The 57,169-nt window shown below is 48.6% G+C and carries 59 protein-coding genes and 1 riboswitch (1 of these 60 only partly in view); of the genes, 17 read left to right on the top strand and 42 right to left on the bottom strand.

Annotation, left to right across the window (positions count from 1 at the left end; translation table 11 throughout):
- Nucleotides 1–7: 7 nt before the first annotated feature.
- Nucleotides 8–808, top strand: a complete 801-nt coding sequence (locus tag KNQ12_RS10560; protein WP_214748035.1) for an SMI1/KNR4 family protein — start codon at nt 8–10, stop codon at nt 806–808.
- A 75-nt stretch (nt 809–883) separates the two neighbouring features.
- Here KNQ12_RS10560 and KNQ12_RS10555 read toward each other — a convergent pair whose 3' ends face one another.
- From KNQ12_RS10555 to KNQ12_RS10520, 8 genes are all read right to left on the bottom strand, one after another.
- Entirely contained in the window at nt 884–3,259 is a 2,376-nt protein-coding gene (locus KNQ12_RS10555) for a glycoside hydrolase family 31 protein (RefSeq protein ID WP_214748032.1), read from the bottom strand.
- 153 nt (nt 3,260–3,412) lie between these two features.
- Nucleotides 3,413–4,936, bottom strand: coding sequence for a cardiolipin synthase (locus KNQ12_RS10550; RefSeq protein WP_214748028.1), 1,524 nt, complete (start codon nt 4,934–4,936; stop codon nt 3,413–3,415).
- 111 nt (nt 4,937–5,047) lie between these two features.
- Complete coding sequence (locus KNQ12_RS10545; protein WP_214748260.1) at nt 5,048–6,169, bottom strand: GTP-binding protein; 1,122 nt, start codon at nt 6,167–6,169, stop codon at nt 5,048–5,050.
- A gap of 464 nt (nt 6,170–6,633) precedes the next feature.
- Nucleotides 6,634–7,518, bottom strand: a complete 885-nt coding sequence (locus tag KNQ12_RS10540) for an alpha/beta fold hydrolase (protein WP_214748025.1) — start codon at nt 7,516–7,518, stop codon at nt 6,634–6,636.
- Between the two features lie 19 nt (nt 7,519–7,537).
- A complete protein-coding gene (locus tag KNQ12_RS10535; protein ID WP_214748023.1) occupies nt 7,538–7,984 on the bottom strand; it encodes a DinB family protein in 447 nt (148 codons plus the stop codon).
- Nucleotides 7,977–8,495: a GrpB family protein gene (locus KNQ12_RS10530; RefSeq protein WP_214748020.1), complete on the bottom strand. Its 519-nt coding sequence runs from the start codon at nt 8,493–8,495 to the stop codon at nt 7,977–7,979. Before KNQ12_RS10530 ends, KNQ12_RS10535 begins: the two co-directional genes overlap by 8 nt.
- A gap of 90 nt (nt 8,496–8,585) precedes the next feature.
- Nucleotides 8,586–9,323: an acetoacetate decarboxylase gene (locus KNQ12_RS10525; RefSeq protein ID WP_214748017.1), complete on the bottom strand. Its 738-nt coding sequence runs from the start codon at nt 9,321–9,323 to the stop codon at nt 8,586–8,588.
- 13 nt (nt 9,324–9,336) lie between these two features.
- Nucleotides 9,337–10,356, bottom strand: a complete 1,020-nt coding sequence (locus KNQ12_RS10520; protein ID WP_214748014.1) for a ketopantoate reductase family protein — start codon at nt 10,354–10,356, stop codon at nt 9,337–9,339.
- A gap of 101 nt (nt 10,357–10,457) precedes the next feature.
- On the opposite strand from KNQ12_RS10520, the gene KNQ12_RS10515 reads away from it, so the two are divergent.
- A complete protein-coding gene (locus tag KNQ12_RS10515) occupies nt 10,458–11,339 on the top strand; it encodes a LysR family transcriptional regulator (protein ID WP_214748011.1) in 882 nt (293 codons plus the stop codon).
- Between the two features lie 38 nt (nt 11,340–11,377).
- On the opposite strand, the gene KNQ12_RS10510 is transcribed toward KNQ12_RS10515, so the two are convergent.
- From KNQ12_RS10510 to adhE, 3 genes are all read right to left on the bottom strand, one after another.
- The gene (locus KNQ12_RS10510) at nt 11,378–14,092 is read right to left on the bottom strand and encodes a bifunctional 2',3'-cyclic-nucleotide 2'-phosphodiesterase/3'-nucleotidase (RefSeq protein WP_214748008.1); all 2,715 of its coding nucleotides are present in this window, start codon (nt 14,090–14,092) and stop codon (nt 11,378–11,380) included.
- A 462-nt stretch (nt 14,093–14,554) separates the two neighbouring features.
- A complete protein-coding gene (locus tag KNQ12_RS10505) occupies nt 14,555–15,955 on the bottom strand; it encodes a hypothetical protein (RefSeq protein WP_214748005.1) in 1,401 nt (466 codons plus the stop codon).
- A gap of 190 nt (nt 15,956–16,145) precedes the next feature.
- Entirely contained in the window at nt 16,146–18,740 is a 2,595-nt protein-coding gene (gene adhE, locus KNQ12_RS10500) for a bifunctional acetaldehyde-CoA/alcohol dehydrogenase (protein WP_214748002.1), read from the bottom strand.
- A 336-nt stretch (nt 18,741–19,076) separates the two neighbouring features.
- Here adhE and KNQ12_RS10495 point away from each other — a divergent pair, with 336 nt between their 5' ends.
- The 8 genes from KNQ12_RS10495 to KNQ12_RS10460 all read left to right on the top strand — a co-directional run bounded on the left by KNQ12_RS10495 (nt 19,077) and on the right by KNQ12_RS10460 (nt 26,051).
- Nucleotides 19,077–19,628, top strand: coding sequence for a beta-class carbonic anhydrase (locus KNQ12_RS10495; RefSeq protein ID WP_035397969.1), 552 nt, complete (start codon nt 19,077–19,079; stop codon nt 19,626–19,628).
- Nucleotides 19,629–19,942: 314 nt separating this feature from the next.
- Entirely contained in the window at nt 19,943–21,262 is a 1,320-nt protein-coding gene (locus KNQ12_RS10490) for a Na+/H+ antiporter family protein (protein WP_214748257.1), read from the top strand.
- A gap of 123 nt (nt 21,263–21,385) precedes the next feature.
- Nucleotides 21,386–21,979, top strand: coding sequence for an undecaprenyl phosphate transporter UptA (gene uptA / locus KNQ12_RS10485; protein WP_023467894.1), 594 nt, complete (start codon nt 21,386–21,388; stop codon nt 21,977–21,979).
- A gap of 58 nt (nt 21,980–22,037) precedes the next feature.
- Nucleotides 22,038–22,922, top strand: a complete 885-nt coding sequence (locus KNQ12_RS10480) for a hypothetical protein (protein ID WP_214747999.1) — start codon at nt 22,038–22,040, stop codon at nt 22,920–22,922.
- Between the two features lie 163 nt (nt 22,923–23,085).
- Complete coding sequence (locus KNQ12_RS10475; RefSeq protein WP_058265276.1) at nt 23,086–24,456, top strand: amino acid permease; 1,371 nt, start codon at nt 23,086–23,088, stop codon at nt 24,454–24,456.
- 335 nt (nt 24,457–24,791) lie between these two features.
- Nucleotides 24,792–25,334 carry an alkaline shock response membrane anchor protein AmaP gene (amaP, locus tag KNQ12_RS10470; protein WP_023467891.1) on the top strand — a complete coding sequence of 181 codons (543 nt, stop codon included), beginning with the start codon at nt 24,792–24,794 and terminating at the stop codon, nt 25,332–25,334.
- Between the two features lie 20 nt (nt 25,335–25,354).
- A complete protein-coding gene (locus KNQ12_RS10465; protein ID WP_023467890.1) occupies nt 25,355–25,561 on the top strand; it encodes a DUF2273 domain-containing protein in 207 nt (68 codons plus the stop codon).
- A gap of 52 nt (nt 25,562–25,613) precedes the next feature.
- Nucleotides 25,614–26,051 carry an Asp23/Gls24 family envelope stress response protein gene (locus KNQ12_RS10460; RefSeq protein WP_050677037.1) on the top strand — a complete coding sequence of 146 codons (438 nt, stop codon included), beginning with the start codon at nt 25,614–25,616 and terminating at the stop codon, nt 26,049–26,051.
- Between the two features lie 55 nt (nt 26,052–26,106).
- On the opposite strand, the gene KNQ12_RS10455 is transcribed toward KNQ12_RS10460, so the two are convergent.
- The 5 genes from KNQ12_RS10455 to KNQ12_RS10435 form a co-directional block, all read right to left on the bottom strand.
- Entirely contained in the window at nt 26,107–26,874 is a 768-nt protein-coding gene (locus KNQ12_RS10455) for an ABC transporter permease (protein WP_133208104.1), read from the bottom strand.
- Between the two features lies 1 nt (nt 26,875).
- A complete protein-coding gene (locus KNQ12_RS10450; RefSeq protein WP_214747996.1) occupies nt 26,876–27,793 on the bottom strand; it encodes an ATP-binding cassette domain-containing protein in 918 nt (305 codons plus the stop codon).
- Nucleotides 27,794–27,905: 112 nt separating this feature from the next.
- Entirely contained in the window at nt 27,906–28,187 is a 282-nt protein-coding gene (locus KNQ12_RS10445; RefSeq protein ID WP_214747993.1) for a hypothetical protein, read from the bottom strand.
- 103 nt (nt 28,188–28,290) lie between these two features.
- Nucleotides 28,291–29,088 (bottom strand): transporter substrate-binding domain-containing protein, encoded by a 798-nt coding sequence (locus KNQ12_RS10440; RefSeq protein ID WP_058705140.1) that lies wholly within the window; start codon nt 29,086–29,088, stop codon nt 28,291–28,293.
- Entirely contained in the window at nt 29,081–29,911 is an 831-nt protein-coding gene (locus KNQ12_RS10435) for a transporter substrate-binding domain-containing protein (RefSeq protein ID WP_214747990.1), read from the bottom strand. The genes KNQ12_RS10440 and KNQ12_RS10435 overlap by 8 nt, the downstream gene beginning before the upstream one ends.
- Before the next feature lie 264 nt (nt 29,912–30,175).
- Here KNQ12_RS10435 and KNQ12_RS10430 point away from each other — a divergent pair, with 264 nt between their 5' ends.
- On the top strand, nt 30,176–30,814 hold the full coding sequence (locus KNQ12_RS10430; protein WP_214747987.1) for an SDR family oxidoreductase: 639 nt from the start codon (nt 30,176–30,178) through the stop codon (nt 30,812–30,814).
- A gap of 149 nt (nt 30,815–30,963) precedes the next feature.
- On the opposite strand, the gene KNQ12_RS10425 is transcribed toward KNQ12_RS10430, so the two are convergent.
- The 8 genes from KNQ12_RS10425 to KNQ12_RS10390 form a co-directional block, all read right to left on the bottom strand.
- On the bottom strand, nt 30,964–31,491 hold the full coding sequence (locus tag KNQ12_RS10425; RefSeq protein ID WP_055967347.1) for a DUF2812 domain-containing protein: 528 nt from the start codon (nt 31,489–31,491) through the stop codon (nt 30,964–30,966).
- The gene (locus KNQ12_RS10420) at nt 31,484–31,813 is read right to left on the bottom strand and encodes a PadR family transcriptional regulator (RefSeq protein ID WP_214747984.1); all 330 of its coding nucleotides are present in this window, start codon (nt 31,811–31,813) and stop codon (nt 31,484–31,486) included. The genes KNQ12_RS10425 and KNQ12_RS10420 overlap by 8 nt, the downstream gene beginning before the upstream one ends.
- 134 nt (nt 31,814–31,947) lie before the next feature.
- Entirely contained in the window at nt 31,948–33,606 is a 1,659-nt protein-coding gene (locus KNQ12_RS10415; RefSeq protein ID WP_214747981.1) for an FAD-dependent oxidoreductase, read from the bottom strand.
- Nucleotides 33,607–33,626: 20 nt separating this feature from the next.
- Nucleotides 33,627–34,931 (bottom strand): arsenic transporter, encoded by a 1,305-nt coding sequence (locus tag KNQ12_RS10410; protein WP_214747978.1) that lies wholly within the window; start codon nt 34,929–34,931, stop codon nt 33,627–33,629.
- Between the two features lie 125 nt (nt 34,932–35,056).
- Nucleotides 35,057–35,371, bottom strand: a complete 315-nt coding sequence (locus KNQ12_RS10405) for an ArsR/SmtB family transcription factor (protein WP_029341347.1) — start codon at nt 35,369–35,371, stop codon at nt 35,057–35,059.
- A gap of 182 nt (nt 35,372–35,553) precedes the next feature.
- A complete protein-coding gene (locus KNQ12_RS10400; protein WP_214747974.1) occupies nt 35,554–36,564 on the bottom strand; it encodes an ABC-2 transporter permease in 1,011 nt (336 codons plus the stop codon).
- 68 nt (nt 36,565–36,632) lie between these two features.
- The gene (locus KNQ12_RS10395; RefSeq protein ID WP_023467873.1) at nt 36,633–37,055 is read right to left on the bottom strand and encodes a MarR family winged helix-turn-helix transcriptional regulator; all 423 of its coding nucleotides are present in this window, start codon (nt 37,053–37,055) and stop codon (nt 36,633–36,635) included.
- A gap of 75 nt (nt 37,056–37,130) precedes the next feature.
- Nucleotides 37,131–37,865 (bottom strand): nuclease-related domain-containing protein, encoded by a 735-nt coding sequence (locus tag KNQ12_RS10390; RefSeq protein ID WP_035398000.1) that lies wholly within the window; start codon nt 37,863–37,865, stop codon nt 37,131–37,133.
- Nucleotides 37,866–37,995: 130 nt separating this feature from the next.
- Here KNQ12_RS10390 and KNQ12_RS10385 point away from each other — a divergent pair, with 130 nt between their 5' ends.
- Nucleotides 37,996–38,301 carry a hypothetical protein gene (locus KNQ12_RS10385; RefSeq protein ID WP_214748285.1) on the top strand — a complete coding sequence of 102 codons (306 nt, stop codon included), beginning with the start codon at nt 37,996–37,998 and terminating at the stop codon, nt 38,299–38,301.
- 43 nt (nt 38,302–38,344) lie between these two features.
- Here KNQ12_RS10385 and KNQ12_RS10380 read toward each other — a convergent pair whose 3' ends face one another.
- The 4 genes from KNQ12_RS10380 to KNQ12_RS10365 form a co-directional block, all read right to left on the bottom strand.
- Nucleotides 38,345–38,719, bottom strand: a complete 375-nt coding sequence (locus KNQ12_RS10380) for a cupin domain-containing protein (RefSeq protein WP_214747971.1) — start codon at nt 38,717–38,719, stop codon at nt 38,345–38,347.
- Nucleotides 38,720–38,734: 15 nt separating this feature from the next.
- Nucleotides 38,735–39,481 (bottom strand): SDR family oxidoreductase, encoded by a 747-nt coding sequence (locus tag KNQ12_RS10375; protein WP_050677022.1) that lies wholly within the window; start codon nt 39,479–39,481, stop codon nt 38,735–38,737.
- 25 nt (nt 39,482–39,506) lie between these two features.
- Entirely contained in the window at nt 39,507–39,845 is a 339-nt protein-coding gene (locus tag KNQ12_RS10370; RefSeq protein WP_214775447.1) for a cyclophilin-like fold protein, read from the bottom strand.
- 92 nt (nt 39,846–39,937) lie between these two features.
- Entirely contained in the window at nt 39,938–40,507 is a 570-nt protein-coding gene (locus tag KNQ12_RS10365) for a DapH/DapD/GlmU-related protein (protein ID WP_214747964.1), read from the bottom strand.
- Nucleotides 40,508–40,621: 114 nt separating this feature from the next.
- On the opposite strand from KNQ12_RS10365, the gene KNQ12_RS10360 reads away from it, so the two are divergent.
- Both KNQ12_RS10360 and KNQ12_RS10355 read left to right on the top strand, forming a co-directional pair.
- Nucleotides 40,622–41,497, top strand: coding sequence for a LysR family transcriptional regulator (locus tag KNQ12_RS10360; RefSeq protein WP_214747961.1), 876 nt, complete (start codon nt 40,622–40,624; stop codon nt 41,495–41,497).
- Nucleotides 41,498–41,625: 128 nt separating this feature from the next.
- A complete protein-coding gene (locus KNQ12_RS10355; protein WP_023467865.1) occupies nt 41,626–41,979 on the top strand; it encodes a hypothetical protein in 354 nt (117 codons plus the stop codon).
- 218 nt (nt 41,980–42,197) lie between these two features.
- Here the strand turns inward: KNQ12_RS10355 and KNQ12_RS10350 are convergent, their stop codons facing one another.
- The 4 genes from KNQ12_RS10350 to KNQ12_RS10335 are packed head-to-tail and all read right to left on the bottom strand — an operon-like array spanning nt 42,198 to nt 47,906.
- On the bottom strand, nt 42,198–42,935 hold the full coding sequence (locus KNQ12_RS10350) for a Bax inhibitor-1/YccA family protein (protein WP_058265258.1): 738 nt from the start codon (nt 42,933–42,935) through the stop codon (nt 42,198–42,200).
- A gap of 57 nt (nt 42,936–42,992) precedes the next feature.
- Nucleotides 42,993–43,784 carry an AAC(3) family N-acetyltransferase gene (locus KNQ12_RS10345; protein ID WP_058265257.1) on the bottom strand — a complete coding sequence of 264 codons (792 nt, stop codon included), beginning with the start codon at nt 43,782–43,784 and terminating at the stop codon, nt 42,993–42,995.
- 13 nt (nt 43,785–43,797) lie between these two features.
- Nucleotides 43,798–46,803 carry an SbcC/MukB-like Walker B domain-containing protein gene (locus tag KNQ12_RS10340; protein WP_214747958.1) on the bottom strand — a complete coding sequence of 1,002 codons (3,006 nt, stop codon included), beginning with the start codon at nt 46,801–46,803 and terminating at the stop codon, nt 43,798–43,800.
- On the bottom strand, nt 46,785–47,906 hold the full coding sequence (locus tag KNQ12_RS10335) for an exonuclease SbcCD subunit D (RefSeq protein WP_075642625.1): 1,122 nt from the start codon (nt 47,904–47,906) through the stop codon (nt 46,785–46,787). Before KNQ12_RS10335 ends, KNQ12_RS10340 begins: the two co-directional genes overlap by 19 nt.
- 478 nt (nt 47,907–48,384) lie before the next feature.
- Between KNQ12_RS10335 and KNQ12_RS10330 the strand changes: the two genes are divergently transcribed.
- Nucleotides 48,385–48,684 carry a hypothetical protein gene (locus KNQ12_RS10330; protein WP_214775445.1) on the top strand — a complete coding sequence of 100 codons (300 nt, stop codon included), beginning with the start codon at nt 48,385–48,387 and terminating at the stop codon, nt 48,682–48,684.
- A gap of 119 nt (nt 48,685–48,803) precedes the next feature.
- On the opposite strand, the gene KNQ12_RS10325 is transcribed toward KNQ12_RS10330, so the two are convergent.
- The 8 genes from KNQ12_RS10325 to KNQ12_RS10290 all read right to left on the bottom strand — a co-directional run bounded on the left by KNQ12_RS10325 (nt 48,804) and on the right by KNQ12_RS10290 (nt 54,669).
- A complete protein-coding gene (locus tag KNQ12_RS10325) occupies nt 48,804–49,160 on the bottom strand; it encodes a hypothetical protein (protein WP_023467859.1) in 357 nt (118 codons plus the stop codon).
- 122 nt (nt 49,161–49,282) lie between these two features.
- On the bottom strand, nt 49,283–50,290 hold the full coding sequence (locus KNQ12_RS10320) for a ThiF family adenylyltransferase (protein WP_214747942.1): 1,008 nt from the start codon (nt 50,288–50,290) through the stop codon (nt 49,283–49,285).
- Nucleotides 50,287–51,051, bottom strand: a complete 765-nt coding sequence (locus KNQ12_RS10315) for a thiazole synthase (protein WP_058265253.1) — start codon at nt 51,049–51,051, stop codon at nt 50,287–50,289. The genes KNQ12_RS10320 and KNQ12_RS10315 overlap by 4 nt, the downstream gene beginning before the upstream one ends.
- Nucleotides 51,052–51,053: 2 nt before the next feature.
- Nucleotides 51,054–51,254, bottom strand: coding sequence for a sulfur carrier protein ThiS (gene thiS / locus KNQ12_RS10310; RefSeq protein WP_058265252.1), 201 nt, complete (start codon nt 51,252–51,254; stop codon nt 51,054–51,056).
- On the bottom strand, nt 51,251–52,195 hold the full coding sequence (locus KNQ12_RS10305) for an FAD-dependent oxidoreductase (RefSeq protein WP_214747939.1): 945 nt from the start codon (nt 52,193–52,195) through the stop codon (nt 51,251–51,253). The genes thiS and KNQ12_RS10305 overlap by 4 nt, the downstream gene beginning before the upstream one ends.
- Entirely contained in the window at nt 52,192–52,785 is a 594-nt protein-coding gene (locus KNQ12_RS10300; RefSeq protein ID WP_058265250.1) for a thiamine phosphate synthase, read from the bottom strand. Before KNQ12_RS10300 ends, KNQ12_RS10305 begins: the two co-directional genes overlap by 4 nt.
- An 82-nt stretch (nt 52,786–52,867) precedes the next feature.
- Nucleotides 52,868–52,970, bottom strand: a riboswitch (TPP riboswitch).
- Between the two features lie 56 nt (nt 52,971–53,026).
- A complete protein-coding gene (gene nagZ / locus KNQ12_RS10295) occupies nt 53,027–54,247 on the bottom strand; it encodes a beta-N-acetylhexosaminidase (protein WP_058265249.1) in 1,221 nt (406 codons plus the stop codon).
- A complete protein-coding gene (locus KNQ12_RS10290; protein ID WP_023467853.1) occupies nt 54,244–54,669 on the bottom strand; it encodes an OsmC family protein in 426 nt (141 codons plus the stop codon). Before KNQ12_RS10290 ends, nagZ begins: the two co-directional genes overlap by 4 nt.
- A 190-nt stretch (nt 54,670–54,859) precedes the next feature.
- Here KNQ12_RS10290 and KNQ12_RS10285 point away from each other — a divergent pair, with 190 nt between their 5' ends.
- Both KNQ12_RS10285 and KNQ12_RS10280 read left to right on the top strand, forming a co-directional pair.
- The gene (locus KNQ12_RS10285; protein WP_023467852.1) at nt 54,860–56,044 is read left to right on the top strand and encodes an MFS transporter; all 1,185 of its coding nucleotides are present in this window, start codon (nt 54,860–54,862) and stop codon (nt 56,042–56,044) included.
- Nucleotides 56,045–56,171: 127 nt separating this feature from the next.
- Nucleotides 56,172–56,660, top strand: a complete 489-nt coding sequence (locus KNQ12_RS10280; RefSeq protein WP_058265248.1) for a DoxX family membrane protein — start codon at nt 56,172–56,174, stop codon at nt 56,658–56,660.
- Nucleotides 56,661–56,689: 29 nt separating this feature from the next.
- On the opposite strand, the gene KNQ12_RS10275 is transcribed toward KNQ12_RS10280, so the two are convergent.
- Both KNQ12_RS10275 and KNQ12_RS10270 read right to left on the bottom strand, forming a co-directional pair.
- Nucleotides 56,690–56,983, bottom strand: coding sequence for a hypothetical protein (locus KNQ12_RS10275; protein WP_055967286.1), 294 nt, complete (start codon nt 56,981–56,983; stop codon nt 56,690–56,692).
- Nucleotides 56,984–57,059: 76 nt separating this feature from the next.
- Nucleotides 57,060–57,169: the 3' portion of a hypothetical protein gene (locus tag KNQ12_RS10270; protein WP_214775443.1), read on the bottom strand. The gene runs 820 nt beyond the window's last position; 110 of the gene's 930 nt are visible here — the last part of the coding sequence; the start codon falls outside the window, past its right edge; it ends in the stop codon at nt 57,060–57,062.

Raw genomic sequence — 57,169 nt, 5'->3', positions numbered from 1 at the left:
TCATACGATGCCATTTTGGGATAAAGAGTTACAAGAAGAAACGATGATTTCAGTCAAAGAAACAGACATTCAACGAATCGAGCAAGCCGTCAACGGTTCACTCCCCGTCCGTTACCTCGAACAAATCCGGGAACAAAACGGTGGTGCCCCAGAAGCTATGGCCGTGATGGTCGAGTTCAAGAATACATGGTCGGACGAAGAAAGCGGATTGCACCTCCCACTCCGCTCCATGACGTCATTGACATTCGAACGGTATCTGGACGAATTGTCGGTCCTCCGGGAATGGGATGTCGAAGGAAACGTCATGATGTTCGCGGAAGGAGAAGGGAGCTATTTTTGGTACTTCCACTTCATGGAGGCTGCTGAGCCGACTGTCTGGTGCCTCGATATTTCGGATGAAACGACCTATTTTGTCGCGGCGACCTATGACGAGTGGTTAACGAAGCTGAGTTCCGATGTTCCGGAAGTCGTCATGCCGGATGTTGTATTTCTGACGTTACCTGAAATCAAGGACATTCTCCGTGGAGATGACGAAAATGAAAAACTTCTCGCATACTCCCACTGGATGATTCTCGATGAAGAACAGGAAGAACTCATCGAAGCGTTCATGACACTGATCGAACGAAACGACCAGCCTGATTTCCTCGACTCTTATGCGTATTACCTCATGGAAGTCTTGACGAACAACCCGGAGTTGTTAGAACAGAAACGAGATGACGTCACGACCTTGATCCTCAGTAAAGGTGACGATCTCGATGCAGAAGACTTGCTATCTTGGATGGATGAAGAGATAGACGAAGAGTTCTGACCTCAACCAGAAAGCCAGTATTCCTCGTCCATATGGATGACGAATACTGGCTTTTTCGCATGCCTATCCAATCGTTTAAGACAACATCAACTCAAGCAGACAATCGACGAGATCCTTCTCGAGTTCGAGTGCTTGCAACTGGTGCATCATGTTGACCGGGTCGAGCTTTTGTGACAGCAGGCGGTACAAACGGTCCTTCAAATCATAGCTGATTTCCGCTTGGTCGAGGAACGCATACAACCGGTCCATCTTGTTCTCGTTCGTCGAGATCTCGACTTGAAGCGACAATGTGATCGTATCGGTCACTTCACCCAGTTCGACACGAAGGGACTGTGTCGCATGATCATAGTGGCCGGTGACACTCTCTCCGTCGCGCTGGACGTATCCTTCACGGACTCCACGTAAAATCAATGTGATCGACCGATTTTCCGGTAGCAAGTCACGATGTCCAGTCGGTGCAGCGATCGTCAGTTCACGCGCTTCCCAATCGAGCGCGAATGTCGTCTCAACATTGACGCCGTCGCGGTGTGCGACCCCTGTGCTGTCGTCTTCAAACAACGTAAACCGGTTCGAGGCTCCCGGGAAGACGACGACTTCGAGATTGTCCGGATTATGCAATGTATTCGAATGTTCGAGATGACGACCGAGTGGGACGATCGCACCGGCTTTCGCGAGTACACCTTGGTCTTCGAGATAGCGGAACAGACGGATCTGTTTGCCGCCACGGTACCGGTGCCCATTGAAGAAATCGAACCATTCCCCTTCTGGCAACCATGCAGTCGCAGCTGTCATGTGCAGTTTCCGATGCATCGGCGTGACCATCGGCGCAACGATCAATTCCGTTCCGAAGTAAAACTGATTCGGAACATTGTATGCTTGATCGTCTTCTGGATGCTCATAATACATTGGGGAGACGAGGGGCAAGCCGTCAAAGTGATTGCGGGCATTCATCGTGTAGATGTACGGCACAAGCTGATGCCGGAGTCGTAAATATTTCTTCATGACGTTCGCCGCATCGGTCGAATAGCGCCATGGTTCCTTCCCATTGAAGATGCTCATCGTACTATGCAGACGCATGATCGGACTAAAGACACCGTACTGGAGCCAACGTGTCGATAACTCGTCATCTTTTTCCCCGCGCTGGTGCCCCCCGATATCATGACTCCACCAGCCGTAACCGATGTTCGACGCCGTCGCCGTGAAATACGGCTGGAATTGGAGCGATGCCCACGAGATGATCGTATCGCCCGAGAACCCGACCGGATAACGATGACTTCCGGGACCCGCGTAACGCGAGAAGATCAACGGTCGATTACCATCGCGGGCGATATCAAGCGCATGATAATGGTTGAGCATCCAGAGCGGATCGAGCCCCTTCATCTTCGAGTTCGCGCCCTGCTGCCAGTCGATCCACCAAAAGTCGACCCCATCCGCCTCATGCGGATGATGCAACTTCGTGAAGTAGTTCTCAATGAACGTCCGGTCCGAAAAATCAAACGGAATCCGAACATCCGATTCGGGATCAACGCCCATCGCGACCGCCATCGCCTCGTATGCTTCCTCAAACCCACGCACCCCGTCCGCCGGGTGCAAGTTAAGCGTGACCATCCGGTCGTCGTCCTTCAACCATTGCAAGAAGCCCCGTGGATCCGGGAATAGATCACGGTTCCACGTATAACCCGTCCAACCGCTCCCGTATCGTTCCGGAATATCGGTGACGTGCCAGTCCATGTCGATGACACTGACCGAGAACGGAATATCTTCCGTCTTGAAGCGTGTCATCAAATCCTTGTATTCCTTCTCACTATAACGCCAGTAGCGACTCCACCAGTTACCGAGTACCTGACGCGGTAACATCGGCGTCGGTCCTGTCAGGTGGTAGAAGTCACGCAGTGCCTGTTTGTAGTCGTGACCGTATCCGAAGTAATAGATGTCATGCGTACCGGAGCGTCGCGGTTCGACGAAGTGGTCTTCCGTCAGCACGAAGGCGTTCGAATCGTCGATCGCCGCGTATCCTTGCCGTGAGACAATTCCTTCTTCGAGAGGAATGACACCGTCCGCGTGGTCAAGCGTCCGTGCCGTTCCTTTTAATGTCCGGAGCGGTCCGCCGAACGTATAACGGCTGTAATAGGTACTGAAGTTCCCTAAGACATCGATATAAAGTGTGTTCGCAGCGAACGGTCCCTTCGTATAATGCAGATGGACGTGCTCGGTGATGATTTGCAATTCTTCCTCGTTTTCGACGATGCGATAAGCAGGTACCGGGAAATCACGATTGAAGACCGTTTGGGTCGGTCGATCCTCGAATTGTCCATCCGCCGCGTATTCGAGTCGGATCATCCGACTCGTCAAGACCGTGAAACGGTAGACATCTCCTTGGATGATAGCGTCTGGTCGTGCTTGTGGTTTCATGTCGCGCGTGTAGAAATGGGATTCATCAATTGTTCGCATACGAATTCGGGACTTCCGCCCCTTTCACTTCCTTCCAGGCTAAGTAGTGTGCAACCGATTACACATCTAGTGTATAAGAGTTCATGTTCCCACTTCAAGGAAGAATGAATCAAAAAAACGTCCCGCACCTGAAAATCGATGCGGGACGTTGCGTCATAATAGTGGTGAAATCAAGCGCGAAAGTGACTCGAAAATCCGGAAGCGGAGCGGACGTTTGACGTAATCATTCGATGATAACTGAATCGAGACGTCGAAATCAGCAATGAAGTCACGCTCGAGCTGTTCGGCACTTTCCGTATCGTACAGGAACGCCATCAGTTCATAGTTGAGGACAAAACTGCGAATATCCATGTTTGCCGTTCCGACGGCACCGATCTTCCCGTCGACGAGAAACAGTTTCGCATGGATGAAATGACGGTTATACGTATAAATCTTGACGCCGTCCTTCAAGAGTGGTCCGAAGTAAGACCGAGTCCCGTAATAAGACGTAAAGCTGTCGCCTTTACCCGGCGTCAAGATACGGACGTCGAGTCCGGCACGTGCTGCGAGTCGGAGCAACGTCATCGTCTCATTGTCCGGAATCAAGTACGGTGTCGCAATCCAGATCGAACGTTGTGCCGCGATGATTGCGGCAATCAAGGCATTTCGAATCGCGGGATCCTTCGATGTCGGTCCGCTCGTGACGATTTGAATCGCCCCATCTGACGCCACATCATGTTTCGGGAAGTACTGGTGGATCGACTCATCCCCCGCAAACGTCTCCCATGTGTCACTCGATTCGATTTGGGCATAGATCCAGTCGTCGAGGAACGTCGCTTGTAATTCCTTGACGGCCCGTCCTTCGAGCCGCAAATGCGTATCACGCCAAAATCCGAACTTCTTACTCTTGCCGTCGTACTCATCTCCGACGTTCAATCCACCGGTGAAGCCGACTTTTCCATCAACGATGACGATTTTCCGGTGATTGCGGAAGTTCGCCGTGAAGATGAACAAGGGACTTGAGATTGGGTCATAGGCTGCGATATGCGCTCCCGCGTCGCGTAGCGGGCGCAGGAAGTTTTCACCGAGCATATAACTTCCGAGTCCGTCATACATGAATCGAACCGTCACACCGGCTTCGAGTCGCTCGATCAATGCTTCCCGGATCGCTTTACCTGTCTCATCGTTGCGATAGATGTAGTACTGGATGTGGACATGATGCTGTGCTTGACGAATCGCGTCAAGAATCGCCGGGAACGTCTCTTCCCCGTTCGTCAGGATGTCACTTGCTGTATGAACGTCCACCCCGCCACCACCGAAGTTACGAATCGTATTCGCGAGCTTCAAATGGTTCGGTGGCAACTCACTGACGGCAAGCGACCGGACTGGACGAATCGCTTGTTTGAGCAATTTCCGTTCGTCATGCGAACGACGATTCCGACGGCGACGCCGTGGATTCCGACCGAACATCAACCAGATGATGACTCCGAGAATCGGTAAGAAGATCAGGACGAGGAACCAAGCAATCGTCGATTCTGCGGTCCGGTTCTCGATGAAGATAATCATGATGACAGCAAGCGGCACGACCGTCGCTGAAATCGTTAAGACATAAAATAAATAGCCGAGTTGATATAGTCCCCAAATGATGCCGCCGGCGACTAAAAATACGAGTGCGAATTGTAAAATCCGGTTGCGCACAGATTTTCCTCCTTCAATTAACATACCTTCACTAGTATTCTTTCCCCATTCACTATGAAAATATAACAAAAAAGAGAAACCGCAGATACGATTTCTCGAAAGATTGACCTCTTATAAAAATGTTTCTTCGTACATCTCGCGACCAGGAATTGGATCATTCAATGACGCCCAGTCCGTTTCGTGTTCCTGGACGAGACACGCATCAAATAGCGCTTCGAGCTTCTCCTGTTCTAGTCCGATGCCGATCAAGACGAGTTCGGTCCGTCGATCCTCATCCGATGCAAAACGACCAGCGTATTCCATGTTCGACGCATATCCTGCCTGATGGAACAGCAATGCCATCTCGGGACGTGTCGCAAGGAACAAGAAGCCTTTCGCCCGGACGACTTCTTGCGGCCAGTCTTCGATCAAGGCAAGCAAACGCTCCGGGTGGAACGGCACGTCGCGCTTGTAGACGAACGAACTGATCCCATACTCTTCCGTTTCCGGAATATGTTCTTCCGCATTCAACTCACGGATCCAGCCAGCACTCGCCACCGCTTGTTCAAAATCAAATAGATCAACGTCTAAGATGTCTGCCGGATCGACTTGACCATATGTCGTCTCGATCAAGCGGGCAACTGGATTTAATGCCTTTAGATAGCCGATGACGGTATGGCGTTCTTCCGGTGTCAGACGATCAACTTTGTTCAAGACGATGATGTCCGCGAACTCGACTTGATCGACGAGTAGATCGACGACTTCGCGCACGTCTGTCTCATCGACTGCCTGTTTCCGCTCAATCAACGATTCACCGGATTCGAAGTCCTTCAGGAAACGGTAACCATCGATGACCGTGACCATCGCGTTGATTTTCGTGACTTGTGATAAGTCGATGGCACTGTCCGGATCCTCGTACGTAAAAGTCTGTGCGACTGGAATCGGTTCCGAGATACCACTCGATTCGATGACAATACCGTCAATATCGCCTTGGTCGACGAGGCGTTTGACTTCAAGCAAAAGATCATCACGTAACGTGCAGCAAATGCAGCCGTTCGAGAGCGTGACGAACGACTCTTCCGTCCGCGAGAATCCGCCTTGCTCAATCAATGCCGCGTCAATGTTGACCTCACTCATGTCGTTGACGATGATCGCGAGGCGGCGCCCTTCGCGATTATGTAGTAAATGGTTCAATAGTGTCGTTTTACCGGATCCAAGATATCCAGATAAAACGGTGATCGATATCGGTTGCATCATCATTCATCCCCTAAAACGTAATCGTTACGTTTTATAGAGTAACCGACTTTTCACCTGACGTCAATCGTAATGATTTCGATTTATTTTATTCCCTAAAAAAGCCGATAAGCATCGACTCAAGGAGTAGACCGGGCTGACTCCAAAAAAATGACGCATCTTCTCACGCCCTTTCCTCAGGCGAGACACAAGCCAGTTTTCCTTCTTCCTTCAAGCAGGAAAGCGAGTCTTGTTTGTCTTCTGACAGCGCATAATGCGCTTTTTCCTGTAGGAGTGGCGTGTGACGCGTCATTCTTTGTAGATACTGACTTTAAAGTCAGCTCCGTCAGTTAAGAAAATAACATTTTTTCGCTCGGAATCGCTTCCTAGTGAAATACAAGCAGGAGCGACCCTGCAACGAAGTGAAGCGGCGCGATGCTCGTCCCAGGAAAATAATTCGAGCGAAACGAAAAAGCGTAACCTTACTACTGACTTTGAATCGGTAAATCCCATGTTGTCCCGATCAAATCCGTGATCCGCTCCGCTGCCTCGTGCGAAAACCCGGCAATCGTGTAATGATTCGTATCCGCAATCACATGATACATCCCGTTCGGTAAACTGTCGGCGAACGCAGCGTGAGCCGCATTGATTTGTTCGGTCAATGCCGGGTTCAACCAACTTTCTGGCATACCTCCCGCCCAGTTCGAAGCGGACAGGACGAGGACCGGCTGTGTCACGTCTTCAAGCAACGAAAGAATCATCTGATTGTTCTCTTCGACCGATTGCCATTCATCGAGCGTCCCCCGCCAATGCCCGGGTGCTGCAAAATGCCGCCACATCGGTAATTGATCAGCTTCCGGTAAGACACTGAACATCTTTTTGCCCAGATGGTCAGGAATCATCCAGGCGATCGGTCGGACGTGACTAAGGAAATAGAGGAATCGATTCCACTCCTCTTGTGTTCGTTCGTACCAGTTCGGTAATGCTGCGTCGACATCCGGATGCGACGGATCAAGCAAGACGATGCCGCGTGTCTCGTCTGCAAACAGTCGTCCACTTGCGAGCGAGATATAGGCGCCGAGCGAGTGCCCGATGAAGACATACGGTCCTTCGATACGAAGCATCCGTAAGACGTCCGCGAGCTCATCCGCTTGATGCGTAAAGAGTCGTTTGTTTTTACCACGACTCGATCGACCATACCCGAGACGTGAATATTCAAAGACCCGCCCCCGCTTCAATAATTCAGTTCGTAGCCAGCCCCATTGGTGTCGATTCGACATCATCCCGTGATCAAGGACGAATGTGACGTTCCCATTTCCTGTCAGCCGGGTATCAAAACGACCGGCTGATGTTTCAACGATATATTCCATACACTACCCCTACTTCCATTCATTCAAATAACGAGATCTCTAGCTCGTACCCAAGGATGTTCAAGTAATCAAATAACTGGGATCGATGATGATAGAGATGCACGGCTGCTTCGATTGCCCAGCCGTTCATCGAGTCGGTAACGCCCCAGTACGTCGGACGCGTCGTAAATCCGGTCGTGACTTTCTTCTGATAGATAGAAAACGCACGATTGATTCGATCATTTAACTGATCGCGCGGGACCGGTTCCGCATAAAACGCCTGCATCGCTTCAGCCGTCGCCCCTTCTGCGATCATCAAATCGGCTTCAAGTAACACAGCGAGATGGACAGCGACTTCACCGACGGTCCGTTTCCCGGGGATTGGTCGCGCGTCCCAATCCTGCGCCTCGATCTTCTCAAACAACGCTTTCGATGTCTTCACACCAACGCCGACATGGCGGATGAGGGCATGTTCCCAGTCAGTCATGTGCATTCTTCCAAGCGATTGCGCGGTGTTCGAGTTCCTTGACGAACGCATCCTTGCCGGCGATATAGGCTTCGATATCAAGCGGATATGTCGTTGCTAATTGTTCCTTTAATGCCCCGTAAGCAGTGGCTTCTTCTGGATGCGCACGCAAATAATCCCGAAAGACGAGATGACGCTTGATTTCTGGATTTCCCGCCGCATAGAGATGGATGTGATGCGTCCGTTCGTCGCCGCCTTTTCGATAATAGCGGCGTCCCGGCATCCCGAACTCACCCTTCGCTTCGTAACCGAGCGCTTCCATCTGTGCGTCGAACTGCTCGATTCCCTCGAGCGTATCGACGACGGGTAAGATATCGATGATCGGCTTTGCTGCGAGTCCCGGAACTGATGTACTCCCCATATGATGGATCTGCTTAAGGCGTGCTCCGAACACCTCCCGTAAGTGGTCCGCTTCTCGCGTATATTCACTCGCCCATTCTGATTGATACGGTAACACAATGACTTGTCGCATGGTCGTTTCCCCCTCTCAATTCAGTATGCCAGTTTTTGGGGTAAAACAAAACGACCATCCATTTTGGAGGTCGTTAATGTTAGAGAGTCGTTAATCCGTTAAATAATCATACAGTTTCGCAGGTCCACCAAGTCGAAGATCAGCGATGATATGCTGGGCATCGACGATCTTCCGAACAGGGAAGTCAGCGAGTGGTGCCATGACATGTTCGAATAACTGAAGTCGCGCCGGTCCACGGTATGCTTCTTTAATCTCAAGATCCGTGATTTGACTCCGCGTCAGCTCGGAGATGATCAACTCGCCTTGATAACCGCGATGCTGTTTGAGCATGAACTGCGGCGCACTGATGATCGATTGTGCCTCTTCGACCGCCATCGGAACATACTTGTATCCCATCGTCGCTTGGGCGACACGGAGTGAATGGTAGTCAAGCGTTCCAACGAGTACATCATTGTCGAGATAAAGCCGGGGTGAACCATACTTCTTCGGAAACGCAGCCACTTCACGACCAGAGGCGATCGCCGGCTGATTGTTGACATACATCGAGAGGTAAAACTCACCGACCTCTCCTTGATACCGAACCGGAATGACTTGCCCGCACTCGAGATAACTCCCAAGACCTGTGCTATCCGGCATATTGATGATCTCAAACTTGATCTGATTACTCAGCACATCGAGCGGTTCCGGAACGACTGCTTGTAACGCTTCGATGTCCGTCTCATAGATGATGTTCAAGTATTCCCGATTCCGAAAGAAGATATCGACTGCCGGAAAGACCGGTGCATTGATCGGTGTCGCGACGATATTTTTTACATCTTCCTGTCTCATCTGAATCCCTCCTTTATGCGTTTAACAATGCGGCAAAGCGTGCGACACTTGTTTCAAAATCTGGAACCGTCTTCGCTGCTTGCGCTTCTTCGACGATTTCTTGAATGAGTGAGTTGAACGGCGTTTTGATATCGTACGTGTTGCCGTACATCGTGACGATCCCATTAATGAAACGAATTTCGGTCGGTTGCCCTTTTTGTAGGTCCTGCAACATGCTCGCTTCTAAGTCACGCGACCCGTGCATCAATTGTGGCACGGTGATCAGTTTTTCATCGATATCGTCTAGTGTTGCGTAGGCTGCCGGCTCAAACGTACTCATCGGCGCGAATGTGATGCCGTGGGCGTGACCGACTTCAACGACTTCCTGCATCGTATGGATCGCTGCCCGTAGCAAGACCGGATGATCGAGAACGTCGCCATACGTACCGTTACACGCAGCGGATAACCCACTGAACGTACTATTGATGACGAGTTTTGACCATTTCGTTCCCGGTAGATTATCAGAGATTTCCGTCCCACCGATGTGATCAAGGATTTCCTTCAAGTGAATGATCCGGTCCGTCTTCTTACCGTCCAGTTCACCGATTTGCATCGCATATGTCTTGAAGTGCTCGTAATCCGATGTCAGACGTGACTCACCTGGTCCGACGTACGTCGCTCCGAACTCGACGGATCCCGCGATGATGCGTTCGCGCGGAATCTGTTGTTGAATGAATTCTTCTGGTACACCGTTCTGCAAGGAGACGAGAATACCGTCTTCCTTCAAGATCGTCCGGACTTTCGCCAGAACCGGTTCATTGTAGACCTGTTTCGTCAGCAACAATACGATATCGTACATCTCCGTGATGTCATCCGGATGCATCGCATGGACGGCTTGCGTCAAATCTGGTCCAATGACATGCGCGCCTGTTGTGTTTAGCGCTTCGATATGTGCGCGATTCGTATCGATCAGATCGACACCCGCATACTGTTGACTCAAATAAGCTCCCATGATGGTTCCTAGTGATCCTGCTCCGTAAATTCCGATTTTCATATCTATCACCTCTGGTATTTACGATATACTGGTTTCATCATAAACAGAAATATATATATTTATATATTTTAATAACCTATAGGTTATGTTAGGAGGATATCATGGAACTCTTACATTTGAATTATTTTCGTCACGTCGCGGAGGAATTGAACGTGACGCGTGCTGCCGAACGATTATTCATCAGCCAACCCGCCCTCAGTGCGACGATCAAAAAACTAGAACGTGAATTGAACACGACGTTGTTTCATCGAAAAGGCAGAACAATCAGCTTGACCGACAATGGACGACTTCTGTTGCAATCAGTCGAAAAAATCGAACACGAGCTGACACGGGTCCAGGAAAGAATGATACGAAATGATGCCTCTTCTGAAACGACACTCAGTCTTGTCAGTTCGCATGGTCGCTTCATCCAATTGATTCTACGGGAATTTCTCCTACCGCAGACGGCACCTTTGTTCAACTCGGACATCCTCTCAAATCGCGACATTTTAAGCGGTCTGCTTCATCAAGAATTCCATTTCTCGATTAGCTTTATGGAACTCAAGCACCCGCTCATTACGAGCGAACCGATCGTGGAGGAAGATATCGTCATCACCTATCCTGCTTCCTATTCAGAGAAAGAAGCGATTACGGCGCTCTATGCGGATGAAACCGAAACTGCCTTTTTGTTTCCCTCTCACAATAAGGATTACAACCGCTTCATCCAATTGAAGATGGCGGAACTGAACATTTATGCCGATACCACGCACTATATTGATGACGTCTCGCTGCAACTCGCCTTACGCCAGCAACGGTATTTCAGCTTCGTTCCCGTCTCCGTCTGTCGCGAGATGGGACTTCCCTTCATCACAGACGATGTGTTTACCATTACGTCACGCCTCTATATGTCGCAAGCGACGGATCAATTGACGGTCGAGCAAGCAACCATCTACGAACGTATTAAACGATTTCTACTCTCACAACGCACATATCTAGCCAAATAGAAACGGATGCCTGCATATGCAGACATCCGTGTGAGATATTACTTCGTGATGAAGTAGCGTGACTGATCGAGATGATCTTTCGCTGTATAGATGTTGAGTTTGTACGAGCCGTTCGTCAATGCCTTACGCATCTTCAAGACATAGTTCCCGTGCTGATCCGCCACGTCTTGAGCGATCAATTGATAACCAGCTTCTGTTTTTTGGTAGAGGCGGACGATTTGTCGTTTTTCGACTTTACCTGTCAACGTCTTTTTGCCTGACCATTTTTTGACTGGATACGTGTTCTTGATCGTGAACGACGCTTTTTTCTTGATCTTATTCGAGATGTCTGTCGACTTGACCGTGTACGTACCTGTCGTTAGACCGTTCTTGACCGCAATCTTGAAACCACTTGCCGTCGTTTTCGCTTTCGCGATCTTCGTTGATCCTTTATAGAGCGTCACGTCAAGACCTTCCGTTGCTTTACCGCGGAGGACCGTTGAACCGTAGACTGCTGACTTTTTATCGATCGCTGGTGTCGCAACGACACCTGTTCCGACTGTGACGTTCGTTTCTGTCTTCATGAAGCTGAGTTCAGAGACGATCGTCAACTTGTCACGCAATTTGAGCGGTCGTGTTCCGACTTCGTATTGACCCGCTTCGTTTGCTGTTGCTGTTCCAAGGACTTTATCGCCAAGTTTAACTGTGACTTTCGCACCTGGAACGGCTTGACCAGTAACGACTTTTGCACCCGGTTTAACTGCTTTTGCCGAGACCGTGAAGTCTTTCATCGGAACGTTCATATTGAATTTAAGGAACGTACCTGTCTCACCTGGACGTGTTTCACCTGTGTTCGTGATGCCTTCATACCGCTTGACGTACGGTGCAGCTGCAGCCGCTGAATCAAAGCTGACCGTCGTCGGCTTACTTGCGACGAGTGACCAGTTGTCATCGGCTTTATAGTCAACCGGTTGTTTCGCTTTGATGAAGTCCGAGATGACATTACGTGTTTCGTAGGCTGATTTGTAGACGATATTCTTTCCGCCACCAAGACCTGGGAACGTCGCACTGCCTGCGCGGTAGTTGTTCGTCGCAACAAGGAATTCTTGATCGTCTGCGATCGCTTTACCTTGATACTTGATATTTTGGACGCGATTTGCGTCTTTATTGACAACGACACCATTATAGTCAAACTTCGCTGGTTTCGTGATGTCGATTTCATACGTCAATCCATCGAGGATATCAAAGTTATAGCTGCGGAATTCTTTGTTCAACAAGTTCGTTTGCTCACCGCCGACTTGGTTGAACTGACCAGCTGACATTTCGAGCCAGTCTTTGACGTCAGCCCCTGTTACTTTGACGACTTCGAGTGTATTCGGATAAACATAGAGATCGGCGACGTTCTTGAGTGCGATTGGTCCTTTTTTGATCAAGGTGTAATCGGATGCGTTGACCTGGTTACGACCACCTGTCTTGAATGGTGCACCAGCAGACAACAACGGGAGATCTTTATATTTCGCAAGATCGGCATTTTCTTTGAGTTGTTTCTCGACATACCATTTCTGAGCATTCGTTACGAACTGAACTGAATCATCGTCTTGCGCGAGAGCGAAGAAGCTCTGGATATCATCATTGATCGTCCCGACTTCTTGACGAATGTAAGCGAGCGTTCCTTCATGTGCTTTTTCGATCAACTTGACAGCACCGGCATCTGCTGTCGTGTCTTTCGTCACGTCCGCTAGTTTCGCACCAGACGTATCAACGACCCATTTCCCGTCGACTTGCTTCAACTGAAGATCGATGACTCCGACGTTTTTCCCTTGTGTGTTTGCCATGACGACCGGTTTGCCATTGATTAGACCGTTCGTCGCGTCAACGTTCGGCAGCTTGTTGAACGCTGAATCGGCTGCTGGGAACTTCCCGTGCTGATGACCTGTCATCAAGACATCGATGTCTGCGACTTTCGTCAACGCGTAGCCGACGTTCTCATCGCCATCTTTTTGATCCGTCGTATCCCCGATACCTGTGTGTGCGAGTGCAACGACGACGTCTGCGCCAGCATCTTTTAATTTTTTCGCTGTTGCTTTAGCAGTCGGGATGATATCTTCAGCCGTGACTTTCCCCGTCAAGTTCCCCGCATCCCATGCCATGATTTGTGGCGTGACGACTCCGAACACACCCACCTTGACTGTTTTCATGTCACCGTTCTGGTCCTTGACTTGACGTTCGATGATTTGATAGTCTTTTCCATCTTTGTTGTAGTCCGCGACGATCGGCTTTTTCGTGACTGCATCCAATACGTTCGAGTTGACGAACTTGATTGAACCGCTCGAAGCACTCATCGCTGACTTGAGGAAATCAAGACCGAAGTTGAATTCATGGTTTCCGAGCGTGACCGCATCATAACCGAGGTATTCCATCAATTCATACATCGGATGTTTGCCTTTGTTTCCTTTGTCATACTGATTCTTGACGTAATCACCGAATGGCGTTCCTTGAAGTGTATCTCCGTTATCGAACAAGAAGCTATTCGTAACGCCCACTTCAGCTTGTTGCTTTTTGATGACTGTAGCCGCTTTGACGAGACCAATCGTTTCGTCCTGCGCATCCTTGAAGTAATCGTAGTTCATTGAGTTCGTATGTAAATCCGTTGTTTCTAAGAAGCGTAACTTGACGACACTGTTGTCGGCAGCAAGTGTCTTGACTTGAACGACTGGTACGAGCATCGGTGCGATCAGTGTCGACGCGATGACGAGTTTCGTTGCTTTTTTCATATGGATTTCCCCCCAGGATGTTTTGACTGCTTCATTAATTTAGCATGGTTCGATTATAGCTAATAGTCCTTTCAAATAGGTCGGACATCCGTCTTATTTAACCTACTTAACTAATTCCAAATACTGGCTTAACATTGTTGATTTTCCCTTTACAAACCAAGTTTACATGGTAAAAAAAGGAGATGGTGCAAATGAGATAAACCACGTAAAAAAACGATACATTTCAGGTCATGAACCTGAAAACGTATCGTTTATGCTTGATGTAGAACGTAACTGTTCCTTCTCGACTCCTACAGGAAAAAAAAGCATGGTTTTCGCTTAAGTCAGGGTCAGGTAAGACCCGGTCGTAGTTTAGGATACGCGACTTACCTCTCGTCTGTGGAAAGCGAGGATGACAGTAACGTTCGTCGTCCCCATTCAGGGTATCTCTCCTAGTGGAGGAGCTTCATCACTCCACGTCCCTTACACCGCTTTGTCTGGTTTCCGTCGGACGACATAACCAAGAATTCCACCAAGTAACGCAAGACCTGCAGCATATAGTACCGTCCAGCCTGCCGTCTGTTGAGCGAACTCGAATAAGACTTCACTGCGCCATTTCATTGCGAACTGAACGTACGAAGCTTGACTGACGATGAAGCTGATGACACCGATCGCGATCGCAAAGACGAACGGATCGATGATCGATTTGAAGCTTCGGATACTACAGACGAAGTAGATCGCAAACGTTACGAGCAACAACACCCAATACGCACTCTCACTGGAGACATTCGGTGGCGTCGCTCCTGCCGATTCCGCATCAATCACTTGGATCGTCTGCCGCGCGACGCCGTAATCAACAGGATCGAGCTTCAATTGTGTTGCTGACAAATCCGGACGTTCTCCACCGAGTAACGTCAACAATTGTTCTGTCACCCGGTCCGTGTCGATCCCATCGACGACTTTTTGGATCGAGTCATTGAGCTGATCCGTTGAGGTCTCCCCGTTCAACATCGAGACGGGGATTTCCGCATTCGCTCCAAGGACGTCTGCTTGATACACGACTTGACCGCCGTGGATCCAGTCGTACATCCCGCCACTTCCGGCGTTCAGACTCGCGACGGTCAATGCCGTCCGTAGTGAAGAATCGCCGTCATATTCCGCTTCGTCCTGTACCGTAAAGACGAGTTGAAGCGTACTTGCGAGCATCAAAATCAGTAAGCTGGCACGTCCAGCAGCTGTCAGACCGGATAACTTTTGCGGGAAGAACGCCATCCAACCAAGCAAACTGACGACGAGAAGCGGTAAGATGCCACTCATCGCATAGCCGTCTTGTAACGAGAGGAATGGCACGTCGTTTCCGCGTCCGGCAAGGACGAACCAGATGATCCCGACGGTTAAGAAGAAACTAACCGATCGAATCGTCCACCCAAGACGACTTGCCTTAATCCTTAATACTAAAAATAACAGGACGATTAAACCGATGCCAAAGACAGAATAAAGTAACGTGCCGTAAGAGACATCGAACGTAAGTGGTGCAAGAACTTGCTTTAAGTCAATTCCAAACAACGATAAGACATCACCGGCAGAACTCGCGTCGAGTACCTGATTGATAATCCCTTCCCGGACCGCACTCGGCATCGTGATCGACAGCCCACCGACGAACAGTAGCATCAATGACACCGTGATGTCTGCATCTTTCCAGGAGACATCCGCCTGTTGCATCTGCGTCACGAGATCCTGATAGTCTGAGGATGAAGTGATTTGTGAAGTCAAAAATGCCATCACACCATAGATGACACCGAAAAAGATGAGACCGATAAGGACGCCAAACAGGACATCCCAGACGGAAAACCGTCGTTGTTTCCTTTCTTGCCTTGACTCCATCCCATTTCCTCCTTTTTATGTCTGATGTTTGAATATTCCTGCTACAGCGAAACCAAAAACATCAAATTCATTCAACAGCCATTATATCCCACCTTTTCTCTGACTGTCTCCACTGATTTCCAAAATAAAAACCGGCTTCTCACAGTGAGAAGCCGGTTGAACGATCAGGTGCCATGGTATTTTTTCTCTATTAGATGCCTTCGTATGCTTGTTCCATGATCGTCCGTAACTCAGCGACAAGCGGCATCTTCGGATTCGCCGTCGTACATTGATCCTCGAAGGCATCGACTGCCATCTTATCGAGTTTTGCCTCGAAGTCTGCTTTTTGAATGCCTTGCGCCTTGAATGACATTTTGATGTTGAGACGTTGTCCAAGATCAGCAACGGCTTGGATAAGGGATTCGACCCCTTGTTCCGTCGTTGCTGCCGGAAGACCGAGGTAGCGTGCGATGTCGGCATACCGCTCATCCGCGACGAATGATGCGTATTTCGGGAATGCTGCTAGTTTCGTTGGACGTGACGCGTTATAGCGAATGACGTGTGGCATCAGGATCGCGTTCGTCCGTCCGTGTGGTGTGTGGAATTCGCCACCGATTTTGTGTGCAATCGAGTGGTTGATGCCGAGGAAGGCGTTCGCGAATGCCATCCCTGCCATCGTTGACGCATTGTGCACTTTTTCGCGTGCTTCGGCGTCTGATCCGTTAGCATATGCTCGTGGCAAGTAGTCGAAGATCATCTTGATTGCTTTGAGTGCTAGTCCATCCGTGTAGTCGTTCGCAAGCACCGAGACGTATGCTTCTGTCGCATGCGTCAAGACATCCATTCCGGTATCAGCAGTGATCGAAGCCGGGACGGTCATGACGAATTCTGGATCAACGATTGCGACGTCTGGTGTCAATGCATAGTCAGCAATCGGGTATTTGACGTTTTTCTCTTTATCCGTGATGACGGTGAACGGTGTCACTTCTGAACCTGTACCAGAAGTCGTCGGAATCGCGACGAACTTCGCTTGACGACCAAGTGTCGGGAATTGATACGCCCGTTTGCGAATATCGAGGAATTTTTGACGTAAGTTCGAGAACGTTTCGTTCGGTTGTTCGTAGAAGAGCCACATTCCTTTTGCAGCATCCATCGCTGAACCACCACCGAGGGCGATAATCAAGTCAGGCTTGAAATCACGCATCGCTTGAGCACCTGTCTGAACAGTCGTCACCGATGGATCTGGTTCGACTTGGTCGAAGATCCGGTAACTGACGGACTGTGGTAAGTTTTGAATTACTTTATCGGCATACCCGAACTGTACCATCGTTGGATCAGTGACAATCATGACACGTGAGATGTCAGTCATCGACCGCAAGTACTGAACGGAGTTCTTTTCGAAGTAGATTTTTTCAGGGACCTTGAACCATTGCATGTTCACGCGTCGTCTCGCCACCTTTTTGACGTTGAGTAAGTGTTTCGCTGTCACGTTTTCAGATACAGAGTTTTTCCCGTATGATCCGCAACCGAGTGTCAGAGATGGTGTCAACTCGTTGTACAAATCACCGATTCCGCCATGAGCAGATGGGCTATTGACGAGGATCCGGCAGGCTTTCATGCGGAGTCCGAACGCTGTCATCAAGTCATCGTTCGTCGTATGAATGACAGCTGTATGACCGAGGCCACCGATTTCAAGCATCTGTTCGGAAATCGTGAACGCTTCTTCAGTTGATGCGACGCGGTACGCACCGAGGACGGGACTGAGTTTTTCATGAGACAATGGTTCTGCCACTCCGACGTGCTCGAGTTCTGCGACGAGCATGACTGTTGTTTCCGGAACATCGATGCCAGCTTTTTCTGCAATCCAAGTCGCAGGTTTCCCGACGATGTCCGCGTTGACGGCACATGTATCGGTTTTGATGACGAGTGATTCGAGGCGTTGTTTTTCTGCCGGTGTACAGAAGTAACAACCGAGTGCTTCCATTTCCGCACGAACCGTCGCATAAATCTCTTGGTCGACGATGACGGCTTGCTCAGACGCACAAATCATCCCGTTATCAAACGTTTTTGAAAGAACAAGATCGCTGACTGCCCGTTTGACTTTCGCAGACTGTTCGATGTAACACGGAACGTTCCCTGGTCCAACACCAAGTGCAGGTTTACCTGTTGAATACGCCGATTTGACCATTCCTGCTCCACCTGTCGCAAGGACCATGGCGATTTTTTCATGGTTCATCAAGACTTTCGTTGCTTCAAGTGATGGTTCTTCGACCCATTGAATACAGTCTTTCGGTGCCCCTGCTTTGATGGCTGCGTCGCGGAGTGTTTTCGCTGCTTCAACGGAACAACGTTGTGCCGATGGGTGGAACGCGAAGACGATCGGGTTGCGCGTCTTGATCGCAATCAATGCTTTGAACATCGTCGTTGATGTCGGGTTCGTGACCGGTGTGACACCACAGACGACACCGACCGGTTCAGCGATATATGTGATGCCGTTTTGGACATCTTCTTCTAAAATCCCGACCGTTTTTTCATGACGTAGACTGTTGTAGATGTATTCTGTCGCAAACATGTTTTTAATCATCTTATCTTCAAAGACACCGCGTCCCGTCTCTTCTGCCGCGAGACGAGCGAGTTCGACGTGCCGTTCAAGTCCGGCAAGTGCCATATCCCGAACGATCGTATCGATTTTTTCTTGATCGAATGTCAGTAATTCTTGTAATGCGCGTTGCCCTTTTTCAACGATTTGTCCAACTGCTTGTTCAACCGGCGTTGCCGTCGATTTTGTTTTTTCTTTCACAGCCATGAGTGGTTTCCTCCCTGTCGTGGAACGAATCTGAGTTTGATTTGCTAACCATTATGTCAGGAATGCCAAGCTGTTTTTCAATAGTTTGTGCTTTCCTTCACAAATCAATCATAACCCCTTTTTCCTGTTTTGTGCATGACCATCCTGTGAATTCCATCACACCTTTGATAGCGTTTACAACTGTTGTGAATTCCTCTTTTTCATCAATTTGCTTCATGTACATAGATGTGTGCGATTTGTCACACCTCGCATTTTCGTGACTTGATAGCCGTTTCATCATCTTGTATTCTGATATGGGGTACATATTAAGAGCTACCACTAAAGGAGGACACTTGAATGTCAGTTGTACAGGAAATGCTAGCCTTCAACGAGCGATTCGTCGCCGAAAAACAGTATGAGCAGTTCGTCTCGGATAAGTTCCCGGATAAAAAGGTCGTCATCCTGACGTGTATGGATGCCCGATTGACGGAGCTCCTCCCACACGCACTTGGTCTTAAGAACGGGGATGCGAAGATCATCAAAAATGCAGGTGCTATCCTCTCGCACCCATTCGGTTCCGTCATGCGCTCGATTCTCGTCGCATTGTATGCCCTTGGCGCTGAAGAAGTCGTTGTCATCGGTCACCACGACTGCGGCATGAGCACGATTGATCCTAACCACATGATCAACGAGATGAAGGATCGGGGAATCGACCAACAGATTCTTCACACGCTTGAAGTATCAGGTGTTGATTTGAATCAATGGTTGCGTGGCTTCACGTCAGTTCAAGAGAGCGTCGCTCACTCGGTCAGCCTCGTGAAGAACCATCCATTACTACCGCCAGGAACGAACGTCCACGGACTCGTCATCGATCCGGGTACCGGTAAGCTCGACGTCGTCGATTGCTGATCACTCTCTATAGAAGAAACGCAAATAGATTCGGATATTCTACTCCGTCTTAATTTAAAAATAACGTGCCATATTTTCTCGTAACGGAGAAGGATGGCACGTTTTTCGTATGAGTCATTTTCATTGATCAAAACGCTTCTCACTTCATGCTTCGGGGTATAACAGAATGTAACTTCTTGTGGAGAGCTAAAAAGCGTATCATTCATCTTTCGATTACGAGGTCAGACTTTTACTCTTGACAGCATTCCAACATGGCTGTAAGATACTTTAGTATAGTACAGTGATAACAAAAGAAAGTGTGGTTTTACTGAATGATAAACGCCGTATTGTTTGCCGTCTTTTTACTATTTATTTTAGCGATCTTCCGCGTCCACATCGTGCTCGCGATGGTCATCAGTTCGTTTGCTGGTGGTCTCGTCGGTGGTCTTGACCTGACTGCGACGACAAAAGCATTCTCCGGTGGTCTTGGTGACGGAGCAGAAATCGCCCTTAGCTACGCGATGCTCGGTGCATTTGCCGTCGCCCTCTCGAAAACAGGTTTACCGGATGCACTTGCTAACTCTTTGATTGCGCGTTCGCGTGGTAACGCAAGTGCCGCTTCCGTCAAAAAATTAAAAGGATTCATCTTGTTCGCGATTCTCTTGCTTGCGATCAGTTCACAAAACGTGTTGCCGATCCACATCGCATTCATTCCAATCATCATTCCGCCGTTGCTTGGTCTCTTTTCTCAGCTTAAGATCGATCGACGCCGGATAGCGATCATCATGACGTTCGGTCTTGTGACACCGTACATGTTCTTACCGGTTGGATTCGGAGACATTTACCTCAATCAGATTTTGCTGAAGAACCTGAAGGCAAATGGTCTCGATACTGCTGGAGCTTCCGTCATCGAAGCGATGGCGATTCCAGCACTCGGAATGGTCGTTGGTCTCTTGATCGGTTTGTACACCTACCGGAAAGAGCGGACGTATGAGATTCGCGACATCGCTCCAGACGATTATGAAATTCCGGTCATCACGAAAACGAAGCTTGTCTTAAGTGGAGTCGTCGTCATTGCGACCTTGATCGTACAACTACAGACCGGATCAATGATTCTCGCTGCGACGACGGGGTTGATCCTCTTCTTGTTGCTTCGTCTTGTTCGCTTCAGTGAAGCCGACGACGTCATTACACGCGGTATGCGCATGATGTCATTCATCGGTTTCGTCATGATTTCAGCGAACGGATTCTCAAACGTCTTGCGTAAGACGGGCGATATCGAGCCTCTCGTCGAGAACTCGAAAGCGTTGATGGGCGATTCGCAACTCGTTGCCGCCTTCGTCATGCTCTTGATTGGTCTTCTCGTCACGATGGGTATCGGCTCCAGTTTCTCGACGGTTCCGATCATCGCTGCCATCTTCGTTCCACTTTGTATCCAGTACGGATTCAGCTTAGAAGCGACGATTGCCATCATCGGTACATCCGGTGCTCTCGGTGACGCGGGTAGCCCGGCGTCTGACTCGACACTCGGACCAACGAGTGGTTTGAATGCTGATGGTCAGCACGATCACATGCGAGAAACGGTCATTCCGACGTTCCTGCACTACAACATTCCATTACTCATCTTCGGTACGATCGCTGCGGTCGTATTATAAAAACAAGACGGATTCGCTGTCATCGCGAATCCGTCTTTTGAATTGTCTCCGTTTTTTTCCTTTTCATTTCGTCCTCGGTTCTCTAAAATAAAGGAATGAACTGATACAAAGGAGTTGTCTAACGTGTTATCTCAAGTCGTCAACCAGATTTTACTTTCGCTTGCCGATCTCGGATATTTCGGCATCGCCCTCGGGTTGATGATTGAAATCATACCGAGTGAAATCGTCCTCTCTTACGGTGGATTCATGATTTCCCAAGGAACGATCGGCTGGCCGCTCGCTATCGTCGCTGCCGTCATCGGTGGATTATTCTCGCAATTATTCTTATATTGGTTCGCTCGCTACGGCGGTCGTCCCCTTATCCTGAAATACGGGAAGTATGTTTTGATCTCAGAGCATCACTTGGATTTAGCCGAGCGTTGGTTCTTAAAGTACGGACAAGGTGTCATCTTTGGAGCCCGTTTCATCCCGGTCGTCCGTCATGCCATCTCGATTCCGGCAGGTCTTGCCAAGATGGATCAAACGAAGTTTTCTCTTTATACGGTGCTTGCGATCATTCCGTGGTCAATCTTGTTCCTGTATCTTGGTGAAACGCTCGGAACGAACTGGCGCTCGATCAAGGAAGTGGCTGCACCGTACACGAACGGTGTCCTAATCGCTGCCGTCGTCTTGATCATCTTCTATGTCATCTACAAACGCCGTCAACGAACGGTTTGAACTACTAGCAGTCTGTCTGACGACGGACTGTTTTTTTAAACAAACAGGAGGTCCTGCCATGCTCACATCCCCACTTGCCCATTTTCCACTCCGTCGTTTGACTGCATCCTATCGGGCGGGTCATCCTGTCGCGACCGGGATCACCGTCGACGGACATATTTTAATCGTCGAAGAAACCCTCGACGAAGCACGCAATGAACACGTCCTTTCCATTCATCAATTGAAGGATGATTGGCGTAAGACGACGATCGTTAAAAAAAGCGAAATTGATTTTTCGCTCGTCGATCGATTTCCGGATGGACGTTTGTTACTCGTCGCTTCCCGTTGCGATGATGACGTAGACGGAACGTGGTTGCCGAATGCCTTTATTTATGATGTTCAGGGAAATCTAGTCAATCAATTTTGTTTAGATGATGGGATTCAAAACATGCAAATCGATGAACGAGGGTGGATTTGGGTCAGTTATTTTGACGAAGGTGTCTATGCTGACGCCGTAACCAGTTCAAATGGTGCCTTTGGTCTCGTCGCTTTTGACGATACGGGCGAAGTAAAATATAAAAACCGTCAATACCCGATTGATGATTGTTACGCCTTAAACGTCTGTTCATCAAAAGAAATCTGGTTCTTCTACTACTCTGATTACCGTTTCATTCGTATCGATCAAGAGGAAGATCTCGTCTGTGAGGCACCTACGATCGCCTTTTCTCAGTTTGCTCGGTACGACGATTTTCTGCTTGCCGCAAATTCTGATGAAGCACATTTACTCGAACGGAAAGGTACGCTCTTTGAAAGTGTTCGTTCGATTCGATTCATGACAGAACAGGGAAATACCCTGTCAGGTGACCTTACAATGCGTAATGACTTGATCGTACTAGCGACCTCGGAACACCTATATTTCGGGAAACTCGGTCAGCGACTTGTCTCTCTCTTAGCAGGCAAATGAAAGCCATTACACAGTTGTTTCATAATCTTTTTACTTTTGAAAACCTTTAACCCAAATTTTCAAAAAGACTAGCGAGTTCTATCTGAGGATAGTATACTCAGCGTTATAGTTATTTGGACAAGTTGTCTGAACATTATGACGTCACAGAATTTTTTTGGGGGAAATGATGAGTTCGAATTTGAAACGAGATTTAACAGCACGACAGGTACAAATGATTGCACTCGGAGGAACGATCGGGGTCGGTCTTTTCCTTGGAGCATCGAGTACGATTGCTTGGACGGGACCATCCGTCTTACTCGCGTACATGCTAGCAGGAGTCTTTATCTTTTTCATCATGCGGGCACTTGGTGAGATGGTCTACACCCATCCTCACAGTGGTTCGTACGCAAAGTTCGCAAACGACTATATCCATCCAGCAGCTGGTTTCTTGACAGCAAGCAGTAATATCTTCAACTGGGTCGTCGTCGGGATGAGTGAAGTCATCGCTGTCGGAACCTATTTACGCTTCTGGTGGCCGGAGCTACCGACTTGGATTCCAGGCGTCGTCGTCATCATTCTCTTGACGCTCGCGAACCTCGCTTCCGTCAAGATGTTCGGTGAACTCGAGTTCTGGTTCGCCTCAATCAAGGTAATAACGATTCTTCTGATGATCGTCGCCGGATTCGGAATCATCTTCTTTGGTCTAGGGAATGACGGAAACCCGGTCGGCTTCTCGAATCTTTGGGCAAACGGTGGATTCTTCACGAATGGTTTCACCGGCTTCTTCTTTGCGCTCTCGATCGTCTTCGCCTCTTACATCGGTGTTGAGTTGATCGGCGTGACAGCTGGAGAAACGAAAGATCCAGAGAAGAACATCACGAAGGCGATCAATGGTGTCGTCTGGCGAATTTTGATTTTCTACGTCGGATCCATCTTCATCATCGTTACGGTGTATCCATGGAATGAGTTGTCGGATCTCGGCAGTCCGTTCGTTGCGACATTCGCCAAGGTCGGTGTCACGATTGCTGCCGGTATCATCAACTTCGTCGTCATCACGGCCGCTTTATCCGGTTGTAACTCCGGGATCTTCAGCGCAAGCCGGATGATCTATGCATTGGCTGAAAAAGGACAAGTGCCGTCCTTCTTCTTAAAGGTCAACAAACGCGGCATTCCATTCTACACGGTCTTCGCGATTTCAATTGGGATTTTCTTCGGTGTCATTCTTGACATCACCTTGCCACTTGTTCTCGGAAAGGATACGAACATCTTCGTGTATGTCTACAGTGCTTCGGTACTACCAGGGATGGTACCGTGGTTCGCGATTTTAATCAGTCATATCCGGTATCGTAAACTCGAAAGTGAACGGACAGCCTCACATCCGTTCAAGATGCCCGGTGCGCCGGTGACGAACTATCTGTCGATCGTCGCGCTGTTGACAGTGCTCGTCGGGATGTTGTTCAACGATGAGACACGCGTCTCGATCTTAATCGGAGTCGCTTTCTTGATCTTAAGTACGGTCTATTACATCGTAAAAGTACCGAAAATCGAAAAATAAACGTCTGTCTCTCCTCTCATGACCGCATGAGAGGAGTTTTTTGATGGAGATGATTTTCTATATTGACATTGAATAATATTCATGATAGATATTTTTCGCGAACGCTTAAACCCTTAAGACGTCGTAACATTCTTGATTTCAATGCGTAAAGCCGTATTTCATCTACTATTTTTCTAATAAATAGATAAATTTTCAGAATAAATAGTCTTTTCATTCTAAGTGCATTTTCATGTTTCGAGTTCGTTTGAGCGGGAATGTTCTCACCATACACATAATATTTCATGTGTAGAACAATCACGTTAAAACAATTTAACGGCAGAAAGGAGAGATGTAATATGAACGGATTCAATCGTTTCCTACTCGTTCTGATCGGCATTCTCGGTTTAGTCAGCGTCGGTCTTCTTGTACTTGGCGTCTATGATGTTCCACGACTCAGTCCTTTGATTGAACAGTGGCAAGATCAACAATGGTATAGCTACACGATTTTATCACTTGGTGGCTTCCTAGCATTCGTATTTGTCATTCTATTATTCACTGGACTACTCAGTCGTTCAAAAGGACAACGTCTCCTGATTCAAACGGGTGACGGGAATATCACGATCTCTAAGCAAACGATCGAACGAACGGCACTCGAGTCGATTCGCGGTATCAACGGCGTACGTTCGCCACGCGTCAACGCAGACATTCACTCGAAAAAAGAAACCGTCGCGCTTGAAGTCGACTGTTCCGTCTTCGGTCAAGAAGGCTTGCCGACAATCGGAAAAGACATTCAAGAACGCGCCAAGAATGCGGTCGAATCATTGCTCGAACTACCTGTCACAAAAACACGCGTCCGGATTAGTGACACGAAGACGAAAACGTCTGAACGCGTCGTCTAAGATACGAGAGGAGGAAGATCATGAAAACGAGCGAAGCACTTCGTCCGTATCGCTACCGTCTACTCGGCGGGCTAGTCGGACTGATCCTCGCCACCTTGTTCTTGACGATCGGTTTTGGACCGACGTTGTTGATCATCGTATTCGCAACAATCGGTTACTTGATTGGTCAGTGGCGGGACAATGCGCTAGATGTCGAGGGATGGATTCAATTCTTTCAACGGGATTGAGCATACAGAAAATAAAAAATCATTCAACTTACACTAAAAGGAGAGATTTCTCATGGCTAACGAAATCAACACTAAACAAAACGAAAACGAAGTAGTACGCGAAAACAAACTCACATTCGAAGATCAAGTCATTAAAAAAATCGCCGGTATCGCATCAAATGATGTCAAAGGCATCCTCTCAATGAGCGGTGGCTTCATGAGTGGATTGACAGATCGTTTCCGGAGCACGGAAGATATCACAAAAGGCATTGACGCGGAAGTCGGCGAACGACAAGTCGCACTCGACTTAAAAGTCATCGTCGAGTACGGCAAAAACATCCCGTCGATCTTCCAAGATGCTGTAACGAAAATCAAAAAATCAGTCCATGATATGACAGGACTCGATGTCATCGAAATCAACATGCATGTCGAAGATGTCATGACACGTTCTGAGTTCGACGCAAAAAGTAAATCGTCGAAAGAAGAGGAAGAAAAACGCGATTTGAAATAAGGCAGTCAACTAGATAGCCGCATAAAATGGACCCGCTTAAAAACGGGTCCATTTTTTACTTTTTCAATGCCCCACGTGCGTTCAACGCAGCAAAAATCACCATCGCAATACTGAGAACAGCAGCGACGATCAAACCTTGCCAGTAGACCGACCATTCAATTTCCGGACGAGTCAGTACACTACGCATGCCTTCCATGATATAGGTCGTCGGATTGATCGTCGCGGCAATCTTGAGCCATTCGGCTTCAATCAAGTCTTTCGGCACGAATGTCGTCGACAGGAAAATCAGCGGGAAGAATAAGAGTGTTCCGGCTTGCGCGGCTTGCGCGTTCCGTGTCTTCAAAGCGACACCGACCGAATAACCGGCAAAGGCGAGACCGAAGCCAAGCGCGAGTAAGATCGTCAAGAAAAAGCCACTGACACCGACTGGAATCGATAGACCAAGCAAGAATGCCATTCCGAAGATGAGTAATGTTTGAACGAATAATTGCAGCATCCCGGCAAGCATCGGTCCGAGGACGATTGCGGTCCGGGAGACCGGTGTCAATAAGAGTCGAGCGAAATAACCACTCTCGATGTCCTTGACGAGTGCTTGCCCCGCTCCCCCTGCTCCGCCGACAGCACCCGAGACGATCGAAACAGGCAAAATGAAGTTCAAATAATCGACGCCGTCGAACTGCGGTAAATTCGAGATTCCAGACAAACCACTCGTGTAGACGAGCAGGAAGAAGACACTGATGATCAAGTTCGGAATGAAGGAAAACGGATTACGTAACGTGACGAGGAGACTCCGACGCATCAAAAACCAAGTTTCCCGTATCATGTCACGATTCCTCCTTATAAGCTTGTCCCGTCAAACGAATGAAGACATCATCAAGCGACGGTTGTTTGACGACCAGTGACGTAGCGACCATTTTTCGTTCATCAAGAAAACGGACGACCGCGCGCAATGTCTCCGTTCCCCGCGAAGGAATGACGAGGCGATCTTTTTCCTGACGACCGGCAAACGTCTCTAAGACGATCCGTTCGTTCTCTTTTTCAGCTAGCGTCAATTCGATCCGCTCTTCCCCGTTTGCTGCCTTTAGCTCAGCTGCCGTCCCTTCCGCAATCAGTTGCCCTTCATTGATGATCGCGATCCGGTCGGCTAGCTGATCGGCTTCTTCCAAGTACTGAGTCGTCAAAAAGATCGTCGTTCCGAACTCTTCATTTAGTCGCCGGACCTCGTTCCAGATTTGCAGACGACTCGCCGGGTCGAGTCCTGTTGTTGGTTCATCGAGAAACAAAACGGTCGGTTGATGGACGAGCGTCAAAGCCAGGTCAAGCCGACGTTTCATCCCGCCGGAGTAAGTACCTGATCGACGCTGACCGTCTTGATCGAGTCCGACGAGCTGCAACAATTCCTCTGCCCGTTTTTTTGCTTCCGTCTGACTTAATCCAAATAATTTTCCCTGTAAGACGAGTAATTCAAGCCCGGTCAAATCTTCATCGATGCCGGTATCTTGCAAGGCGACCCCAATCTGCAATCGGACCTGTTTTTCTTGTTTGACGACATCAAATTCCTGAATCGTCGCCCGACCTCCGGAAATCGGAATCAACGTCGTCAGCATCTGGACAGTCGTCGATTTCCCGGCCCCGTTCGGTCCAAGAAAGGCAAAAATCTCCCCTGCCTGAACGTCGAACGAGATACCTTTGACAACATCCTTCCCATCGTACGTCTTCGTCAAGTTCTCGACATGAATCATCTTCATTCCTTCTTTCCTTGAATTCAAAGTCATGTCCAAGATTTTCCCGTTTTTTCTGTTCTCGAATCAAAAAAAGACATCTGATTCGATGCCTTGATTCAAGCTTTAACGATTACGCAACAATCTGATACACACCATACAAGACGCTGACAGATACCACGAGCGTTGTGACGAGCGACACCAGCATCACCGTTAATCCGACTCCTTTTAATCGAACGGTTCGGGCTAACGAGAGACTAAACGAGAGCACTGCACCACTTGTAAATATAAGCGCCCCTCCAAATAACAACGTAGAATTAATCCATGACTCTCCGATGACAATCCATGCGTAAGTGACACAGCATAGAAGTACATTCATGATGAGCCATTGTTTCGATGTTCCATTTTTCAACATATCGATTCCTCCTGATTTGCTTCTATGTTACTTGTTCGCCCTTTCCGATTAGATTCCTGTTACTAAAAAATCGTGCCTCCTGTTATACGGAGACACGATCCACTTACGACGCTACTTGCCATTTTTCTTTTAATTGCTCCATCTCTTCTTGACCTTCGTGCGATTGCATCCAGAGATTGAAGACATCAACAACATCTCCTTCCGATTCTCGAACGAGGTAGCTCTTCTCCGCCGGAATCCACTTTTCTTGAATTCTTGGTGCCGCGAGTCGTTTGTCGAGCGCTTCATAATGAATCGCCTCGACCGTATCGGTGATCATGACATCGACTTCTCCTGATGCGACCGCGTGCGGGATGTCGAGATTCTGTTCATACATGACGATGTTCGCCTTCGTGAACGTCTTACGGACGAACTGTTCGTTCGTTCCGCCCGGGTTTAGACCGATCGTCACGTCTGGGCGATTGATTTGTTCAATCGAAGCAAGACGCTTAGCATCTTCTTTACGAACGAGCGGTGTCTTTTGGAACGACAGGTAACTTGACGTGAAGTCGCCGATGATCTCCCGCTCGATGTTTTTCGTCACACCACCGACGACCATATCGAATTTCCCACTTGCGAGATCAGCAGACAGCGTCGGCCAGGTCGTTGGGACGAACTCGACATCGATACCGGTCGTCTTCGCGAAAGAACGGATCACTTCGATATCAAATCCTTCGTACTCGTTCGTCTTCCGGTTCAAGTACGTGAATGGTTTGTAATCTCCGGTCGTTCCGACGACGATTTTTTTCGTCGCAAAGACGTTCTTCGCTTGTACACGTCGTGGTTGCTCCGATTGCCACAGCGTCAGTAAGCTCGCAAACAGGACGCCACCTCCGACGACGATCCATCCCCATTTACTCATGTGCTCCCGCTCCTTTCGCTCCGACCGTCTCACGCGTCGAGACGATGTTCCATTTTTTCTTCAATTTTTGAACTTGTTCTTGTCCCTCTGCGCTTTCGAACCAGACTCGGAAAACGTCTCCAAGCTGTTTTTGGTCCGGTTTCATTAAATACGCCATCTCGGCTGGTTCCCATGCCTCTGTCAGTTTCGGCACCGCAAGATCGAGTTCTGTCGCGTAATGCAACGCCTCGATGTCGTCCGTCACCATGACATCAACTTGTCCGCTTTGAACGGCTTTTGGAATGTCCAAGTTGTTCTCAAAGACGGTCACATCTGCCTTCGGAAAATGCTTCTTCACGAACGCTTCGTTCGTGCCACCCGGATTGACGCCGATTTTGACTGCTGGATCATTGATTGTTGCGAGCGAATTTAAGCGTTCGACATCTTCCTTCTTTACGAGCGGTGCTTTTTGAAAGGAGAAATACGACGATGTAAAGTCTCCGACGACCTCGCGCTCGACTTTCTTCGTGATGCCACCGACAGCGATATCAAACTTTCCTGATTTCGTATCCTCCGATAATGTCGGCCATGTCGTCTTGACGAACGTCACATCAAGATTTGCTGCTTTTGCGAACGCTTGGATGACATCGATATCAAAGCCTTGATAACGATTCCGTTCCTCGTTCCAGTATGTAAAGGGCTTATAATCCCCCGTCGTCCCGACGACCAGCTTGTGGTCTTCGAAGATGTCATGTGCTTTGGCATCCGTCTGTTGATTCCAGATCATCCAAGCGGCAACGCCTGTCAAAACAAGTCCTGCCAGTAGCCATGGTTTCTTTCTCATCGTAACTCTCCTTTCTGTTTCGTCGTTTCCCATTCACCGAATATTGCTACAATTTAACCCAAATGATTTTCGGTGTGGGTAATAGTCATTATCCTACCACACTTACACGTGATTTCAAGATAATTTGATGATTTTATGCATAAAAGCGTTAAAAAGATGTTTTGATGACGGTTACAGTTCTACAAGTCGTCTTTCTTTACAGAATCCCCCCGTCTTTTCCATACTGAAACAGAATCATCAAATCGTGAAATGGAGGAATGGAACATGAGTCAGATTTTCATCATTGGTGCAAATGGTAAAGTAGGTCGTCACGCTGCTCGCTTACTGCAGGATTCGGAGCACGATGTCAAAGTAGGATTACGTTCCAAGGACCAGTTCAGTGATTTTGAGAAATTAGGTCATACCCCGGTCCATCTCGATCTTGAAGCGGACGTCGCGACGATCACTGATGCATTACAAGGGTCAGATGTCGTCATCTTTACGGCAGGATCCGGCGGTCACACAGGAGCCGACAAGACGATGCTGATCGATTTCGACGGTGCTGTCAAAGCGATTGAAGCAGCGGAAGCAATCCATGCAAAACAGTTCATCATGGTCAGTGCCTTGAATGCCGATTCGCCGGAAACATGGTCCGACAGCATGAAGCCGTATTACATTGCAAAACGCTACGCGGATCGTGTCCTGAAGGAATCGTCACTTAACTACACGATTCTTCGCCCAGGCGGACTATCCGATGAAGCTGGCACAGGAAACGTCACGACGGATCCGTCCGAACAAGCAACTAAAAAAATTCCGCGTGAAGATGTCGCACGCGTTATTCTAGCTGCAATCGGTCACGACAAGGCGTCGAAGCAAGTCGTCACACTGCTCGAAGGTGACACACCGATCAACGAGTTATTCTAATACAAAAGCTCACGTCTCCATTTCCGAGACGTGAGCTTTTTTGATGAAATCACTCATTGGTGAAGTTGCAGATACATCGTTCACATCGTTTCAGCAATCGTCGAGAATGAGAGCACGTAATGTTTCCTCGCTAGCTCGGATTCCGATGTTTAATCCTGCTCCGCAATGGCACGCAATCCACGTAACGTTTGAATTTTACGTTCGTGACGTTGCATCACGAATGAGAGACCCGTCACGATCGCGAGATTGAACCAGATCATCGTGTCGGTAATCGGATTAAACAAATTAATGAGTACTGCAATAATATTAACCAAAAAAACGACTTTATAGAGTTGCAAAATCCGGTGTTCGTGATGGATCTGTGAATCAAAGTCCGAGTACAAATGAAATGGTTCATCCGAGGTCCGTTTTCTTAAGAAGACCCAGCGGAACGATGTATCCACGACTTCGATGCCCATCTCTTCCAAAAACGCAAAGTAATCCTGCGACTTCGGATGCTTTGGCATGTTTTCTAATAACTCAATTCGATACGTGTACATACCAGGTTCACCTTTGATGAATACATAACGTCCGAGTCGAAACTGCTGTAAGTACCAGCCGTTGTTTGCCATCTTGTTTAACCACACTTCTTCTTTCGCATAATCAGCGTAAAAGCGATAGATCGTTTTACTACTCACCTTGATCCACTCCCATCGTTTCTTGTCCATGTCGCACGAGTTCTTTTAATCGATCTAGCTCTACCTGTAATCTCTCCCGCCCCTGATTCGTCATGATGTACTCTTTCTTTCGCCCTGCTTCTTGCTCGATCGCTTCAATCCACCCTTTATCGACCAGACTGCTGAGTGCGCCGTACAACGTACCAGCAGCTAACTTGACACGATCATTGCTCAAATCCTGGACGAATTGCATGATGCCGTAGCCATGACGGGGTTGTTGAAGTGACAGTAAAATATAATAGACGGCTTCTGTTAATGCCGTCTCTTGAACCGTTCGTGCCATTTTCCCACTTCCTTACTACGTCTTCCGTTATATCGTCTACCGATATACTAAAAATATCCTATTTCTAACGATTTGACAACAAAAAACGTGATGATCCCTAAGTGAATAGGATCATCACGCTATATTGTTCGATTTTATGAAAAGCATTTTTTAATATGTTGATAGCTCTTGTTCCCACCTGATAAGTTGCATACATCCGTAAATCCAAGATTTTTCAAGACGTTTTGCGCAGCATTCCCCGTCACGCCTTTGTTGCAGTAGACGATCGTCGGTAACGTCGGATTCAATTCCTTCGCGCGTGTCCGCAGTTCACCAAGTGGGATATGAATCGCTTCATCAACATGGTTTTTTTCGAATTGTGCTTTCGAGCGTGTATCGATGATTTGGAACGACTTCCCACTCGCGACTTGGTCAATCAACTCATTCGGCGTCATCAGTCGCGCTGTTTTTTTGATAGCATTATCGAGCGCCATTCCCGTATAGAGAACGGGATCCTTCGTCGTCGCAAACGGTGGTGCGTATGCTAAGTCGAGATGGAATAAATCCTCTGCCTTCGCTTTAAATGTGATCGCCGTCGCCAGGACATCAATCCGTTTGTCGACACCTTGCGGACCAACGATCTGGGCTCCGAGGACTCGCCCTGTTGCCCGATCGGCAATCGCTTTGATCGTCATCTCTTTCCCACCCATGTATTCCGGACGATCTGGTTTGATGTTATGCAATACTTCGATGTCATACCCTGACTCACGCGCTTCTTTTTCCGTCAAACCTGTTTGAGCGACGGTCAAATCGAACGCCTTGAAGATACCTGTCCCCAAGATACCACGGTGCTCCGCTTCTTCTCCGGTAATGACCATGCCGGCAATCCGTCCCATCTTGTTCGCGGTTGACCCAAGCGGACGATAAAGTGCTTCACCCGTGATGACGGAGAAACTCTCTGCGACGTCACCGACTGCGTAGACATCAGCTACATTCGTCTGCATGTGACGGTTGACTGCAATCGCCCCTGTTTTACCAAGTTCTACGCCGATCTGCTTCGCAAGACCGGTGTTCGGCTTGACACCAACGGACAGAATGACTAGATCCGTCTCGATCGTTTTTCCACTCTCAAGCGCGACCTCAGAAATACGTTCTTCTCCGTTGAACGCCGTCACGGATTCGCCAAGCAAAAGGGATACCCCTTTATCTTTCAAATGATCCGCTACACGTTCTGCCATATCGCGATCAAGTGGCGGCATGACTTGCGGCAAGCGTTCGACGAGCGTGACTTGAATGCCGCGATACGTCAATTGTTCTGCCATCTCGAGTCCGATGAATCCTCCGCCGACGATTGTTGCCGTTTTCGGATCATGGGCATCAATATAGGACCGGATCGCGTCGGCATTGCGGACATTTCGAACCGTAAAGACATTCTCCTGCTCAACGCCTGGAAGCGGCGGTACGATACTAGAAGCACCGGTTGCCAGCACTAACGTATCATACGTGTCCGTGAATCGATCCCCTGTCAGGAGATTGACGATGGTAGCTGTTTTTGTCGCATGATCAATCGATTCAACTTCGTGTTGTGTATGAATATCGATGTTATACCGTTTTTTAAAGAAAGCGGCATCTCGCGGTGTCAATTCATCAATGTCAGCGATTTCGCCACCGACGAAGTAGGGAATCCCACAACCTGAGTAAGAGATGTCCTGATCCCGATCATAAATCGTGATTTGCAACTCTTCACTGTTACGCCGCGCTTTTGCTCCGACTGATGTTCCCGCAGCTACTGAACCAATAATCATCAATTTCATCTTTCGTTCCTCCTTAAAAATCAATAAAGTACCAAGCTGATATACAAGCCAAGCAATGTGATCGCAAGTGTCGGGATCGTCAGAATCGTTCCGATCTTAACGTATTGACCCCAACCAATTTTCACACCCTTCGTTCGAAGCACGTGCAACCAAAGCAATGTTGCTAAACTACCGATCGGTGTGATCTTCGGTCCAAGATCAGATCCGATGACGTTCGCATAGATGAGCGCTTCTCGAATCGTTCCGGTTGCCTGACTTAAATCAATCGCGAGCGCATCGATCATGACGGTCGGCATGTTATTCATGATCGACGACAAGATGGCAGCCAAGAAGCCCATACCAAATGTCGCGACTGCTAAATTCGTCGCAAAGCCATCAATGATGTCAGCGAGAACTTGTGTCAATCCGGCATTTTGCAGTCCGTAGACGACGATGTACATGCCAAGTGAAAAGAAGACGATCGCCCACGGTGCACCACCGATGACCTTTTTCGTCGGTACGCTCGGTGAACGGCGAGCCATCAATAAGAAGAACAAAGCGATGATTCCAGCGACAAGACTGACGGGAATGCCGATGACGTCACTCGTGAAGTATCCGACGACCAGCAAAATGAGGACGAACCATGAAAGCTTAAACATCCGTTGATCCTTGATCGCTGTCGCGGGTGCGACGAGTTGCGCGACATCGTAATTCTTTGGGATACTCTTTCGGAAATAGAGATACAAAACGATCAGACTGCCGATAACAGAAAAGAGATTGACGAACACCATCCGTGACGCATACTCCGTAAACCCGATGTTAAAGAAGTCTGCTGAGACGATGTTGACGAGGTTCGAGATGACGAATGGTAAACTTGCTGTATCGGCAATGAATCCGGAAGCGAATACGTAGGCTAACACGACATAATCCGGAAGTTTCAAGTGACGAACCATCGCGAGGACGATTGGTGTCAGAATCAAGGCTGCCCCATCGTTCGCGAATAAAGCCGCAACGACAGCACCGAGCAATGTCATGTACACGAATAGTTTGACACCACCACCTCGTGCGATGCGTGCCATGTGGAGTGCCGCCCATTCGAAGAATCCAATCTCATCAAGAATCAATGAGATGATGATCAGAGCGATGAACGTAAAGGTGGCATTCCAGATGATGCCCCAGACCGTCGAGACATCATCGAGGTTGACGACTCCCGTCAATAGCGCAACGAGCGCCATTCCCATCGCGGAGTAACCGATGCCGAGTCCTTTCGGTTGTTTAATGATTAAGAATAAGGTGATCAGAAAAATTCCGATCGCTAGTAAATGTGTACCGGTCAATGCGTTCACTTCATTTCTGTATTAAATTTCGAGTGGGTCAATTAACGATTCGTCATCCTTTAACGTGTCACTCAGAATGGAATATCGTTTTAATTCCCCTGCCTTACTCGTGCTAATCCATTTCATCCATGGTGCTAGCAGCTTCTGTCCGGGATGTCCGGCGTGTCCATTTCTTCTAAAATCGTCAATAACAACTTGTGTTGCGGGTGATCTGGATTGATTCGAAAATAAATCCATTGTCGTTCACGTCGTTCCAAGATGAGATGGGACTGACGCAATAATTTTAGATGACGACTGACTGCAGGTTGCGAAATATCAAACATTTCGACGAAATCACAGACACAATGTTCCCGAACGTGTAGTCTTCGCAAAATTTCAAGACGTGTTCCATCGCTCAGTAGCTTTAAGAACTGACTCATCTCTTCTACCCGTTTTGCTGTCTCGATCACTGGAGAGTCCTCCTTTCTCTTAAACGTATAATCCATGCCTGATACAGGAGCGAAAATATCAATTTCGCTTTTTACATAACCATATTATTATATAACCTTTTTGTTATGCAATGATTTTTTCATAAATCGATCTCAAATAAAAAAATCGCCATCCTATTCGATGACGATTCTTCTTATATTCTTCATGCAACAACACGTCGTGCTTGTCGTTGCTCTCTCCAACTCACCACTAAACATGTCACGATGAAACTACCGAGACCAATCAGTGATAAATGAAGCACCTGTGGACCTACTGAACCATCCATGAACAGTAGACGGCTGAAACCGGAGACTGCATTCGGAACGGGCAGGAATGTTCCAAGCGATTGATAAAACGGTGCCAGCATCTTCGCTGGCACGATGTTTCCGGCAGTCATCAACTGGAACGGAATCAATGCGACATTGACAAGTGGCGCAATCGGTCCAAATATCGCAAAGTTCATCTGCGTGACGGCGATACAGGTCGCGACGACAAGGAGCTCGAACGCCCACAGTTTGATGAACGGTGTCGTGATGTCCGTTAATACATGTGCCACGGAAACGAGTAGCAATGGAACAACCAGAAGAACGATTCCGTGCAACAGTTGGCGACTCCAAAATAGAGACCAGATCGAATGACGCTTACTTAGAATAGTGCTGACGAGATTGAATTGAATCCCCATCGTCATCGTCGCGATATAGATGACGAACCCGAGGACGAGTGGCAGCATCGACAAGGCAAAATCTGAGACGGCATGCTCCGTGACGACCGACGTCGTGAACGTCGGCTCACCATTCAACTGTTTGCCGATCGTTTCCGTTGCCCGCTCGAGAATCGCATTCGCGAATTCGGCATTCGTCTGGCTGACGTGTGCCGTCAGTTGACGCGTTGCATCATCCTTTTGTAGAACGAGATCGACTTCATTGGCATCGAGTGCTTCCAACCCTTTCACTTCGGTCGGAACTGCTTGGACCGTGAACGGCGCTTCCTTTAGTGATGTGACGAACGGGTCATTCACTTCCCCGACGACACCGACGTTCAATTGATCGAGTCGTTCCGTCGTTCCTTCGTAACCAGTCATCCAGACGACGAGGAACAAGAGCGGGACGACGATCGCGAAGACGAGCCCCACTTTCGTTTGTGTCATTGACCAGACATCTTTCCATGCTTTCATATTACAATCTCCTTTTATATGCATTACTTATAATATCATGTGCAACTATATGTCCGAAGGAAAACCATTCACGTCACATTCCGGTGAATGGTCTCAAGTGTTTCCTTTAATTGCTCGATTTGCTCTCTCGATAGTCCACGGAACGCTTCGAGTTGTAGCTGATCGAGCTCTGGTCCGAGGCGATCGACGATGTCGCGTCCTTCTCGTGTCATCAAGAGCAGAACCGCTCGTCGGTCCCGGGGGTCCGGCGTCCGAACGATCAGTTCTTTTTTACCGAGCTTATCGAGAATCTTACCAATCGTCGTTTGATCACGTTCTGTCACGAGTGCCAGCTGCTTTTGCGAAACACCATCTTGTTTAGCGAGTTCGCTCAGGACAGAAAACTGCTCTGGTGTCAGACCGAACGCTTCCATCCGTTTAGCAGCAGCACGTTTGAACGCATAATAACTACGGGATAATTGCATGCCAAGCGACCATTCCGATTCTTTCATCCCATCATCTCCATATAGTTGCACTACTTATTATTTATCCACTATACCTGAAGAAGAACAAGTCCGTCAACGGTCTCATTTTGCCTGGCGTTGGCGAATCCCTTCGATATGCGCTTGTTGCGTGGCACGATCGACTTGTGAATGAACCCCGAGTTTCCCTGCAATCGTATCAACTTGACTCGGTGTCAATGGTTTTCCTGTCGCGAGTTGCTCGATCGTCTTGCGAAGGACATTTCGTTTCAAGACACGGACATGCGCTGAATCGACGGTGATCTTTTTCAGTTCACAGCGTTCGCTGAAAACGATCAAGGAGTGAAAGAGCGCGGGATCCGTTCCTTCTAAGAAGCGTTGCATGCTTTTGAGATGCCCTTCATTTTGTTTGATCGGATTATAGAACCGTTGCTTGAAGCGATTCTGGAACTGCTGCGTCCACTGACGGTCCTGCTCGCGTCCGAAAATCCACCCGCTGTAGTTTTTCGATTCGAGTACATAGATGCCACTTTCATGAATGAACGTCACATCGATCTCCGTCGTTCCTTCTCCACGCGCACGTGGTAAGTATGTATTAAAGACATACGTGCCGTATCCGGAAACTTGATCGAGTTGACGTGTCGTCAAGTATTCGCCCCATTTCCCTTTATCACGAACGATCCGTAAAAACGGTTCGCGCGTTAAACGATAATAACGACTACTGTGATACGAACTGCGTTTTACGAAGAAAAACAGACCAAACGTTCCGAAGAAGAACAGTACCATGATCAGTCCGATTTGAATCAAGAATGGTAAAAATGTTACTAATACATTGTCCACTAGATTTATCTCCTTTCCATATTAACCCTTTATTTTCCACTATATCAGCATAATCAATTTCCACCTCATTTTCCACTATTTGTTATGGAGACTGTCCTATGGTACGGTGAAACAAAGGAAGGTGTTCACCATGGATTCTGTCGTCACGTTCGCACCACTGATCGTCTTATTCTTCATCTGGATGTCCTTATCACAAAAAGCGGACGAAGCGAAACGCCGCCAACAAACGATTCTGAAGAAGCTACAACGGATCGAGGAGCACCTCGGTCTGAATGAGGTGTCACTAGAAGAAGCAGCGTTACAAGTCGAACTGGTTCAGTTGCTTCATGAGGGAAAGACGGTTGAAGCTGTCAAACGCGTTCGAGAGACGCTCGGATCGTCCTTACTCGAAGCAAAACAATATGTCGACCAACTAAAAAGCGATCACGGAATATGATCAAAAAGACCATCTGACAGCGAAGTTCAGATGGTCTCTCTATTCATTCCGTTACTTCATATTGTTCGTCTGAAACTGCCTCGAGCCAGATTGGTGTCCCGGCAGTAATCGCAATGTGCGAAAACCAGGAAGAACGTGTTGCCCCGTGCCAATGTTTGACCCCATCATGCGTGACGACGACATCTCCTGCTTGCAAATGTCGAGCGGGTTGCCCTTCTTCTTGATACCATCCTTCCCCTTCCGTGACGAGGAGAATTTGATATCCTCCATCATGGATGTGCCAATGGTTCCGCGTCTTCGGCTCGAACGTCACATGTGATACGGAAACGGGTAACGATTCGTCGACGAGTGGTGCTAAATAACTGATACCTGTGAATACCTCTTGATACGCTTCGTTCTTTTCGCCTCGTGGAAACATTAATACTCCTCCTTTTTACCACGGTTGAGTCGTTGGACCGACCGTAAATTCGCTCACGTTCGTATCCTCTGGTTGATCGATCGCAAAGGCGACGATCCGCGCGATACTCTCTGGTGAGATACCGTATTGGTCATATAGTGCCGTCATTCCTTCAAGCGACTCCCCGTGTGAGATCGTCTCGAGCAATTCGGTATGAATCGCTGCCGGATAAATCGTCGCCGTTCGGATGTTCGTCCCTTCTTGCGCCGACTCCATCCGTAAGACTTCCATTAAGTTACGTACTGCCCATTTCGTTGCGCCATATACAGCTCCACCCGGATACGCCTTAAGACCTGCTACGGATGAGGTCGTCAGAATATGCCCCGCACGTTGGGAGGTGAATGTCGGCATGACAGCTGCAATCCCGTTCAAGACACCTTTGAGATTGACGTCAATCATTTGATTCCACTCGTCTACTTGTAAAGCAGATAGTGGAGAACTCGGCATCAGCCCCGCGTTGAGGAAAATCGCATCAATTCGACCATACGCCGTCAATGCTGCTTCGATAAGTCGTTGATTATCCTCCAGTTTCACAACGTCTGTCTCTTGGTGTATTGCTTCCCCACCGTCCGCTTGAATCGAATCGACGAGTTTCGCCAGTCGATCATTGCGACGTGATCCTAACACTAGCTTTGCTCCCTGCCTTGCCAGTAAGCGTGCTGTTGCTTCTCCAATACCTGAACTTGCTCCTGTGATGATAATGACTTTTCCTTGAATGGCCATGATGATGACTTCCTCTCTTGTTTTCTTAATGTTCCGTACTCATTTGAACACGCACTGTATCAGCTGATAATAGTTCGGGTAATCGATTCGGTTCGACCCAACCAATTCGCGTGTATTTTATATCCGTTTGAAACGACTCATAAAAAAGGACGAGACAATCTGATCCATACAGCATGAGATCTCCCGCTTGCACCGTTCCGATATTCTTTGGATTCGTCGGTAACGAGAACGGAAAGTAATGATACTTTTCATTCCCATTCAACTCTTTCATCTGCATCGTCAACGGCAATCTTTTTTGCAATGCCATCGCTGTCTCATTGTCCGCAAAACGAATCGGGACGGTTGTTTCATCGATTTGAAGCAAGACGGATTTCAGCTCCTTTTGTTCGTCGTGACGATTCTTTCGTATCGGTACATCCACTCAACAGAAAAAATGTAAGCAGACAACCGTACCATCTATTCATCCGACACCTCGACCGTTCGAATGATTCTCGCCGGAGTACCTGCGACGATCGTACGGGGCGGAACATTACGTGTAACCGTGGCGTTCGCTGCGACGATCGCATCCTCACCAATCGTCACGCCAGGCAAAATCGTCGCGCCGGCACCAATCCAAACATTACGCCCGACATGAATCGGCGCTGTCTCAACGCCACCTCTTTTCGTCGGTGATTCCGGATGGTTGACAGTCAGCAACCGTGCGAACGGACCAATTAAGACATGATCGTCCAAACGAATCGAACCAAGATCCGTGAACATGACACCTCGATTGAGGAAAACGTGCTTGCCGATGGATAGATGCCGTCCGAAATCCGTAAATAGAGGCGTTAAGACTCTAACAGATGAATCGATGTCTTGTCCTGTGATCACGGCAAGCACCTGTCTTCTCTCTTCTTGTGAGACCGCTTGATTCAATCGCTGTAATTCCGGTTCGATTTCATCTTGAATGGCATGAATGCGCTCAAGGACCGGATCCGCTGGAAGAATCGTACGTTCTCTTACATAGGTTTGCAGTTCAGTCATCATACATCCTCCTTTCTTTTGATCACTTGGTCTCATCTTACGGCTGACAACTATTCATGTCTAATGCTAATCTTAAGTAATAAATCATACGATTTTTGCATGGATAGAGGTGAAATGATGGAATTACAACAACTACGCTATTTTTTAGCTTTAGTCGAAGAAAAAAACATTACAAAGGCGGCACGAATCCTTCGTTTGTCGCAACCGGCATTATCGCGTCAGCTGCAACAACTAGAAGAAACGATCGGGGTCGAATTGTTTGAACGGTCGAAACAGGGGTTGCGTTTAACAGAAAAGGGACGATTCTTTGAAGAGCGCGCACGTGAGATGGTTACACTAGCAGATAAAGTATTAGTCGATTTGAATACAAAAGAAGTATTGACGGGTGAAATTCATATCGGTGGTGGCGAAACCCAACAATTGACGACAGTAATGCAAGCGTTTAGAGACTTACACGCCATTCATCCTGATGTAACGATTCGTATGTATAGTGGCAATGGAAATGATGTACTCGACCGGCTCGAAAAGGGATTGCTCGATTTCGGACTTGTCATTGCTCCGTTTGACGTATCCGCTTTTCATTCCTTACGATTGCCTGGTCAGGAACGTTGGGGGGTCTTATCACGTCGTAGTGCCTTGATCGCACAGTCTAAGACAATTTCGCGGGAGCAGCTCCTCTCCCTTCCCTTGCTCCTATCCGAGCAGACACAGCTCGACACGTATTTCCATGAACAGGTTGGTTTAACGCTTGAGGATTGTCAGATCATCGGAACATATAATTTGTTGTTCAATGCGTCCTTACTTGTACGTCAAGGGGTGGGTCACGCTCTAGCAATCGATGGCATCATCGATACGACCGCTTCCGATCTAATCTTTCTTCCTCTTGATCCTCCCGTCGTTTCGGACGTTCATTTGATTTGGAAAAAGGAGGCGACTTTATCGCCTAGTGCGCGTGTATTACTGCGAACGATCAAGGAAAGATTCCATTCTTAATGAGACGATGATAAAGATACGATTGTTACGTTTTATTTAAACTTATACATCCGAATAAATTGACAAGTACCAACTATTTTAAAAATTAATATTGATATAAGTTTTTGCAAAGGAGTGCGATTTATAAAGTGAATACATTACATGAATGCTTAGTATGTGGATTTGAAGGATTAGAAGAACCAATTTTTATAGATGGGACATACTCAAAAACATATGAAATATGTCCTTGTTGTGGATTTGAATACGGGTTTAGCGAAGATCATGATGTCATCCATGGTTTTATAACAATACCTGAAGAATTTTTAGAAGTTGCATTTCAGTTGTATCGAAAAAAATGGATAGAAGAAGGAATGCAAATTTTTAATCCAGATACTATTCCTGAGAATAAAAGAAATAAAGATATTTTAAAATTTGATATTTTAATAAAGCAGCTGAAAGGCTTGAAATTAGATTTATCAAATTTTGATATCACTGGATTTTAAAACTTTTACTCGTAATTACCTGATATAACACGATGTTATCTTTTTATCGGAAGTGTCAGGAAACACTTTCAAGCCTCGAAAGCTTACGAACTAGAGCTTGAATACCTCTGAAGATTTATCCCATTTCTATATATGACATACAACAAACCCTCATTTCGTCTTTGAAATGAGGGTTTGTCTACAATCTGAGACGACGGACTTTCCGTCGTCTGTTGCTGTTAATCCCGCGCCGCGAGGCGATACAAGAGATCAAGTAATTCGATATAGAGCCAGATGATCGTCACGATCAATCCGAATGCCGCGACCCACTCCATCGACTTCGGAGCACCAGCGCGAACTTGTTGCGAGATGAAATCGAAGTCCATTACGAGTGACAAGGATGCCACGATGACGATGACGAACTGAACGCCGATCGCAACCGGTGAGCTACCTGTCATGAATGGGAGATCGACACTAAATAACGCGAGAATCAAGTTGACCGCATACAAGACGAAAATCGAGAGAATCGCTGCTGTGACCGCAGAACGGAAACGTTGCGTCACTTTAATCATCCCCGTCGAGTAGACGAACCACATCGCAAACGCAACGACGAATGTCGCAACGACTGCTTTTCCGACGATTCCTGGGTACATACTTTCGAACATCAACGATAACGCTCCGACTGCCACACCCTCAACGATCGCATAAACCGGAGAAAGGACTGGAGCTGTTGCTGGTTTGAATGTGATGATCAAGGCAAGGATTAGACCGATGACCAGTCCACCGATTAAGGCTGGGAACAACAATCCTTGGTTTTCTGCGAGGAAGAACCAACTGCCCCCTGCTGCTGCTGTGACGAGAGCGAGCATCAAGAAAATCTTGCTCATCGTCCCGCTTTTTGTCATTGGTCGTTCTCCGACACGTGCCGTATCGAATCCGCGACGCAATGCCGGATTTACTTTAAAACGTGAAGCCATTGCTTTCACTCCTTTTTGTGATTCTGTTTTCTACTACGAAGGTTTCCCGAAAAAGTTTCAAAATAACCATTGATCAAGCGCTTTTAATTGCAACATGACGACTGGGATCGAGGCTTTGGCATCGATGCGGTAAGATTTCGCTTGTCCGATCAGACCGGACGTGACGAAATCGGCACTTTCTAACCCTTCACCGATCGGACCGAACGCCTCACTATCGATTTGGCGATGTCGGTAATGAATGAATCGTTCCGTCGATCCTTCTTTGACTTTACAACCATCCTCGACGTCCGGACGATTTAACCCGTATTCCGCATAATGCCAGACGGTCGTCGTATCCCAAGGAGAACCAATATGCAGAATTTGACCGTCCGCCTCGATGAAGCGTTCGATCGGTGAACCGGGACCGAAGCCATTTTCTAATGTATGATCAGCAACGAACGTCGTCGCATCTTTCCCCCAAGCAGTCACGGACCACATCGGATGATTGCTTCGAACGACGCCGGGATATGTCCGGAAAACTTCCGGAACACGACCGATGCCGCGCGTGACCGTTTTTGCCGGATCATATGCCGGCATCTCCCGACGAATCGTTTCCCACCATTCTTCAGGCACAGCCGGTTGGCTCCAGTTCTTCGGATCCGAATTATCGGTACTTTGCGCCGGCATCATAATCAAGCCTTCGGTCGTGACGACTTCCTGTAAGGCCTCGATCAACGCTTGTACGCCGCCGGGAATCCAGCCGATTTGTTTAAGTGACGTATGGACGAACAATTTCATGCCGGGCGTCACACCTAATTCGCGTAACGCCTCTTTGATTTGTGATTTCGTGACCATGTTTCGTGTTTCCATCGATCTTATCTCCTTACTCGACGACTAGTGCAATCGTCGACCCCGTTTTTCCTTGTTTGACCTCGATTTTTGCGTCAACTCGTGACTTCAGTTCCTGGACGTGACTGATGATTCCGACCATGCGACCGCTCGCTTGAATCGAGAGCAACGTCTCGATCGCTTGTTCGAGTGATTCCGGGTCAAGTGTTCCGAATCCTTCATCGATGAACATCGTCTCAAGTGATACCCCACCGCTGGCTTCTTGCACGACTTCCGACAGTCCGAGCGCAAGCGCAAGGGATGCTTTGAAGCTTTCGCCACCGGATAACGTCTTGACGTGTCGTGTTTGCGACGTGTATGCGTCAAAGACATTTAAATCAAGCCCGTATTTCTTGAGTCCTTTTCCCGCCTCCGTTTTCCGTTCGAGCTGGAAACGACCAGAGGTCATCTCGTGCAGATGCCGGTTTGCGGCGAACAATATTTCATCGAAGTATGCCGTCTGGACATACGTCTCGAACGTCATCCGTTGCGCATTCTCCCCGACACCAACGCGAGCGAGTTCACCGATGACCCCGTATCTCGCATCCTCGTCTTCAATCTGGCGTTGCAAGTTCTCCCAAGCCGCGATCAATTGATCGATGTGTGCACGTTCCTTCTCAAGCCCGACACGTCGGTCGGTCTGCTCCGTCAGTTCGAGCGACGACGTCTTCACATCCATCCGCAACTGTTCAAGGTCTGGACGCACTTGACCTTCCGTCTTCAAGCGGGCTTGTTCCTGTTTCAACTTTAATTCCTGCCGCGCTAAACGGTCTTGTTCTAAACGTTCTTGGAGTTGACGGAGTTCGTCACGAGACCGTCTCGCTTCACGGAAGGCTTCGATCGTCAGAAACATTTCTTCTGTCAGGACTGCGTGTAATTCGTTTTCGCGGTTCGTTAATCGGTCGTTTTGTTCAGCAGATGCCTCCGTCAATTGACGGAATCGACCTTGGTGTTCCGCAAAGTCACGATCAAGCTGTTCCTTCTCGCGTAACTGTTGCTGTTTGACTTGTTTGAACTGCTCGATACGTGTTTCTGCCTGTTGTTGTTCCTCACGGAGTGCTGGTAGCGATTTCTCGGACTCTCCTGATTGACTCAGACGACCCGACAAGTGTGCCAATTCCGATTCAATGCCGGTCCGGTCTTTGATCATTGCATCGATTTTCAGTTGTAGCTGATCCATGGATTGCTCGAGTTGTTGCAGGCGAGTCTCAAGACGCGCTTTTTCCATCTGTGCTGACGCTAATCGGGCTTCCGTCTGTTCGACTTCCCGAAGCTGTGCTGAAACATCTGCATGAGATGACTCGTTTTCACTCGTCTTTTGAATATCGGTCGTCAGTTGTCCGAGACGTTCGGCAACCGTTCGGTACGAGGCTTGTAACTCTTGATGCGCTTGTTGGGCTTCTAGGAACCGCTGTTGCGCTACATCGACGGATAGTTCCTTTACGACGGCGACAGCATGCTGTGGATGCGACGTACTGCCGCAGACTGGGCAAGCCGTCCCGTCTGTCAATCCTTTGGCAAGTTCAGCAGCCAGTTGTTCCCGTTCGTATATGCGCGCTTCTTCGTATTGGCGCGCTGCTGCCTCTTTTTGATCCCGAACGCTTTTGCCGCGGACAATCAGCTGTTGCCGTTCTGCTTCCAATTTGTCATGTTCCGCCATCTTCGTCGCCAACTGTTGCAGGATGAAGCGCCGTTCTTGCACCTTTAAGCGCTCTGCTCCGATGTTTTGCAATGGATGCAGTTGTTCTTGAACAGTCTTACGCTCCGTCCGTGCTTGTTCGAGTTGCTTCCGTAATGGCTCTGGGTCCAGAAGCTTCGAACGTTCGATTAGTTGTTGCTGTTGTTGTCGTAAAGCCGTTTCTGCTTCCAACCGTTCGCGTTCTTCTTGAATCTTTTCGAGGCGACGACTGAGTTGCTCGATCTGTGGTTCCTCCGCTAGCAATCGATCCACTTTTGCTTGAACGACCTCTTGTTGCTCTTTCAAGCGAGCGATGTGCTGTTCAGTTTCCTGTTTTCGATGCGTGAGTTGCGTCAATTGTTCTTGATCCTGTTGCCACTGGTCATAGATCGGTGCGACGATTTGAGCGCGTTCAGCCGCCATTGCTTCTTCTTGCATCTGTTTGATTTCCGGTAGGCGATCCAGTAGTAACTGTTCCGTCTGTTGAAGTCGCTCCTGCTCTTGGAAAACCGCTTCGAGTTGCTCGCCTTGTTGCAATTGCGTCGTTTTCTTCTCGACAATCGCACGGGTCTCTACTTCAGCTTTACGTGCAGCCGTTAACCACTCGTCCCGTTCGGTCGTCAACGCTTCCATCCGTAACCGGATGTCGCCTTCCGTCAGTTCACTCCAGTTCGCTTGCACAGGTAGTTCCTCAAGCTTGGCCCATTGCTTCGTCTTCGTTTCCTTGATGCGTGCCGCAAGATTGAGCGCTTGTCGGTGCAAACGTTGCTGGAACTCACCATAGTGTTCCGTCTTAAACAGCTGTTTGAGAATCTGGAGTTTGTCTTTTGACTCTGCCATCAACAGTTCGCGGAACTTATTTTGCGGCAACAGGAGAATTTGCGAAAACTGTTTATGGTCGAGCTGAATCAGCTCTTGAACCCGTTGCTTGATTTCCGGAATCTTGACCGCGAGCGGTTTCCACGTCGTTCCGTCGAACCGAGCGAGCTCCGCTTCATGCGAGTAGCCCGTTTTATTGACCGGATGCGGTTGACTCGGTTGGCGGATGATCCGGTACCGTTCCCCTTTCAGCGTAAACTCCAGTTCAACTTCTGTCTTTTGCTCGGGCACGGCAAAATGACTTCGCAGTTCGCTCATTTCCCGTTCGCCGCCAGACGTCTCGCCATACAGGGCGAACGTCAATGCGTCAAAGATCGTCGTTTTTCCTGCTCCGGTATTCCCGGAGATGACGAACATCGTCCGTCCGGCAAGTGCCGTGAAATCAATCGTCTCTTCACCAGCAAACGGTCCAAAGGCACGTAATGTCAGTCGTTCTGGGCGCATGTCGCTTCCTCCTTCAGGACGGCTTGCATCGCTTCCGTCGGTTTCTTCTCACGGACTGCTTCATAGAACTCACTGAATAGATCCGCAACGGATGCATCCTTGACTTGTTCACGCGACGCCTTGACTGCCCGCGTACTCTCGCGGACGAATCCGATTCGCTCGAGGTGCAGGATGTTCGGATAGATTTTCTTCAGCTTGCCCATCGGATCCATCAAGGCTTCACCGTCCGTTAGGTTGATCTTTAAGTAATCGTCCGTGTCTTGTGTCGCGACGAATGCCGAATCTGTCAGTTCAGTGAGACTTCCAGTCAGTTCCCGTAAATCACGTTTTGGTGCAAGTGGTTCGAACCGACGATCGAACGTACCCGCATCGTTCAACGTCAACACATCGACTCCTTTGACATGATGGGCTTCCGAGAATGAATATTTCAAGAGCGATCCGCTGTAGCGAACCGTCTCGGATTGAATCGCAAGCGGATTGTGCAAATGACCGAGTGCCGTATACGTAAACGGTGCAAACTGACTCGCACTGACCTGTCCTGCCGTTCCGACGGACAATTGCCGCTCCGAATCCGTCTCGAGTCCACCGATCACAAAGGCATGACCGACGAGGACACTCGGTCCGTCCGGACTACACCCGGCAAGGATCGTCCGCATCGCATCATCATGTGTCTTGATCGTTTCGTCCTTGTACACGTACCGAACGGTCGCAGGATCGGCAAATGGCACTGGATAGAACGACACTCCTTTAATCGTGACCGGAGTAATGACCGGCGTTAGTTTTCCGACGAGATGCAGTCCGGCCCGTTGGAGTAACGTCGTTCCGAAACTTAACCGTTCGGCCGAATCGTGATTTCCGCTGATCGCAACGACCGGGATGTCTCGATCGAGAATCAAGGCAGCGAGCGTCTCGTCAAGCAGTTCGACGGCTTCCGTTGGTGGTACAGCGCGGTCGTACAAGTCACCTGCAATGACGATCGCATCCGGTTGTTCGCGGTCGACGAGTGTCAAAAAATCCGCTAAGACCGCCCGCTGGTTCTCGAGCATCGACTCGCCATGAACGATTTTGCCGAGATGCCAATCGGCAGTATGTATCCATTTCATCTTCATCACACTCACTTTTTGAATATAGTAGCTTAAGTGTAGCATGCAAGCGGTCGTTCTGCGACGAACATCCGTTTGGAACACAAAAAGCAGGAGTCATCATATTTCTTAGCGACTCAACAATGAATTTGAAGAAATAAAAATTATACTTTTTATTATTGAAGAGAAGCACTATGCGTTATCTTTCACCTGAATTTCTTAGGTGATTTATACGATGCTCAAACAAATCTGACGAAATTTTGATGTTTTGAAAAACCTTACTTCCGGTCACTCTCAATATCCAATAAATGTATTTTGTGTTAAGCTAGTGTCGTTATAACTCAAGTAATAATTGAATCATGTCAGGACTCTCGTAAACTTTAATCGTTATGGATCATCCATTGAAATATGAGGAGGTAAAACGTGAAAAAACTTATATTGTTAGCTCTGTTATGTACTTTATTATCTGCCTGTAGCATCAACGAGTCTGTAACTCAGTTTGACTGAGTTACAGACAATACCTAACGATGTACAAATGAAAATTAATCCTGACTCTACTTTGCAATTGATTAACACGAAAGATGATATCGCCTATATTGTCTATAACACAAAGAAAACAATTACTACTGATCTCGAATCAAAAGAAGATACAGTGAAACTAAAATTGGACGAATCTAACGATACTAGTAAGAAAATGAAACAACATGTCTTTAAATTAACATTAGATTCTAAGCATGAAATCATCGATGTCTATTTAAACGGTAAATCTGCTGTATTCGATAACGTAACCGGTTCATGATTTTTGATTTCATAAAAAAATGAACACATATCGCCCTCATTTTACTTGTAGATTGAGGGGATATACAAAAAAGCAGAAGGCGAATGCCTCCTGCTTTTTTCACTCTTGCGACGAATGTGTTATTTCGTCCGTTGTTTTCTAAAGCGTTGAACGGAACGAATCACAGAAACCGATCCGCCGATGATCGCACCGACACCGACAACGATGCCTGTCTTGAATTTTTTGCCCGATTGTTCTGATTTATGCGTTGCTTGATTGTGTTCAAAAAGTTGTTGGAGGGGCGACGACGTCTCGACTTCGAGAATTTTCGATGCATCCTGATGCACGTCTTCTCTACGTTCGACACTACAAGGTGACAGATAGAATGGGTTCAAGTTCGTCCGGTACCGATCCGGATTCCAGTTGGCTTGCTGAACAACTGCTTGGGCGTCTTCCGTCTGTGCTTGATCCTTGATTGGATCGAATTCTTGTTTCATCTGAATCACTCCTCTTCACGTTCAAAACTTGTAGACCGATTTACGTCTGAAGTCTTATTTACCTGTTTTTCAAACATTTAAAACATATATATTTAAAATTAGTTTTTAATGTTTTGTGAACGTTAGCCGAAATAGGCATGATAGAGCCGCTTCGCTTTAACGAGATCCGCCTCGCCATGAATCAGAACACGTCCATCTCGGAAAGCGACCATCCGATGTTCGTCCGTCGTAAACGCCAGCAAATATGGATTATGGGCGGAAATCGCAGCGACCGGCTGGAGACGTTGTTTCAACTGTTCCAGATCCCGCTGTCCGTCTCCCCGGATTTGAACGGCATCCCGACCGCACAGTGCCGTGAAATGAACCGTTTGATCCGATAAGTAAGGATAGGACGGTTCGATGCCGCACGACGGGCACTCCATTTGCTTCAGTGACTGGACGTTAATTTGTTGAAACGTATTCGACCAGACATCAAACGCAAGCAAGCGCGTCCGCATGGCGTCCGTCTTTCCGCTCAACCACTTCAATGCTTCTGTCACCTGCAAGGAAGCAACCATCTGTACAGCTGGTCCGATGATTCCCGCCGTATCACACGTCTCCTGATCACGCGGTAATTGATCGAGCAGACAATGCAGACACGGCGTCTCTCCGGGACGGACGGTGAACGTGATCCCATAACTGCCAACGCAGCCACCATAAATCCACGGAATCGAACGCATCAACGCCATGTCGTTCATTATCAAGCGAATATCGAAATTGTCCGTTGCGTCGATGATCAAATCGATATCATCGAGAAGCCACGTCAGCGCTGCCCGGTCGACGTCTACTACATGCGCTTCGATCGTCACTGTCGAATTAATCGCTTCAAGCCGTGCTTTTGCGGCAATCGCTTTTGGTACGATGTGACGCGCATCGTCCTCGGTATAAAGCTGTTGTCGTTGTAGATTACTCCACTCGACATAATCGCGGTCGACGATTCGAACGACACCGACACCGGCGCGGGCGAGTTGCTCTGCCGACGCCGTTCCGAGCGCTCCCATGCCGATGATCAGTACCTTCGCTGATGCCAAGCGTGCTTGTCCCGCTTCCCCGATCGGTTGAAATCGAGTTTGCCGTGAGTAACGGTTCATCGAATCAATCCACTCGTTGGACTACTCGCGACCGCATATTGTTTCTTCTCGATACGTCCCGCTTCGTAACCGAGGCGCCCTGCTTCGACAGCTAGTCGCAACGCACGCGCCATCTTGACCGGATCTTGGGCATGAGCGACAGCTGAGTTCAATAAGACACCATCCGCACCCAGTTCCATCGCATAGGCGACGTCGGTCGGTGAACCGATCCCGGCGTCGACGATGACCGGGACCGTCGTCTGCTCGATGATGAATTGCAAATGGAGCGGATTGAGAATACCTTGTCCGGAGCCGATCGGTGACGCCGCCGGCATGATGGCGTGACAACCGAGTTCTTCGAGTCGTCGTGCAAGGACGACGTCGTCCGACGTATACGGTAAGACGATGAAGCCTTCTTTAAGTAATTCTTCAGAAGCCCGCAACGTCTCGATCGGGTCCGGTAGTAACGTCTTATCGCAACCGATCACTTCGACCTTAACCATGTCGCACATACCGGATGCCCGCGCAAGCTTCGCAAGCCGAACAGCTTCCTCCGCCGTCTTCGCACCGGCCGTGTTCGGCAGTAAATCGTACTTCGCTAAATCAAGCGACTCCAAAAAATTCGCTTGTTGTTTGTCAAAGATGTCGAGCCGACGGACGGCGAACGTCAAGATTTGTGAAGCGGACGCATCGATCGCTTTCTGCTGTACCGTAGCATCCGTATATTTCCCTGTTCCGAGTAATAATCGTGATTCAAATGTCTTTTCTCCAATTTTCAGCATGTTTATCCTCCTCCTACGAAATGAACGATTTCAAATGTGTCATTGTCCCGAACGACCGTCTGACCGTACACCGTACGATCAATGATTTGTCGATTCTGTTCGACGATGACGAGCTTTTCCCCTAAGCCGAGTTGCGTGAGCATGTCCTCAATCGTTTTAATCTGTTCGATCGTGTGGTCATTGCCGTTAATCGTAATGTTCATCGGACTTCCTCCTTCTGAATCAAGCGTAATGTATTTACCAAGACTTCCGCTGTCGCTGGTGCGAGTAATATGCCATGCCGATGATGCCCTGTCGCTAGGAAGATCCGACGGGATGAATCGGTGACTCCGATATATGGCAAGCCGGACACCGTTTGCGGTCGTACACCGGACCAGACTTCTTCGATGACCCCGTCACGAATCGGTGGATACAGTCGTTCTGCTGCTTGAAGCAGTGACATGATCCCAGCGACACTGACACCGACCGTCTCGTCGTGCGGCAGTTCGGTCGCACCGATCAAAATTCGTCCGTCTGCTTTTGGCACAAGGTAGACAGCGTCGTCAAACAGGATCGAGCGTAACGGCTGACCCGCGAGACAGACTGCGAGACATTCTCCTTTGACCCCATATGTCGCGATCGAAATACCAGCTGTATCGAGCAAGGCTTGCGACCCGCGTCCGGCAGCGACCGTCACCGTTCGTCCGGTCCAGATTCCCGCATTCGATTCGATCCTAATGAAGTCATCGTTCTCTTCGATGCGTGTGACATCTACCTGTTCTTCAATCGATATGCCACGTGCGTGTAAGGCATACATCAATGCAGTCGTCAGTCGTCGTGGATCGATTTGACCGACAGCTGGAAACAGATGCTCGCGTCCTTTACGTTTTAACAAAAACGGTTGTTCCCGGTATCCACAATCGATGCCTGTTTCTCGCTCGAGTCGACGTGCAAGCAGTGGATACAGACGACGACTTCGCGCGGCAAGTGCATGCAATTCTGCTCTCAGCTCGATGTCCGTCGCAAGCATCCCGGCAGCTGCGCGGCTCGTTCCTCGTCCGCATGTTCCACGTTCTAAGACGACGACGGATTCATTCTGACAGGCGAGACCGTAAGCAAGCGTCAACCCGATGACTCCGCCGCCGATGATGATGTGATCCGTCATACGCGAACCCCCTGGTAACGCCTGATGGCGGCGAGTGGATCCGATTGACCGAGAATACCCGATAAGACAGCGATTCCGGTTGCACCGGTCGCTGCGATTTCAGGCATGCATTCTGGTGTAATCCCACCGATCGCAATGACTGGTTTCGTCGTGAAGGTGACGACTTGCTTTAATGCGTCGATCCCTCGTGGTGGCACGTCCGGCTTCGACGCTGTCGGATATATATGACCGTACAGCAGTCGGTCGGCTCCTTCCGCTTCTGCTGCCAGTGCCTCTGCCAGTGAATGAACGGATTTCCCGATGACGAGGTCCGGAAAATGACGTCGCACATCACGGACACGCAAGGACCGGCGCGTCAACTGCACACCGATGCCGGCGACATGGGCGACATCGACCCGGTCATGAACCGTTAACTGATCAGGCGAATAACCATGCCCAAGGAGTGCTTCAATCAGATCAAGTAATTCTGCTGCTGACAAGTTCGGTTCACGTAGATGTAGCTGATCCGTATAAGGTTGAAGCGATTGAAAAGTCTTTATTTCATCAAGCGGATGGATGGATCCCGTCGAAATCAGATGTAGACGCATCATGTTCTTCCTTTCCATACGAAAAAGGACCACTCCCGATGTTGAAGGGAGTGGTCCGAAAATGCGCTGAAGCGCTAAGGATATCTAAGGTTTCGAGCCACTTCCCTCCGCTAGTACGAACTAGATCAGGTTCAAAGGGTCCGGATACTTCCGTCTCAGTCTGCTGGGAGACTCCCCTAGTGTCTTTTCGTGTTTAATTGGCTTGCCCCATTAGTCTAGCATGAGTCGCTTTGCTTCGCTAGTCCTAGTTGAGCGCTTCCACTTGCTGAATCAGCTCCGATTTCGTCGGTCGCTGTTGCTCTTGGCTGTCGGCATACGTCTGCTTTAGCTTCAGGATGCGCATTACTTTAGCATCGAGCATCTCCGGCGTCAGCGTTTTGTCTTTGACGGCTTGCATCACTTCAGCATGAACTTTTGCGTAAGCACCTGCCTCTGAAAACATCGCCATATCAGCTCCATTGACGAGCGACTGACGTGCCGCTTCTGCGAGACCATATTGTTTCGTGATCGCCCCCATGACGAGATCATCCGTGATGATGACACCGTTGAATCCGAGTTGTTGACGCAAGAGGTCAGTCAAGATCGGCTTTGAGAGCGAGGACGGATTCGTATCGTCATACGCGGGATAGAGAATATGGGCGACCATCACCATCTCGGCGCCCTCTTGAATCGCTTCTTGGAAAGGTAACAGCTCCGTCCGCTTCAATTCTTCCTTTGATGCCGTCACTTTCGGTAGCCCGACATGGGAATCGACACTCGTATTGCCGTGACCGGGAAAATGTTTGACGACCGGAATCGTTCCCGTCTCCTGCATCCCGTGCATCAGGGCCGTACCAAGCGTCGCGACGGTATTCGGATCAGCACTTAACGCACGGTCGCCGATGATCGGATTGTTCGGATTACTGTTGACGTCAAGGACCGGCGCGAAGTCCATGTTGAAACCATAAAATTGTGACAAATGACCGAGCGTACGTCCGACGTCTTCCATTTTCACTTCATCTGCTCCTTGCGCTATCCGTTGACTCGTCGGTAACCGTAATCGTTGATCCGGTACCCGGCTGACGCGTCCACCTTCTTCATCAATCCCGACGAAGGCATACGTTTTTTGGTTCGTCTCTTGAATCGCACGCGTGAACGTCAAGAGTTGCTCTTCCGACGTAATGTTTCCGCCGAGCAATAAGACCCCGCCAATTGCATGCGTCTGTAACAATTTCCGGTCAGCTGCTGAAAGTTCCGTGCCGGCGACTCCGATAAAGAGCAGTTGATCGATTTTTTCTGACGTCGACATCGCTGCCAATTGTTGCTTTAGTTGTGCTTGTTGTCGTTCTTCCTTCGTCGGCTCAGGCTTCGGTTTCTTTTCTTCTGTCGGTTGTTTCGCTTCCGGTTGTGATGATTTCGTTGGTTCCGTCGTCTCCTGCGCACACCCTGCAAGCAACAGGCAACCGATCAGCACTACTTTCTTCACAAAGGATCCTCGCTCCGCACACCATTGATCGAATAATAGACGGAAATCTCAGCGTTCAGGGATTGCGAGACCGAACAATATTTATCCTTTGATAACGAGATGGCGCGACGGACCTTATCTTCCGGGAGATCACCTTCGAGCCGGTAATGAATCGAGATCGACGTAAAACGCCGCGGATGGTCCTCTGCCCGTTCTCCTTCGATATCCATTTCGAAATGGGTGATCGTCAAGCGCATCTTCTCTAAGATCGAAACGATATCAATTCCGGTACAGCCGGCAACGGCATGTAGCAGTAGTTCAGTTGGTCGCGGTGCTTGGTTTTCACCCCCGTTTTCGGGTGCTGCATCCATCGCCAGGTGATGCCCTGATTCCGTCTGTCCACTAAACCCCATCTGTTTGTTCCATGTCACTGTCGCTTGCATCGTTTCCACTCCTTTATAAGTAGTCTTCTTCTGTAGTATACGCAAAAAACAGTACGCCTGGAAATTCACACGCTATTTTGAATAATGGTTCTTTTCCCGAAATCTCGCTTTGCGATACCCGGCGAAATCGTTTCATGCTATCCTGTTACTCATAGTTTCGCGCGCAAGCGCTAGAATTGAGGAATCATCCATGTCACCTACTACTCGTTTAAGTCGACGCGATTGGCTCTTGATCGCCACGTTGTCGCTCCTGACGTTCGTACTCGGAACAAGCGAATTCGTCATCGTCGGGATCCTCGCTGAAATCTCCTCAGCCCTTGATATCACGATCGCAACAGCCGGTACGCTCGTCTCGGCATTTGCCATCTCCTTTGCGATCGGTACGCCGATCGTCATGTCGCTGACCGGTCACCTGGAACGTCGTCGCCTGATCCTACGTCTCTTACTCGCCTGGGTCTTACTGAACCTTGCCAGTAGTTTTGCTCCAAGTTACGAAGTGTTGCTCGCAACCCGCATTCTGACAGCGATCCTGACCGGCGTCTTGATCTCACTCGCGATGGTCGTCGCAAGTGACGGTGTGCCTGTCGCAAAACGCGGTGTCGCCGTCTCGTTCATTTTCGGTGGTTTTACACTCGCGAACGTTCTCGGTGTCCCCATTGGAACGTTCATCGGGCAACATGCTGGCTTTGAAGCCACGTTCTGGCTAACGACAGTCATGGGAATGATTGCGTTCCTCGCAGTATGGAAGATCGTTCCGGTCCAGCAATCGACGGGTTCTGGTTCTATTAAGGAACAGCTTGGATTGCTCGCCAACCCACGGATCCTGATCGCCTTCTTTATTCCGTCGTTTGGATTCGGGGCAACTTACGTCGTCTACACATATCTCGTGCCGATTCTGCAAACAGAACTCGGGATTGCGAAAACGTGGATCAGTCCGATCTTGCTCGCTTACGGCGTCGTCTCAATCTTTAGTAACATCCTTGCCGGCAAGATTGCTAGCAAAAATCCGATGGGACGCTTACGGTTCGTCTTCGTCGTGCAAGCAGTCGTTCTTGCTGCATTATACTTCACGACAGCATCCCTTCCGCTTGGTCTGTTCAACATCGCCTTGATGTCGTTGATGTCGATTCTACTGACGACTTCGACACAAATCTATTTGATTGACCTCGCTGAAAAGTTCAATCCAGAAGCAAAAGGACTCGCCGCTTCATTGATGCCGGTTGCGAGTAACGTCGGGATTGCTTTTGGTTCGGCACTCGGTGGCATCGTCTATGCGAACGGTCCGATGATGAACACGGCACTCGTCGGTGGACTGGTCGCGCTCGTTGCTGCTTTATTAACTGCAATCAGTCATCGCCTCGATCAACGCTCATGAAACCGTTACCTTGTCCTTTTTTGTAACAGGTCGATGACGGTTCGATGACGTTATGATGATAGTCCCCATCTCGCTGATGATTTTTCAGTATGATGGGGACTATGTTGTAGTAGAGGAGTGTCTGAAAGTGAAAGCATTACACATCATCGGTCTCGGTCTGTTGACAATCATCCGACTCTGGCTCGGAATCCAGTGGTTCATCGCTGGAATCGGTAAGTACATTAATGGCTTTGATGCAAAACCGTTTCTCGAAGGAGCGCTCGCGAAGTCAACGGGCGAAGACGCACTCGTCAGTTCCTGGTACGCGACGTGGATTGAGCAACTCGCCTTACCGAACGTCGGGCTGATCAACGCCTTGATTCCGTTCGCGGAACTCGTCGTCGGGATCCTGTTGATTCTTAGTCTGTTGACGGTTCCTGCACTGGTCGTCGGAAGCATCATGAATCTCAATTACTTACTCGCTGGGACGATTGCGTTGAATCCAGTATTCTTAGCAGCATCAATCGCCTTACTGGCTGCAGGACGCTTTGCTTATAAAATCGGTATCGATTACTGGATCATCCGCTGGTATCGCTCGTCGCAGCAACCGCATCCCCTAGACCGGATTCCGGTCTAACGAAATAAAACTCTCCCGCACGGGGAGAGTTATTTTTTTTGTTGCTCGAGAATCGTCTGTTGTGTCGGAACCCCGCCGACTGAGACTGTCCGCTCGAGGAACAGATAAGGTTTACCATCAACTTCAAAACGACGGTCACCGAGATAACGTGCCGAATGACCGCCCGTCGCGAGCTTTTGTTCGATTGCTGCGACATGTTCGTCGAGTGAATAAAACCGATCGTCGAACGTCATCGTGATGTTTTTCTTACGGTACCCAAGTAAGAAATTGTAGTAGAACCAATACATAGCACCTGCGAATACGACAAAAATCAAGAATTGCATGTGAGTTCCCCCTTTGTATAGTCTTTATACGTTGGAAGAAAACAGGAAGTTTCAAATATTTTACTTTTTTCGTAGTTTAGTTAATTGTCATCCCGTTGAGTTGAAGGTCACTCTTAGGCATGTCATATTTAATTGTTCCCTCATATCGAACTTCTTCAGTCTGTGCATCTAAAACAAGGATAGATG

This window comes from Exiguobacterium sp. s11 (assembly GCF_018619015.1).
In the GTDB taxonomy this organism is placed as follows: Bacteria; Bacillota; Bacilli; order Exiguobacteriales; family Exiguobacteriaceae; genus Exiguobacterium_A; species Exiguobacterium_A indicum.
Note: the sequence above shows the minus strand (reverse complement) of the source record. Positions and strands in the feature narration are given on the sequence as shown.

What these genes read in the sequence shown, in the direction of transcription:
- KNQ12_RS10385 (WP_214748285.1), top strand. Translation starts at nt 37,996, where the DNA reads ATGGATTCTGTCGTCACGTTCGCACCACTGATCGTCTTATTCTTCATC.
- KNQ12_RS10525 (WP_214748017.1), bottom strand. Translation starts at nt 9,323, where the DNA reads ATGAGACAGGAAGATGTAAAAAATATCGTCGCGACACCGATCAATGCA.
- KNQ12_RS10300 (WP_058265250.1), bottom strand. Translation starts at nt 52,785, where the DNA reads ATGATGCGTCTACATCTGATTTCGACGGGATCCATCCATCCGCTTGAT.
- KNQ12_RS10335 (WP_075642625.1), bottom strand. Translation starts at nt 47,906, where the DNA reads ATGAAATGGATACATACTGCCGATTGGCATCTCGGCAAAATCGTTCAT.
- KNQ12_RS10540 (WP_214748025.1), bottom strand. Translation starts at nt 7,518, where the DNA reads ATGGAATATATCGTTGAAACATCAGCCGGTCGTTTTGATACCCGGCTG.
- KNQ12_RS10320 (WP_214747942.1), bottom strand. Translation starts at nt 50,290, where the DNA reads ATGAACCGTTACTCACGGCAAACTCGATTTCAACCGATCGGGGAAGCG.
- KNQ12_RS10395 (WP_023467873.1), bottom strand. Translation starts at nt 37,055, where the DNA reads ATGAAAGAATCGGAATGGTCGCTTGGCATGCAATTATCCCGTAGTTAT.
- KNQ12_RS10290 (WP_023467853.1), bottom strand. Translation starts at nt 54,669, where the DNA reads ATGCAAGCGACAGTGACATGGAACAAACAGATGGGGTTTAGTGGACAG.
- KNQ12_RS10440 (WP_058705140.1), bottom strand. Translation starts at nt 29,088, where the DNA reads ATGAGTAAATGGGGATGGATCGTCGTCGGAGGTGGCGTCCTGTTTGCG.
- KNQ12_RS10305 (WP_214747939.1), bottom strand. Translation starts at nt 52,195, where the DNA reads ATGACGGATCACATCATCATCGGCGGCGGAGTCATCGGGTTGACGCTT.
- KNQ12_RS10505 (WP_214748005.1), bottom strand. Translation starts at nt 15,955, where the DNA reads ATGGAGTCAAGGCAAGAAAGGAAACAACGACGGTTTTCCGTCTGGGAT.
- KNQ12_RS10400 (WP_214747974.1), bottom strand. Translation starts at nt 36,564, where the DNA reads ATGAAAGCATGGAAAGATGTCTGGTCAATGACACAAACGAAAGTGGGG.
- KNQ12_RS10345 (WP_058265257.1), bottom strand. Translation starts at nt 43,784, where the DNA reads ATGGAAACACGAAACATGGTCACGAAATCACAAATCAAAGAGGCGTTA.
- KNQ12_RS10530 (WP_214748020.1), bottom strand. Translation starts at nt 8,495, where the DNA reads ATGCGACAAGTCATTGTGTTACCGTATCAATCAGAATGGGCGAGTGAA.
- KNQ12_RS10480 (WP_214747999.1), top strand. Translation starts at nt 22,038, where the DNA reads ATGCTCACATCCCCACTTGCCCATTTTCCACTCCGTCGTTTGACTGCA.
- KNQ12_RS10360 (WP_214747961.1), top strand. Translation starts at nt 40,622, where the DNA reads ATGGAATTACAACAACTACGCTATTTTTTAGCTTTAGTCGAAGAAAAA.
- KNQ12_RS10460 (WP_050677037.1), top strand. Translation starts at nt 25,614, where the DNA reads ATGGCTAACGAAATCAACACTAAACAAAACGAAAACGAAGTAGTACGC.
- KNQ12_RS10545 (WP_214748260.1), bottom strand. Translation starts at nt 6,169, where the DNA reads ATGCAACCGATATCGATCACCGTTTTATCTGGATATCTTGGATCCGGT.
- KNQ12_RS10340 (WP_214747958.1), bottom strand. Translation starts at nt 46,803, where the DNA reads ATGCGCCCAGAACGACTGACATTACGTGCCTTTGGACCGTTTGCTGGT.
- KNQ12_RS10430 (WP_214747987.1), top strand. Translation starts at nt 30,176, where the DNA reads ATGAGTCAGATTTTCATCATTGGTGCAAATGGTAAAGTAGGTCGTCAC.
- adhE (WP_214748002.1), bottom strand. Translation starts at nt 18,740, where the DNA reads ATGGCTGTGAAAGAAAAAACAAAATCGACGGCAACGCCGGTTGAACAA.
- KNQ12_RS10415 (WP_214747981.1), bottom strand. Translation starts at nt 33,606, where the DNA reads ATGAAATTGATGATTATTGGTTCAGTAGCTGCGGGAACATCAGTCGGA.
- KNQ12_RS10375 (WP_050677022.1), bottom strand. Translation starts at nt 39,481, where the DNA reads ATGGCCATTCAAGGAAAAGTCATTATCATCACAGGAGCAAGTTCAGGT.
- KNQ12_RS10420 (WP_214747984.1), bottom strand. Translation starts at nt 31,813, where the DNA reads ATGGCACGAACGGTTCAAGAGACGGCATTAACAGAAGCCGTCTATTAT.
- KNQ12_RS10560 (WP_214748035.1), top strand. Translation starts at nt 8, where the DNA reads ATGCCATTTTGGGATAAAGAGTTACAAGAAGAAACGATGATTTCAGTC.
- KNQ12_RS10435 (WP_214747990.1), bottom strand. Translation starts at nt 29,911, where the DNA reads ATGAGAAAGAAACCATGGCTACTGGCAGGACTTGTTTTGACAGGCGTT.
- KNQ12_RS10380 (WP_214747971.1), bottom strand. Translation starts at nt 38,719, where the DNA reads ATGTTTCCACGAGGCGAAAAGAACGAAGCGTATCAAGAGGTATTCACA.
- KNQ12_RS10520 (WP_214748014.1), bottom strand. Translation starts at nt 10,356, where the DNA reads ATGAAAATCGGAATTTACGGAGCAGGATCACTAGGAACCATCATGGGA.
- KNQ12_RS10495 (WP_035397969.1), top strand. Translation starts at nt 19,077, where the DNA reads ATGTCAGTTGTACAGGAAATGCTAGCCTTCAACGAGCGATTCGTCGCC.
- KNQ12_RS10455 (WP_133208104.1), bottom strand. Translation starts at nt 26,874, where the DNA reads ATGATACGGGAAACTTGGTTTTTGATGCGTCGGAGTCTCCTCGTCACG.
- KNQ12_RS10535 (WP_214748023.1), bottom strand. Translation starts at nt 7,984, where the DNA reads ATGACTGACTGGGAACATGCCCTCATCCGCCATGTCGGCGTTGGTGTG.
- KNQ12_RS10445 (WP_214747993.1), bottom strand. Translation starts at nt 28,187, where the DNA reads ATGTTGAAAAATGGAACATCGAAACAATGGCTCATCATGAATGTACTT.
- KNQ12_RS10555 (WP_214748032.1), bottom strand. Translation starts at nt 3,259, where the DNA reads ATGCGAACAATTGATGAATCCCATTTCTACACGCGCGACATGAAACCA.
- KNQ12_RS10365 (WP_214747964.1), bottom strand. Translation starts at nt 40,507, where the DNA reads ATGATGACTGAACTGCAAACCTATGTAAGAGAACGTACGATTCTTCCA.
- KNQ12_RS10350 (WP_058265258.1), bottom strand. Translation starts at nt 42,935, where the DNA reads ATGGCTTCACGTTTTAAAGTAAATCCGGCATTGCGTCGCGGATTCGAT.
- KNQ12_RS10515 (WP_214748011.1), top strand. Translation starts at nt 10,458, where the DNA reads ATGGAACTCTTACATTTGAATTATTTTCGTCACGTCGCGGAGGAATTG.
- KNQ12_RS10285 (WP_023467852.1), top strand. Translation starts at nt 54,860, where the DNA reads ATGTCACCTACTACTCGTTTAAGTCGACGCGATTGGCTCTTGATCGCC.
- thiS (WP_058265252.1), bottom strand. Translation starts at nt 51,254, where the DNA reads ATGAACATTACGATTAACGGCAATGACCACACGATCGAACAGATTAAA.
- KNQ12_RS10510 (WP_214748008.1), bottom strand. Translation starts at nt 14,092, where the DNA reads ATGAAAAAAGCAACGAAACTCGTCATCGCGTCGACACTGATCGCACCG.
- KNQ12_RS10315 (WP_058265253.1), bottom strand. Translation starts at nt 51,051, where the DNA reads ATGCTGAAAATTGGAGAAAAGACATTTGAATCACGATTATTACTCGGA.
- KNQ12_RS10475 (WP_058265276.1), top strand. Translation starts at nt 23,086, where the DNA reads ATGATGAGTTCGAATTTGAAACGAGATTTAACAGCACGACAGGTACAA.
- KNQ12_RS10325 (WP_023467859.1), bottom strand. Translation starts at nt 49,160, where the DNA reads ATGAAACAAGAATTCGATCCAATCAAGGATCAAGCACAGACGGAAGAC.
- KNQ12_RS10465 (WP_023467890.1), top strand. Translation starts at nt 25,355, where the DNA reads ATGAAAACGAGCGAAGCACTTCGTCCGTATCGCTACCGTCTACTCGGC.
- KNQ12_RS10450 (WP_214747996.1), bottom strand. Translation starts at nt 27,793, where the DNA reads ATGATTCATGTCGAGAACTTGACGAAGACGTACGATGGGAAGGATGTT.
- KNQ12_RS10275 (WP_055967286.1), bottom strand. Translation starts at nt 56,983, where the DNA reads ATGCAATTCTTGATTTTTGTCGTATTCGCAGGTGCTATGTATTGGTTC.
- amaP (WP_023467891.1), top strand. Translation starts at nt 24,792, where the DNA reads ATGAACGGATTCAATCGTTTCCTACTCGTTCTGATCGGCATTCTCGGT.